The following is a 56,906-nucleotide window of genomic DNA, read 5'->3' as shown; positions in this document are numbered from 1 at the left end:
GACCATCGGCGAGGGCAGGTCGTCGGGGTCGATGCCGAGCTCCTCGCGGGCGTGGATCTCCAGCGCCTGCTCCGGGTCCTTCGACAACTGCATGGCGACCTCACGGGCGAGCGGCGGCTCGACGCCACGCGCCACGTACAGCGCGGCCAGCTCCTCCATCTCGTCCACCGGGTGCTTGCGCAGTTGGTGACGCTCCACGTCCAGTTCGGCCTGGACCAGCTCGCGCTGCGAGGCCACGGAGGTGTACTCGCCGGCGGCCATGGAGAACGCGCCGGCCGCCAGCCCGGCCAGGCCCGTGATGACGATGGTCTGCTGCGACACCGCGCCGCCCGCCACACCCGTCATCAGGGCGAGGTTGGACACGAGACCGTCCATCGCGCCGAAGACGGCGGGGCGGAGCCAGCCACCGTTCACATCGCGGTGCGTGTGGTTGTCGCGGTGCGCCTCGTGAAGCGTCGCCTCGGTCTCGATGATGGACACAGCTCTCCCCTTGATACGTGCGTACAGCAGCGGGCACGGGCGATCCCGCTCCCCCCAACACCCTCGAAACTACGCGCGATGTAAGGGGCGCGCCAGCAAGGCAGGCTTTACTAACCAGCGTTGACCGGCGGGTGAGGCACCTGGGTGAAGCTGCCGCCGGCCTGACGACCCGGCACCCCGGGCGTGGCACAGATCCAGGAATCGGACCGGTGCGCACGGAAGGGCCACGGCATGGACCCGATCGCCTGCGAGCCAGCCCCCGCCGACACCGCGGTGCTGCTCGACCGCGCGCGGGGCGCGCTGCTGGGACTGGCCGTCGGCGACGCGCTCGGGGCGCCCGCCGAGAACATGCGTCCCTCCGAGATCCGCCGCCGCTGGGGCCGTATCGAGGGGTTCGTCAGCGAGGACCCGGTGGGTACGGACGACACCGAGTACGCGATCTTCTCAGGTCTCCTGCTGGCCCGGCACGGCTCCGCCCTGACCGTCTCACATGTCGAGAAGGCGTGGCACCGGTGGATCGCCGACCTCGACGAAGGGCCGTTCCGGGGGGCGGGCTTCAGCGAGCGCGGCACCCTGGAGAACCTCCGGCGGGGCCTGGCCGCGCCCATCTCGGCCCAGCACCGGCACGCCTGGAGCGACGGGCTCGCCATGCGGGCGGCGCCCTTCGGCGTCTTCGCGGCGGGGCGCCCGGCGGAGGCGGCGCGGCTGGTCGCCATCGACGGCACGGTGAGCCACGAGGGCGAGGGCATCTACGGGGGCCAGGCGGTCGCGGCGGGCGTGGCGGCGGCGATGTCGGGCGCCGGTCCCGCATCGGTCATCGCGGCCGCCCTGTCGGTGGTGCCCATGGACTCCTGGACGGCCCGCTCGATGCGCCGCGCGGTCGTGGCGGCCCAGCGCGTCCAGCCGGACCCGCTCGTCCGCGAACGGACCGTCCGCTCGGCGGTGGTCATCGGCGGCTACCCCTGGACGGACCTGGCCCCGGAGGCGGTCGGGCTCGCCTTCGGCGCGTTCGCGGCGGCCCGGGGCGACTTCCGTACGTCGGTCCTCACCGCCGTCAACATGGGCCGCGACGCCGACACGACCGCGGCGGTGGCGGGCGCCCTGGCCGGCGCGATGTCCGGCGCCACGGCGATCCCCCCGGACTGGGCGGCCGCCATCGGCCCCGTACGCGGCAACTGCCTCCCCTCGATGCGCGGCTACCACGTCCTCGACATCGCGGAGCTGCTCACCCCGTACGACGACACGGAGGCCCCCTGATGCACCCCACGCACCCAGCAGCGCAGGCCGCGGCGTCCGGGGCGGCAGCGATGTCCGGAGCCCCGGCGGCCCCGGCGGCTTCGGTTGCCCCGGCAGCATGCGGAGCACCGGTGACCCGCGCGGCCCCGGCAGAACCGGGAGCCCCGGTGGCCCCTGTGGCCCCGGCAGGGCCCACAGCTTCAGCCGCCTCGGTATTGCCCGCAGCCCCAGCAGCGACCACACCCCCGGCGGCACCGACAGCCCCAGCAGCCCCCGAACCACCGGCGGTCCCGCCGGCCCCAGCAGAGCCCACAGCCCCGGCGGCGTCCATCGCGCCGACAGCATCAGCAGCACCGGCAGCCCCTGCACCCCCTGCACCCCCTGTAGCCCCCGTGGCCCCCGCAGTCCCACCAGCTACAGGGGGCGGCGCCGCCTGGGAGCCCGGGAGCCCGGCCGGGGAGGCGGGGCGCCGCCCGGGGGGCACCGGGCCGCAGCGCGCCCGACCGCGTGGCGCCGGTGGTGGGGCGCGGCGTATCGAGGGCCTGCTGCTCGGGCTGGCGGCCGGGGACGCGGCCGGGTGGCCCGCCGCGCGCCACCGCGCCTCGCGGATGCCCGAGTGGACGCGCCGCCTCACCCGGGAGCTGGACACGTTCGCCGAGCAGAACGCCACCACCACCCTCCCCGTGCCCATCGCCCTCAACCAGCCTCCCGAGCCGCTCCGGCTCGGTCCCTCCGACGACGCCGAGTGGGCGGTGTTCACCGCCGAGACCCTGCTCGCCGCCGCCGGCGGGCTCTTCCGCTCCCTGCCCGCCGCCCGCCGCCTGTGCGCCGCCGTCGACCTCGCCTGGAACTCCCTCGCCGCCGAGATCGCCGCGGCCGCCGACCGCGCCCCCGAGGTCGAGTCCGCCGTCCTCCCCCTCCGCGCCCGCATCTCGGTACGCGCCGGACTCGGCAATCTCGCCACCGGGCTGCGCCCGCCCGCCACCGGCCACGACAACCCGCACTACTTCGACGACGCCGCCTGCGTCCGCGCCGCCGTCCTCGCCGTCGCCCACCCCGGCGACCCCCGCTCCGCCGCCGAGCTCGCCGAGTTCGACGCCCGCTACACCCAGGACGGCGACGGGGTGCACGGCGCCCGCGCCATGGCCGCCGCCGTGGCCGCGGCGCTCGGCGGGGCAGGCGTCGACGACGCCGTGGACGCCGCGCTCGGCCAGCTCCCGCCCGCCACGGAGATCGGCCGCAACGCCCGGCACGCCACCCGGCTCGCCCGCGCCGCCGACAGCGCCTTCGAGCTCGTCCCGCTCCTGGAGCACCAGATCGTCGACCACGTCTACAGCTACGGCATCGCCGCCGCCGAGACCGTCCCGGTCGCCCTCGCGCTCGCCACCGCCGCCCGGGGCCGGGTCACCGAGGCGGTACCGTCCGCCGCCTGCCTGTCCCGGGTGGCCGACTCCGCGCCCGCCCTGGCCGGCGCGCTGACCGGCGCACTCAGCGGTGGCCCCGGCGTGCCGCCCACCTGGCGCGACGCCTGCCGCACCCTCGCGGGCTGCGCACTGCCCCGCCTCGCGGGCACCGATCTCGTGGAACTCGCCGAGCAGCTCGCACACACGGAACTCGCCACCCCGGGTGGACAATTCCGGCATGACGTCGAACCCCACACTCGAGGACCGGATCACCGGGAGCCTCGTCGGAGCAGCCGTCGGTGACGCGCTCGGCGGCGCGGTCGAGGGCTACGCCCCGGACCAGATCGCCGAACGCCACGGCGGCCGCGTCACCGGCATCGTCGGCCCCTGGAACGGCGACGACTGGCGCACCGCCCGCCCCATCGCCCCGTACCACAAGGGTGACGGGCACGTCACCGACGACACCCTGATGACCCACGCGCTGATCCGGGTGTACGACGCGGTCCGCGACCACCTCGACGCCTACGCCGTCGCGGACCATCTCGTACCCGACCTGATCTCCACCCCCCGCTGGATCCCCGAGTTCGAAGCCGAGGCGCTCCCCCTCCAACGGATCTTCCTGGCCGAGAAGTGGCTGGTGGCCCGCCTCCACTACGGCCACGTCGACCCGCGCGAGGCGGGCACCGGAAACATCGTCAACTGCGGCGCCGCGATGTACATGGCCCCGGTCGGGCTGGTCAACGCCGCGAACCCGCCCGCCGCGTACGCCGAGGCCCTCGACGTCGCCGGGGCCCACCAGTCCTCCTACGGGCGCGAGGCGGCGGGGGTGTTCGCGGCGGCGGTCGCGGCGGCCTGTCTGCCGGGCGCGACGCCCGGCTCCGTGGTGGACACGGCGCTCGACCTCGCCAAGGACGGCACCCGCTCGGCGATCGAGGCGGTGGCCGAAGTCGCCGCCCGGCACACCGACTTCGAGTCCGCCCTCCGGCCCCTCCGGGACGCTGTCGCCCCCTTCGACACGGTCGGCCCCGACTACCGCTCCCCCTCCCTCGGCGCGCGCCGCCCGTCCCGGGTGCACGCCATCGAGGAGCTCCCGATCGCGCTGGGCATGCTGCTGGTCGGCGAGGGCGACTACCGCCGTACGGTGCTGGGCTCCGTCAACTACGGCCGTGACTGCGACTCGATCGCCACCATGGCGGGCGCGATCGCGGGCGCGCTGCACGGGGCGGCGGCGGTCCCCGCCGACTGGGCGAAACGGGTCGCCGAGGCCAGCCGCCTGGACCTGCACGCCCCGGCGGCGGTCCTGGCCGAGGTCGCCCACGAGGTCTTCATGCTCGACACGGCCCGCCGCCGCGCCCACGAGCGGGCGTTCGTCGCCCTCTCCCCCGCCCTCGGGGTGCCCCGGTGAACGTGCGCCTCACCTGGGTCCAGCCCGAGGACCTCATCGGCCACGAACTGCGCCAGGCCGCGGAGGACGGCCGCGACGCCTCCGCCGTCGCCGCCCGCTGGCACGCCGCGGGCGGCACCCCCGCCCCCACGGCGGCCGGCGCCTCCCCGGTCCCCGTGCCCCCACACCTCCGCGCCCTCGCGGAACACCTCCTGGACGAACTCGCCTCCCTCCCCACCCCCCTCGCCGCCGCCGAGCCGACCCCCTTCCCCCACATCAGGCGCCTCTCCCCCCACTGGCCCACCACCGGGGCGGACGCCCCGCACGGATCACCCCCCGGGGGAGGCGCCACCCCGGGGGACTCGCCGGTCGCCGCACCGCACCGCCCGCCCGGCGCGGACCGCCGCCCACCCCCGGCATCGGCCCGGACTCCGAGCGCCCCCCTTCCCCCGGCCGCGGCCGCCCCGGCCCCCGCCGCAGCATCCGCGCCACCACCTGGCGCGGCCGGGCGACCGCCCGGTGGGGTGGCCGTCGCGCCCGGGCTGCACGCCCGCTTGCATGCCGCGTGGCTCGGGCGCGCCGCCGGGTGTCTGCTCGGCAAGCCCGTCGAGAAGCTGCCGCTCCCCGCCATCCGGGCGCTCGCCCGGGCGACCAGGAACTGGCCGCTCACCTCATGGTTCACCGCCAGGGGCGTGCCTCCGGAGCTCGCCGCCGCCCATCCCTGGAACCGGCGCTCGGCCGCCACGTCGCTGGCCGAGAACATCGACGGCATGCCCGAGGACGACGACCTCAACTACCCCCTTCTCAACCTGCTGCTCCTCCAGCGGTACGGCACCGGCTTCTCCACCGCCGACGTCGCCCGCCTGTGGCTGGACGAACTGCCCGCCGGCCGCACCTTCACCGCCGAACGCGTCGCCTACCGCAACCTCCTCTCCGGTCTCGAACCACCGCTCACCGCCACCCACCGAAACCCGTTCCGCGAGTGGATCGGCGCCCAGATCCGCGCGGACGTGCACGGCTGGACCCATCCCGGCGACCCGGCGGCCGCCGCCGAACAGGCCCACCGGGACGCCACGCTCACCCACACGGCGAACGGCGTGTACGGCGCGATGTTCACCGCGGCCGTCATCGCGACCGCCGCCTCCGGCACCGCCGACGTCCACCAGGCGCTCGCCGCCGGGCTGACCGTGATCCCACCCGGCTCACGCCTGGCCCGCGCGGTCCGGTTCGGCATCGCGACGGCCCACGCCCACACCGACTTCGACACCGTCGCCGACCGGCTCCACGCCGCTTACGGCTCCTACCACTGGGTGCACGTCGTCCCGAACACCGCCCTCCTCGCCGCCGCGCTCACCCATGCCGACGGCGACTTCACCCTCTCCATCTGCCGTGCCGTCTCCGGCGGCTGGGACACCGACTCCAACGGCGCCACCGCCGGCTCCGTCGCCGGACTCCTCGCCGGCCGCCCCGACCGGATCCCCGACCGCTGGACCACCCCTCTCAAGAACCGCCTCGCCAGCTCCGTCCACACCTTCGACGGCATCGGCTTCGACACGCTGGCCGACCTCACACACGCCCTCGCCCACCAGGAGGCACTCCGCCCATGACCCGCATCGTGGTGCTGGGCAGCACCAACATGGACCTCGTCGCCTATGTGAGCCGCGCCCCCAAGCTCGGCGAGACCGTCACGGGACGCGAGTTCCGTACGATCCCCGGCGGCAAGGGCGCCAACCAGGCCGTCGCCGCCGCCCGCGCCGGGGCCGAGGTGTCGATGATCGGCGCCGTCGGCTCCGACGAGTTCGGCACCCGGCTCCGGGCCGGTCTGGCCGCCGCCGGCGTCGACACCGATCTCCTCCGCACGGTCGACGGCCCCTCCGGCACGGCCCATATCGTCGTCGACGACGAGGGCGGCAACGCGATCGTCGTCATCCCCGGCGCCAACGGCACCGTCACCTCCCTCTCCCCCGGCGACGAGACGCTCATCGCCACCGCCCACTCGCTGCTGCTCCAGCTCGAACTCCCCCTCTCCGCCGTCACCGCCGGTGCGCAAGCCGCCCGCCGCCACGGCGTCCGCACGATCCTCACTCCCGCCCCGGCCCAGCCCCTCCCTCCCGAACTGCTGGCCGCCACCGACCTGTTGGTGCCCAACGAGCACGAGGCCGCGATCCTCACCGGCCTCGCCGACCCGCGCGCCGCCGCCCGGGAACTGCTCCGCCACGTGCCCGAGGTCGTCATCACTCTCGGCGCCTCCGGCAGCCTCCACGCCGCCCGCGGCACCGACCCCGTCACGGTCCCCGCACCCCGCGTCCGGGCCGTCGACACCACCGCGGCGGGCGACACCTTCGTCGGCGCGCTGGCGGTCGCGCTCGGCGAGGGCCGGCCCGTACCGGACGCCCTCACCTGGGCGTCGTCGGCCGCGGCGCTGTCCGTCCAGCGCCCCGGAGCCTCGTCCTCGATGCCGTACCGCACGGAGATCGACGCCGTATGACCACCACACCTCCCCTCCACGGACTACGCGTTCTTGACCTCGCGACCCTCTTCGCCGGCCCGCTCGCGGCGACCATGCTCGGTGACTTCGGCGCCGACGTCATCAAGGTGGAGCACCCCCGCAAGCCCGACCCGTCCCGGGGCCACGGCCCCGCCAAGAACGGCGTCGGCCTCTGGTGGAAGCTGCTCGGCCGCAACAAACGCGCCATCACCCTCGACCTGTCCACCCCCGGCGGCCGCGCCACCCTGCTCCGCCTCGCCGCCACCGCCGACGTGGTCGTCGAGAACTTCCGCCCCGGCACGCTGGAGAAGTGGGGCCTGGGCTGGCCCGAACTCTCCGCCGCCAACGACCGGTTGGTCCTGGCCCGGGTCACCGGCTTCGGACAGTACGGCCCGTACGCCCGGCGCCCCGGCTTCGGCACCCTCGCCGAGGCCATGAGCGGCTTCGCGGCGATCACCGGCGAACCCGATGGTCCGCCCACGCTCCCTCCCTTCGGTCTGGCCGACTCCATCGCGGCCCTCGCCACCGCCTACGCCGTGATGACCGCCCTCCACGCCCGCGCCGCCACCGGCCGCGGCCAGGTCGTCGACATGGCGATCATCGAACCGATCCTCACCGTCCTCGGCCCGCAACCGCTCTGGTACGACCAGCTCGGCTACGTCCAGCCCCGCACCGGCAACCGGTCCCGCAACAACGCCCCCCGCAACACCTACCGCACCGCCGACGGCACGTGGCTGGCCGTCTCCACCTCCGCCCAGTCCATCGCGGAACGCGTGATGCGCCTGGTCGGCCGCCCCGACCTGATCACCGAGCCCTGGTTCGCCGAGGGCACCACCCGCGCCCAGCACGCGGACGTCCTGGACGAAGCGGTGGGCTCCTGGATCGCCCGGCACACCCGCGAGGAGGCCATGGCTGCGTTCGAGAAGGCCGAGGCGGCGATCGCCCCGATCTACGACATCCGCGACGTCATGGCGGACCCCCAGTACCAGGCGCTGGACACGGTCACCGAGGTCCCCGACCCCGAACTCGGCCCCCTCCGTATGCAGAACGTCCTCTTCCGCCTCTCGGAGACCCCCGGCGCCATCCGCTGGGCGGGCCGCCCCCACGGCGCCGACACCGACGCCGTCCTCACCGAACTCGGCCTGACCCAGGACGAGATCGCCGCCCTGCGTTCCGAGGGCGCGCTATGACTTCCGCACCCACCACCCCGCTCACCTGGCTGTACGCCCCCGGCGACCGCCCCGACGTCGTCGCCAAGGCCCTCGCGTCCGGCGCCGACGTCGTGATCGTCGACCTGGAGGACGCGGTGCCCCAGGGCCGCAAGGCCTACGCCCTCGCCGCCACGACCGACCTGCTCTCCTCGCCCCACCCCGTACCGGTCCATGTCCGCCTCCCCAGCGCGCACGACACCACGGCCATCGCAGCCCTGGCCCCCCTGCCCGGCCTCGCTGCACTGCGTATCCCCAAGGTGACACACGGCACTGACATTCACCGGATCGCGGCCCTCGCCCCCGGCGTCCCGCTGTACGCGCTGCTGGAATCCGCCCTGGCCATCGAGCAGGCCCACAGCATCGCCACCGCCCACCCGGACGTCCGGGGCATCGCCATCGGCGAGGCGGACCTCCGCGCCGACCTGGGCGTACGCGACGACAGCGGCCTCGACTGGTCGCGCGGCCGGGTCGTGGTGGCCGCCCGCGCCGCGGGCCTCCCGCCACCCGCGCAGTCCGTCCACCCGGACACCCGCGACCTCGACGGCCTCGCCGCGTCGTGCGCCCACGGCCGGGCGCTGGGTTTCCTGGGCCGGGCGGCGATCCACCCCCGCCAGTTGCCGGTCATCGAGCAGGCCTACCTCCCGAGCCCGGAAGAGGTCGCCGCGGCGGAGGAGGTCGTCAAGGCGGCCACCGCCGACGCCGGGGCGCTGGCCCTGCCGGACGGCCGCTTCGTCGACGCGGCGGTCGTCGCGGCCGCCCGCCGCACGCTCTCCCTCTTCAGGGCACACCGCCCGTGACGCCGCGCGTACCCGCACACGAAAGCGAGGCGGCCGCCGGAACCTCCAGGTCCCGACGGCCGCCTCGCACCATGAACGAATCAGCTCTTCTCCGCCGACTCCGGTTTCGCACCGGCCCCGGGCTTGCCGCCGCCACCGGCGTCGCTCGGACCAGCGTCACTCGGACCGGCGTCACTCGGACCGGCCGGGTCACTCGCGTCCGTCTTGGCGAGCTTCGCCGCGTGCGCCTTCGCCTCGTCGGCGAGTGCCGCCGGTTCCACGACCTCCTCGCGCCCCGGACGCATCCGCGACGAGACGACGATGTACACCACGGCCAGCAGGAAGACCAGGATCGCGGTCCACACGTTCAGCCGGAGGCCCAGGACGTGGTGCGCCTCGTCGACGCGCATGTACTCGATCCAGCCGCGTCCCGCGCAGTACGCGGCGACGTAGAGCGCGAACGCCCGGCCGTGACCCAGCGTGAACCTGCGGTCCGCCCAGATCACCAGCAGGGCGACGCCGATGCACCAGAGCGACTCGTACAGGAAGGTCGGGTGGTAGAGCCCGGCCTCGCGGTTGGGGCCCTCGCTGATCTTCAGCGCCCACGGCAGGTCGGTGGGCCTGCCGTACAGCTCCTGGTTGAACCAGTTGCCCCAGCGGCCGATCGCCTGGGCGAACGCGATGCCGGGCGCGATGGCATCGGCGTACGCCGGGAGGGGGATGCCCCGCCGCCGGCAGCCGATCCAGGCGCCCACCGCGCCGAGCGCGATCGCGCCCCAGATGCCGAGGCCGCCCTCCCAGATCTTGAAGGCGTCGACCCAGTTCTCGCCCTCGCTGAAGTAGAGCTGGTAGTCGGTGATGACGTGGTACAGCCGGCCGCCGACGAGGCCGAAGGGCACCGCCCAGACGGCGATGTCGGCGACGGTACCGGCTTTGCCGCCCCGGGCGAGCCAGCGCTTGCTGCCGTACCAGACGGCGACGAAGACACCGATGATGATGCAGAAGGCGTAGCCGCGCAGCGGGACCGGTCCGAGGTAGAGGACGCCGGTCGACGGGCTGGGAATGTAGGCAAGGTCCATGGCAGGACCGACGCTACCCTGCCGGGCGGGAGACGGGGCAACCCGCCCGGCAAAGAGTGCATAACAGCGCGGGACAGCCGCGCCGGCTCAGCTCGTCGTGGGGCTCGCGGGGGCCGGTGACGCGGGAGGCGACACGGGCGGGGACGGGAACGCCGTGCCCGGCTTCTTGCCCTTGTTCGCCTCGGCGACCCACTTCTTCAGGTTCTCGATGGAGATCTGTTCCTTGCCCTTGGTCGGGAAGATCGATTCTCCGTTGAGCAGCACGGTCGGCGTGCCCCGGAAGTCACCGGCACGGAAGGCCTCGTTGGACTTGTTCACCCAACTGTCGTGCGTGCCCTCCGTGACGCAGGAGCGGAAGGCGGGGCTGTCCAGGCCGGGCACCTTGGCCGCCAGCTCGAACAGCTTGGCGTCCCTGGCGAAGGCGTCGTCCGGCTCCGGGGGCTGGTTCTGGTAGAGCACGTCGTGGTACGGCACGAACTTGCCGGCGTCCTGGGCGCACGCCGCGGCGTTCGCCGCGTTGAGCGAGCCGCTGCCGCCCATGTTGCCGTCGATGATCGTGGCGAGGTGGTACTCGACCTTGATCTGACCGGAGTCGGTGAGCTGGTGGATCGTGTCCCGGACGGCGTTCTCGAACTGGGCGCAGGCCGGGCAGCGGAAGTCCTCCCAGATCGTGAGCGTCGACGGGGCATCGGTGGCGCCGATCGGGATCGCGAGCCGGTCCTTGCCGGCGGCGCCCGTCGGGGCGGCGACGGGGCCGGAGCCGGAGCCGTCGCTCTCGTCGCCGGTGTTGGCGGCGATCAGCCCGACGACCGTGGCCAGGCCGAGCACGCCGACCACGGCGGCCGCGACGATCAGCGTGCGCCTGCGCTTCTCGCGGGCCTTCTGCCGCTCGCGTTCCACCTGGAGCCGTTCTCGCGCGCTCCGCTTCCCTGCACTGTTCTTGTCGCTCACGCCCACAGCAACGAACCGGGGAGGCGCCCGCGCGCCTCCCCGGTCCAGATCCACCCGTACGAGCTACGAAACCGTCGCGGAGCGCCGCACCCCTCGTGCCAGTTCGCCCGCCAGTTCCCGTACGGCGGCGACGCCGGCCGCGTGGTCGTCGGCGTCGAGCATCCGCTTGACGAAGGCCGAGCCGACGATGACGCCGTCGGCGAAGGAGGCGACCTCGGCGGCCTGGTCGGCGTTGGAGACGCCAAGGCCGACGCAGACCGGCAGCTCGGAGGTGGCGCGGGTGCGCCGCACCAGGTCGGCGGCCTGTTCGCCGACCGACTCACGGGTGCCGGTGACGCCCATCAGGGACGCGGCGTACACGAAGCCGCTCCCCGCGCGCGTGATGGTGGCCAGCCGCTCGTCCTTGCTGCTGGGCGCGACGACGAAGACGGTCGCCAGGCCGTGCTTCTCGGCGTGCTCGCGCCACACGGCCGACTCCTGCACCGGCAGGTCCGGCAGGATGCAGCCGGCGCCCCCGGCCTCCGCCAGCTCGGCGGTGAAGCGCTCGATGCCGTACCGGTCGATGGGGTTCCAGTACGTCATGACCAGGACCGGCTTGCCGGTGGCCTCGTGCGCCTCGCGGACGGTGCGCATCACGTCGGCGATCTTCACGCCGCCGCGCAGCGCGATGTCGTCGGCGGTCTGGATGACCGGGCCGTCCAGGACCGGGTCGCTGTGCGGCAGGCCGACCTCGACGACGTCGGCACCGCCGTCAAAGGCGGCCTTGATGGCCTCGATGCCGCCGTCGACGGTCGGGAATCCGGCCGGGAGGTACGCGATGAGCGCGGCCCGGTTCTCGGATGTGGCCCGCTCCAGGGTGTCGGTCAGGAGTTGGATGTTGCCGCTCACTTGGTTCCCCCCTGGATCGTGGTGTCCGTCTGGATCTCGGCCGCGCCGTCGTCGGCGGAGGCGTCGGCCTCGACCGGGGCGGCGTCGGTGTCGTACAGGCCGAAGTAGCGCGCGGCGGTGTCCATGTCCTTGTCGCCACGGCCGGACAGGTTCACCACGATGAGGCCGTCCTCGCCGAGTTCCCGGCCGAGCTCCAGGGCTCCGGCCAGCGCGTGGGCGGACTCGATGGCCGGGATGATGCCCTCGGTACGGGACAGCAGGCGCAGGGCCTGCATGGCGGCGTCGTCGGTGACCGCGCGGTACTCGCCGCGGCCGCTGTCCTTGAGGTACGAGTGCTCCGGGCCGATGCCCGGGTAGTCGAGGCCTGCGGAGATGGAGTACGGCTCGGTGATCTGGCCCTCGTCGTCCTGGAGGACGTACGAGCGGGAGCCGTGCAGGATGCCGGGCTCGCCGGCGGTGAGGGTGGCCGCGTGCTCGCCCGTCTCGACGCCGTGTCCGGCGGGCTCACAGCCGACCAGACGTACGGCGGCGTCCGGGATGAACGCGTGGAAGAGGCCGATGGCGTTGGAACCGCCGCCGACACAGGCGACGACCGCGTCGGGGAGCCGGCCGGCCCGCTCCAGGATCTGGCGGCGGGCCTCGACGCCGATGACGCGGTGGAAGTCGCGGACCATGGCGGGGAACGGGTGCGGTCCGGCGACCGTGCCGAAGAGGTAGTGCGTGTGGTCGACGTTGGCGACCCAGTCGCGGAACGCCTCGTTGATGGCGTCCTTGAGGGTGCGGCTGCCGGACTTGACCGGGATGACCTCGGCGCCGAGCATCCGCATTCGGGCGACGTTCAGCGCCTGGCGCTGGGTGTCGATCTCGCCCATGTAGATGGTGCATTCGAGGCCGAACAGGGCGCAGGCGGTGGCGGTGGCCACGCCGTGCTGTCCGGCGCCGGTCTCGGCGATGACCCGGGTCTTGCCCATGCGCTTGGTGAGCAGGGCCTGGCCGAGCACGTTGTTGATCTTGTGCGAGCCGGTGTGGTTCAGGTCCTCGCGCTTGAGGAAGACCCGGGCACCGCCCGCGTGCTCGGCGAACCGGGGCACCTCGGTGAGGGCACTCGGACGGCCGGTGTAGTGGACCAGCAGGTCGTCGAGCTCGGCCGCGAACGCGGGGTCGTTCTTGGCCTTGTCGTACTCGACGGCCACCTCGTCGACCGCGGCGACAAGGGCCTCGGGGATGAACTTGCCGCCGTAGGCACCGAAGTAGCCCTCGGCGCTCGGGACCTGGCCCTCGGGATCGGGAATGAAGAACTCGCTGGGCATGCGACATGCTCCTCTACGGGGGCGGTGTTCGCCCCCGGAAGTCTCGGCTTGACGGTGGTCACGGTGTGCGCCGACGCCACCGAGCGACCGCTGCCCGCCCGTCGTCCGTCGTCACGTCCGTGTCGTACGGGACGGAGGGCTGTGGGTCAGCGGTGGCGGAGGCGCGCGGTGCGCGCGCGCCATCGCATGCCGTTGACCTGGCCGGGCTCGTCGCCGATGACGTAGCGGACGCGGCGCCCGTGCACGCGCCGGGCCGGGGCCCGGCAGCCACGCGGGCGGCAGCCCCGGGCCAGCCGGGCGTACGCGTCGGGGACGGCGTGCACGCCGGTGAGGAGGTCCGCCGCGTGGGGGCGGCAGACGCGCCCCGCCGTCGCGGAGGCCACGCACGCACGCGTGGCCGGGCTCGCGGCCGCCACACCGGTGGCGGCGGTGCCGGTCACCGCGGTGGCCGCCGTAGCCGAAGCCGTGGAACGGCTCGCCCGCGGGCGCGCCGCGGCACCCGGCGGCACGGCACGCGGCGGCGTGCGGTGCGGTGCCGGGGCGGCGCAGACGCGAGGGCGGGCGGCGGTCATGGGAGAGGCTCAGCCCCGTCCGTGCCGGAGGGCCGGGTGGGCGCCCGCGGCGACCAGGTCGGCCACCGCGGACTTGGGGTCGCGCCCGGTGACCAGGGACTCGCCGACGAGCACCGCGTCGGCGCCCGCGTTGGCGTACGCGATCAGGTCGTGCGGGCCGCGGATGCCGGACTCGGCGACCTTCACGATCCCGGCGGGGATCTCGGGGCCGACCCGCTCGAAGGTGGAGCGGTCGACCTTGAGGGTCTTCAGGTTGCGGGCGTTGACGCCGATGACGCGGGCTCCCGCGTCGACGGCCCGCTCGACCTCTTCCTCGTCGTGCACCTCGACCAGCGGGGTGAGGCCGATGGACTCGGCCCGCTCGATCAGCGACTCGAGGGCCGGCTGCTCCAGCGCGGCGACGATCAGCAGGGCGAGGTCGGCGCCGTACGCCCTGGCCTCCCAGAGCTGGTACGCGGTGACGATGAAGTCCTTGCGCAGGACCGGGATGTCGACCTTGGCGCGCACCGCTTCGAGGTCGGCGAGGGAGCCGCCGAAGCGCCGCTGCTCGGTCAGTACGGAGATGACGGCGGCGCCGCCCGCTTCGTAGTCCGCGGCGAGCCCTGCGGGGTCCGCGATCGCGGCGAGCGCGCCCTTGGAGGGGCTGGAGCGCTTCACCTCGCAGATGACCTTGACGCCGTCGCCGCGCAGCGCGGCGGCGCCGTCCTTGGCCTGGGGGGCCTTGGCCGCCCGCTCCTTGAGCTCGTCGAGGGACACCCGCGCCTGTCGCTCTGCGAGGTCGGCGCGAACGCCTTCGATGATCTCGTCGAGCACACTCACGCGAGAGGCCCCCTTCCACGACGGTGATGTTGGATCAGGATCAGTCACCTTGATGGTATCCGTACCGGGGCCGAGAGTCCTCATCCGGCCGACCGCACCGCTGTGACCTGGGGTTTCACGGAGCGAGGGCGGAGCCGAAGGGAAGGTTCCGGACGACGGAGAAAACCGCCAGCAGGGCGCCGGCGGACCACCACCACACGGGCCCGAGGGTGATCCGTACGGGCAGTCCCCGGACGGCGCGCGCCAGCCAGTACACGATCCACACCGCGAAGACCAGGTATCCGGCGACGGCGAAGGCGTTCGCGCCGAGGGCGGTGGTCAGGTCGCCGTGGATGAAGGCGTGGGCGCTGCGCAGGCCGCCGCAGCCGGGGCAGAGGATGCCGGTGAAGCGGAGCAGGGGGCAGACGGGGTAGTGCCCGGGCTCGTTGGGGTCGACCGCGCCGACGTACGCGAACGCCCCGGCGACCCCGGCGAGGATGCCCAGGGGCGCGGTGAGCCGCCGCGCGAGCGAGGGCGGGGCCGCCGCCACGGTCTGGCCGGGCCACACGGCCGCCGCCCCGTCCGGTGCGGGCCACGCGGATGCCGGTGCGGGGCCATGCCCCCCGGGCGCCGCCCCGTCCCGACCGGGGCGCACGAGCGCCGGTGCGGGGCCGGACGGCCCGGGGCCGGGGGTCCGGGCGGGGACGGGGTGCTCGGCGGGCGACGCGGGGGTCGGGTTGGGGTCCACCGGGTGATTGTCGCCGGTCATACGGAAAGGCGCAGCCCGGCTGGTGCCGGACCGCGCCTCGTGTCGTGATGCGCCCGGACGGGTCAGGCGTGGACGTCCGCGCGGGCCGTCTCCGGGGTGTGGTCCTTGCGGGCGGCCTCTTCACGCGCCCGGACGAGCTCGGGCGCCTCCTTCTGACCGAGACCGGCGAGCTTCATCGCGTATCCGACGACACCGCCGAGCAGGATGACGGCCATGCCGGCCCAGAAGCCGAGCGGGTTGGCCGCCACCATGAAGACACCGGCGACGCAGAAGCCGATGAAGGAGATGGTGACTCCGGTCCAGGCGGCCGGGGTGTGTCCGTGGTCGCTGCCCGCCATGAATTGCTCCTCGTTGCTGTTGCTCTGTGTACGGCCCCGCCGGGTGCGGACGCTCAGCGTCATTGTCCCGCACGCACGCGTGCGGGGTGATCCGGGGGGTACCCCCGGATCGGCTCCTCGGCCGCCGCGCGTCACGCGTCGCGGGTGGGGTCCTCGCCCCGGTCCAGGGCCTTCCAGAGGTCCTCGGGCCGGTCTGGGCCGGTGGGCCCGGCCGCGCGGGTGCTCTTGCCGGTGCGGGGGCCGCCGTCGCGTTCGTACCGCCCGGACATGGCGGGCCAGGTCCGGCCGTGGCGGAGGGCGAGGAGCCCGGCGACGAGGATCAGCACGCCCCCGGCGGCCGTGATGTAGGGCCAGGCGCCGTGCGTGAGGGTGCCGATGCGGGCCGCGGCGTCGCCGGTGGTCGCGGCGGCCTTCGCGTTGAGCGCCGCGCTGTCGGTGGCGCCCAGGTAGGCGGCGACGGCCGCGCCCGCGCCGCTCAGGGTGAGCAGCAGCGACACCAGGAACCGGCCGGCGCGGCGTACCGCGAAGACGGCGACGAGGGCCGCGAGGCCCACGATGGCGAGGGCGGTCGGCACGCCGGTGACGTCGCCGCCCGACGCTTCGAGCGGCACGGTGCCGCCGCCGACCGCGACCGTGCCCTCGGCCCAGGTCTGACCCGAGGCGAGCAGCACGACGGCCGCGCCGACGGCGCCGAGGAGGAGGGCGGCGGCGAGGCTGCGGCGGCCGCCCGAAGCGGCCGCCGTCTCGTCCGCGCGGGTGGCACGGGGCTGGGGTACGGATGCGGCACTCACGTCACCACTATCCCTTATGCCGTCATGCGCCATTCATCCGGTTGGCGGTATGCACGGCGCGGAGGACCGCGGCCGCCTTGTTGCGGCACTCGGTGTCCTCGGCGACCGGGTCGGAGTCGGCGACGACACCCGCGCCGGCCTGGACGTACGCCGTGCCGTCGCGCAGCAGGGCGGTGCGGATGGCGATGGCGGTGTCGGAGTCGCCGGCGAAGTCCAGGTAGCCGACGCAGCCGCCGTACAGGCCGCGCCGGGTGGGTTCGAGCTCCTCGATGATCTGCATGGCGCGCGGCTTGGGCGCGCCGGAGAGCGTTCCGGCAGGGAAGCAGGCGGTGAGCACGTCGAAGGCGGTGCGGCCCTCGGCGACCCGGCCGGTGACGGTCGAGACGATGTGCATGACGTGCGAGTACCGCTCGATCGACATGAAGTCGACGACCTCGACGGAGCCGGGTTCGCAGACGCGGCCGAGGTCGTTGCGGCCGAGGTCGACGAGCATCAGGTGCTCGGCGCGCTCCTTGGGGTCGGCGATGAGCTCGTCGGCGAGGGCTTGGTCCTCCTGGGGCGTGGCCCCGCGCGGGCGGGTGCCGGCGATCGGGTGGACCATGGCGTGCCCGTCCTCGACCTTGACCAGCGCTTCGGGGCTGGACCCGACGACGTCGAAGCCGTCGAAGCGGAAGAGGTACATGTACGGGGACGGGTTGGTGGCCCGGAGCACCCGGTAGACGTCCAGGGCGCTCGCCGTGCAGGGGGTCTCGAAGCGCTGGGAGGGCACCACCTGGAAGGCCTCGCCGGCCCGGATGCGCTCCTTGATGTCCTCGACGGCGTCCTGGTAGGCCTGGCCGCCCCATAGGGCGGTGTACGGCGGGAGCTCGGAGGGCGGCAGGGCGGTGGGCTCCGTCGCCAGCGGCTTCGCGAGGTCGGCGGCCATGGCGTCGAGGCGGGCGACGGCGTCCGCGTACGCCTCGTCGATGCCCGTGTCGAGGTCGTTGTGGTTGATGGCGTTGGCGATGAGCATCACCGTGCCGTCCCAGTGGTCGAGCACGGCGAGGTCCGAGGTGAGCAGCATGGTCAGCTCGGGCAGGTGGAGGTCGTCCGTGCCGTGGTCGCCGATGCGTTCCAGGCGGCGCACGATGTCGTACCCCAGGTAGCCGACCATGCCGCCGGTGAAGGGGGGCATCCCGGAGGCCAGGTCCCTCGGGGTGTGGAGTGCCTCCACGGTGGCGCGCAGCGCCTTGAGGGGGTCGCCGTCCACGGGCACGCCGACGGGCGGGGTGCCGAGCCAGTGGGCCTGGCCGTCACGGGCGGTGAGGGTGGCGGAGCTGCGTACGCCGATGAAGGAGTACCGCGACCAGGAGCGGCCGTTCTCGGCGGACTCCAGGAGGAAGGTGCCGGGGCGTTCGGCGGCGAGCTTGCGGTAGAGGCCGACCGGGGTGTCACCGTCCGCGAGGAGGCGGCGGCTGACGGGGATGACGCGGCGGTCGGCCGCCAGCTTGCGGAAGGTCTCGAGATCCATGGCGCTACTTTCCCAGCGGGAGGACGTCGGCGTCGAAGCAGGTCCGGGCGCCGGTGTGGCAGGCGGCACCCACCTGGTCGACCTTGACCAGGACGGTGTCGGCGTCGCAGTCGAGGGCGACGGACTTGACGTGCTGGACGTGACCGGAGGTGTCGCCCTTGACCCAGTACTCCTGGCGGCTGCGGGACCAGTAGGTGCAGCGGCCGGTGGTGAGGGTGCGGTGCAGGGCCTCGTCGTCCATCCAGCCCAGCATGAGCACCTCGCCGGTGTCGTACTGCTGGGCGATGGCCGGGACCAGCCCGTCGGGGCTGCGCTTGAGACGGGCGGCGATGGCCGGGTCAAGGTTGCTGGTCATGTCGCCATTGTGCCGTGACGGCGGGGTGTTTCCGGTGGTGCGTCCACTGGGCGGACCGGACCGTGCGGCCGTACGCTGGCCTCCATGTCGACCCATGCCAAGCGTGAACGGCTCCTGCTCGCCGACCTTTTGGAGGCGGCGGGCCCCGATGCCCTGACCCTGTGCGAGGGGTGGAAGACCCGCGATCTGGCGGCCCACGTGGTGGTGCGGGAGCGCCGCCCGGACGCGGCGGCGGGGATCTTGCTGGCCCCGCTGCGCGGGCGCCTGGAGCAGGTGCAGGCGGAGTTCGCCTCGAAGCCGTACGAGGAGCTGATCCAGCTCATCCGGACGGGCCCGCCGAGGATGTCCCCGTACGCGATCAAGCAGGTCGACGAGGGCGCCAACACGGTCGAGTTCTATGTGCACGCCGAGGACGTGCGGCGCGCGCAGCGGGGCTGGACGGCCCGCGAGCTGGACCCGGTCTTCACGGAGGCCCTGTGGGTGCGCCTGGAGAAGTCGGCCCGCATGCTGTGCCGCAAGGTCCCGGTGGGCCTGGTCCTGCGCCGCCCCAACGGCCAGACGGTCGTGGCGCACCGGGGTGCGCCGGTGGTGACGGTGACGGGTGAGCCGGGCGAGCTGACGATGTTCGCGTTCGGCCGCCAGGACGCGGCGAACGTCGAGGTGGAGGGCGACAAGGAGGCCGTGGAGCGGCTGCACGGGGCGAAGCAGCTCGGGATCTAGCCCGCCGCCCGCAGGGGCCTCGGGGAGCCGTTGTCAGTGGGGGCGGGCATCATCGGACGTACGCGGCTCACCCCGGAGGCGGACCATGATCAAGATCGCGATGACGAGCGTGTACGTCGACGACGAGGACAAGGCCCACGCCTTCTACACGGACGTGCTCGGCTTCGAGACCCGCACGAACCTCGACCTGGGCGAGGCGCGCTTCATCACGGTGGCCGCCCCCGGGCAGGACGTGGAGCTGCTGCTGGAGCCCGGCGACAGCCCCGTGGCGGAGCAGTACCGCCAGGGGCTGCGCGAGGCGGGGCTGCCCTGCATCGTCCTCGGGGTGGACGACCTGGCGAGCGAGTACGGGCGGCTGAGCGGGCTGGGTGTGCGGTTCACCCAGCCGCCCACGGAACAGGGCCCGCTGGTGACGGCCGTGCTGGACGACACCGTCGGCAACCTCATACAGCTCGCCCAGCCGCTCGCCTGACCGCCGGACGGGCCCGCCCGGCGCGAAGGGCCTGCCCGGCGCGAAGGGCCTGCCCGGCGCGAAGGGCGTCAGCGGACCGGGTGGCCCGCCTCCCGCAAGGTGGCCTTCACCTCGGAGATCCGCAGGTCGCCGAAGTGGAACACGGACGCCGCCAGCACCGCGTCCGCGCCCGCGTCGATCGCCGGGGGGAAGTGCGCGAGCCCGCCCGCGCCACCCGAGGCGATCACCGGCACGGTGACGTGCTTGCGCACGGCCGCGATCATCTCCGTGTCGTAGCCGTCCTTGGTGCCGTCCGCGTCCATCGAGTTGAGCAGGATCTCGCCCGCGCCCAGCTCGGCGGCCCGGTGGGCCCACTCGACGGCGTCGATACCGGTGCCCCGGCGGCCGCCGTGCGTGGTCACCTCGAAGCCCGAGGGCGTGCCCGAGTCGGTACGGCGGGCGTCCACCGACAGGACCAGCACCTGGCGGCCGAAGCGCTCGGCGATCTCCTGGATCAGCTCCGGGCGGGCGATGGCCGCCGTGTTGACGCCGACCTTGTCCGCGCCGGCGCGCAGCAGTCGGTCGACGTCCTCGGCGCTGCGCACGCCGCCACCGACGGTCAGCGGGATGAAGACCTGCTCGGCGGTGCGGCGCACCACGTCGTAGGTGGTCTCCCGGTTGCCGGACGACGCGGTGATGTCGAGGAAGGTCAGCTCGTCGGCGCCCTCGGCGTCGTACAGCTTGGCCATCTCGACGGGGTCACCCGCGTCGCGCAGGTTCTGGAAGTTGACGCCCTTGACGACCCGGCCGTTGTCCACGTCCAGGCAGGGGATCACTCGGACCGCGAGGGTCATGACGAGGCACCTCCTCGCTCTGCTGCCCGGTACGCCTCGACTTCGACCTCGACGACCAGCCGTGGGTCGACGAAGCCCTCGACGATGATCATCGATGAGGCGGGGCGGACGGCGTCGAACAGCTCCTTGTGGGCGCGGCCGACCTCCTCCACGTCCCGGGCGTGGGTGATGTACATGCGCGTACGGACGACGTCCGCCGCGCCGAGGCCGAGCTGCTCCAGCGCGCCCAGGGCGACGTTGAAGGAGTTGACCGCCTGTTCGTAGGGGCCGCCCTCGGCGATCACGCCGTCCACGACGGAGGTGCAGCCGGAGACCAGGACCAGGCCGTTGGGCAGCTCGACGGCCCGGGAGTAGCCGAACTGCTCCTCCCAGGGCGCGCCGGTGACGACCTTGCGTACGGTCTGTGTCATTCGGCCACCACCGCGAGCGCTTCCTCCAGGGTGAACGCCTTCGCGTACAGCGCCTTGCCGACGATCGCGCCCTCGACGCCGAGCGGAACGAGGCCCGACAGGGCCCGCAGGTCGTCGAGCGACGAGACGCCGCCGGAGGCGACGACCGGCTTGTCGGTGGCCGCGCAGACGTTGCGCAGCAGCTCCAGGTTGGGGCCCTGGAGCGTGCCGTCCTTGGCGATGTCGGTGACCACGTAGCGGGCGCAGCCCTCGGAGTCGAGGCGGGCCAGCGTCTCGTAGAGGTCGCCGCCGTCGCGGGTCCAGCCGCGGCCGCGCAGCGTCGTGCCGCGTACGTCCAGGCCGACCGCGATCTTGTCGCCGTGCTCGGCGATGACCTTGGCGACCCACTCGGGGGTCTCCAGCGCGGCGGTGCCCAGGTTGACGCGGGTGCAGCCGGTGGCGAGCGCGGCGGCCAGCGACGCGTCGTCCCGGATGCCGCCGGACAGCTCCACCTTGATGTCCATGGCCTTCGCGACCTCGGCGATCAGCTCCCGGTTGTCACCGGTGCCGAACGCGGCGTCGAGGTCCACGAGATGCAGCCACTCTGCGCCCGCGCGCTGCCAGGCGAGGGCGGCCTCCAGCGGGGAGCCGTAGGACGTCTCCGTACCGGACTCGCCATGGACGAGCCGTACGGCCTGGCCGTCCCGGACGTCGACGGCGGGGAGGAGTTCGAGCTTGCTCATCTCAGCGGGTCCCAGATTCTCAAGAAGGAGGGTCAGAAGGTGTTGAGCCAGTTGGTCAGGAGCTGCGCGCCGGTGTCGCCGGACTTCTCGGGGTGGAACTGGGTCGCCCACAGCGCCCCGTTCTCGACGGCCGCCACGAACCGCTCGCCGTGCGTGGACCAGGTGACCTTGGGCGCGCGCATCGCGGGGTTGGTGATCTCCAGGCTCCAGTCGTGCACGGCGTAGGAGTGCACGAAGTAGAACCGGGCGTCGGCGTCGAGGCCGGCGAACAGCTCGCTGTCCTCCGGCGCGTCCACGGTGTTCCAGCCCATGTGGGGGACGACGGGGGCCTTCAGCGGCCCGACCGTGCCGGGCCACTCGTCCAGGCCCTCGGTCTCCACGCCGTGCTCGATGCCGCGCTCGAAGAGGATCTGCATGCCGACGCAGATGCCCATGACGGGGCGGCCGCCGGAGAGCCGGCGCTCCACGATCCAGTGCCCGCGGGCCTCCTTGAGCCCGGCCATGCAGGCGGAGAAGGCGCCGACGCCGGGGACGAGGAGCCCGTCGGCGTTCATGGCCTTGTCGTAGTCGCGAGTGATCTCGACGTCGGCGCCGACGTGGGCGAGGGCCCGCTCGGCGGAGCGGACGTTGCCGAATCCGTAGTCGAAGACCACGACCTTCTTCGCAGTGCTCATTCCGCTCACTCCCAGATCCCCTGGATGCGCAGGACGCCCGCGAGCAGGCACATCGCCGAGGCGACGGCCAGCAGGACGATGACGCCCCTGGGCATCTTCTGCTTGCTGAAGGAGTACACGCCGCCCGCCAGGAACAGTCCCACGACGATGAGAAGCGTGGACAGCGGGCTCACAGCGCGCCCTTCGTGGAGGGCAGGATGCCGGCCGCGCGCGGGTCGCGCTCCGAGGCGTAGCGCAAGGCGCGGGCGAGCGCCTTGAACTGGCACTCCACGATGTGGTGGGCGTTGCGCCCGTACGGGACGTGGACGTGCAGCGCGATCTGGGCCTGGGCGACGAACGACTCCAGGATGTGCCGGGTCATCGTCGTGTCGTAGGAGCCGATCATCGGCGCCATGTTCTCCGGCTCGGTGTGCACCAGGTAGGGGCGGCCGGAGAGGTCGACGGTGACCTGGGCGAGGGACTCGTCCAAGGGCACGGTGCAGTTGCCGAACCGGTAGATGCCCACCTTGTCGCCGAGGGCCTGCTTGAAGGCGGCGCCGAGCGCGAGGGCGGTGTCCTCGATGGTGTGGTGCGAGTCGATGTGCAGGTCGCCGTCGGTCTTGACGGTGAGGTCGAACAGACCGTGGCGGCCGAGCTGGTCGAGCATGTGGTCGTAGAAGCCGACGCCGGTCGACACGTCGACCTTACCGGTGCCGTCGAGGTCTATCTCGACGACGACGGACGTCTCCTTGGTGGTGCGCTCGACCCGTCCTACGCGGCTCATGAGCTCTGCTCCTTCTTCAGTGCGCGAACCGCATCCAGGAACGCGTCGTTCTCTTCGGGTGTGCCGGCGGTGACCCGCAGCCAGCCCGGTACGCCGTTGTCCCGGACCAGGACACCCCGGTCGAGGATCCGCTGCCACACGGCGTGGGCGCCGCCCTCGCCGGTGAAGCGTCCGAACTGGACGAAGTTGGCGTCGGACTCGGTCACCTCGTAGCCGATGGCCCGCAGCTCGGCGACCAGCCGGTCCCGCTCCGCCTTGAGCTGCTCGACGTACCCCAGCAGCGTATCGGTGTGCTCCAGGGCCGCGAGCGCGGTGGCCTGGGTGACGGCCGAGAGGTGGTACGGCAGGCGTACGAGCTGGACGGCGTCGACCACGGCCGGGTGGGCCGCGAGGTAGCCCAGGCGCAGTCCGGCGGCGCCGAACGCCTTGGACATGGTCCGGGAGACCACCAGGTGGGGGCGGCCCTCGATGAGGGACAGCAGGGAGGGGCGGTGGCTGAACTCCACGTACGCCTCGTCGACGATCACCAGCGACGGCTTGGACGCCTGCGCCGCCTCGTACAGCGCCAGCACGGTCTCCGCGTCGACGGCGGTGCCCGTGGGGTTGTTGGGCGAGGTGATGAAGACGACGTCGGGGCGGTGCGCGGCGATGGCGGCCGTGGCGTCGGCCACGTCGATGGTGAAGTCGTCCCGGCGCGGGCCGGAGATCCAGCCCGTCCCGGTGCCGCGCGAGATCAGGCCGTGCATCGAGTACGAGGGCTCGAAGCCCATCGCGATGCGGCCCGGTCCCGCGAAGGTCTGCAGGAGCTGCTGGATGACCTCGTTGGAGCCGTTGGCGGCCCAGACGTTGGCGAGGCCGACCTCGTGGCCGGTGGTGCGGGTCAGGTAGGCGGCCAGTTCCGTGCGGAGCTCGACGGCGTCGCGGTCGGGGTAGCGGTTGAGCGTACGGGCCGCCTCCCGGACGCGCTCGGCGATCCGCTCGACGAGCGGCTCGGGCAGCGGGTACGGGTTCTCGTTGGTGTTGAGGCGTACGGGCACGTCGAGCTGGGGCGCGCCGTAGGGGGACTTGCCGCGCAGCTCGTCGCGGATGGGCAGGTCGTCGATGCCGATCGTCACTGCTGGGGCACCTTCCATCCGAACCTCGCCTTGATCGCCGCGCCGTGGGCCGGCAGGTCCTCCGCCTCCGCGAGGGTCACCACGTGGTGGGCCACCTCGGCGAGCGCGTCGCGCGTGTAGTCCACGATGTGGATGCCGCGCAGGAAGGACTGCACGGACAGGCCCGAGGAGTGGCAGGCGCAGCCGCCGGTGGGCAGGACGTGGTTGGAGCCCGCGCAGTAGTCACCGAGCGAGACCGGTGCCCAGGGGCCGACGAAGACGGCGCCCGCGTTGCGCACGCGCTGCGCCACGGCGGCGGCGTCGGCGGTCTGGATCTCCAGGTGCTCGGCGCCGTACGCGTCGACCACGCGCAGACCCTCCTCCAGGCCGTCGACCAGCACGATCGCGGACTGCTTGCCGCGCAGGGCGGGCACGATCCGGTCCTCGACGTGCTTGGTGGCGGCGACCTGCGGCTCCAGCTCCTTCTCGACGGCCTCGGCGAGGTCGACGGAGTCGGTGACCAGGACGGCGGCGGCGAGCGGGTCGTGCTCGGCCTGGCTGATCAGGTCGGCGGCGATGTGGACGGGGTCGGCGGTGTCGTCGGCGAGGACCGCGATCTCGGTCGGGCCGGCCTCGGTGTCGATGCCGATCCGGCCGGTGAAGTACCGCTTGGCGGCGGCGACCCAGATGTTTCCGGGACCGGTGACCATGTTGGCGGGGGCGCAGGACTCGGTGCCGTACGCGAACATGGCGACGGCCTGGGCGCCGCCGGCCGCGTACACCTCGTCGACGCCCAGCAGCGCGCAGGCGGCGAGGATCGTCGGGTGCGGCAGGCCGCCGTGCTCCTTCTGCGGCGGGGACGCGAGGGCGATCGACTCGACGCCCGCCTCCTGCGCCGGTACGGCGTTCATGATCACGGACGAGGGGTAGACCGAGCGGCCGCCCGGCGCGTACAGCCCGACGCGCTCGACCGGAACCCACTTCTCGGTCACCGTGCCGCCGGGCACCACCTGGGTGGTGTGCTGGGTGCGGCGCTGCTCGCGGTGGACGATGCGGGCGCGGCGGATCGACTCCTCCAGTCCGGCGCGGACGGCCGGGTCGAGCTCCTCCAGCGCGCGCGTGAGCGCGGCGGCCGGAACCCGTACCTGGTCCAGGACCACGCCGTCGAACTTCTCCGCGTAGTCGATCAGCGCCGCGTCTCCCCGATGATGCACGGCCTCGCAGATCGGCCGCACCTTCTCCAGGGCGGCTTCCACGTCGAACTCGGCACGGGGCAGCAGGTCGCGCAGAGCGCCACCCTTCGGGAGGGCGTCGCCGCGCAGATCGATTCGTGAGATCACAGGTCAATTCTCGCAGACGGCTTCCCGGGGCCGGACGTCCGTATCACTGGCTGATACACGCCACGACAGGCCTGGACTGTCACACCTGACCGTTAGCGTTCAGTCCGTCACACAGCGGGAAGAACAGCCGTACGAAACAGGGGAAGCGGAGGGGGCGGCAGTGACCGAGCCGCACGACGACGACGTACCGGACGACCTCACCCCGTCCGAGGTGGGCATGTGGCAGGCGTTCCGGATCGGTGCCACGTACGACCTGAGCGCGGGCAACGCGATGCTGGACGATCCGTTCTCGCCGCGCGTCTGGCCGCCCGAGCGGAGCGTGCGGGCGGAGAAGGTGGCCCTGCTGCTGCTCGACGGGCCGCCCGCGCTGGCCGGGCGCGTCTCGGCGCTGAAGCTGCGCGGGGTGCACATCACCGGGACGCTGGACCTGGCGGGCGGCACGGTGGGGCCGTACGTGGAGCTGTACGGCTGCCGGTTCGAGAACGAGGTGGTGCTGCCGGAGTCGCGGTTCACCACGCTGCGCATGGTCAAGTGCGCGATACCCCGGCTGGAGGCGGCGCGGCTGCACACGGAGGGCGACCTGCACCTGCCGCGCTGCCGGGTGGAGCACGGGATGCGGCTCACCGACGCCCAGATCGGCACGGACCTGCTGATCAGCCAGATCCATGTGGGTCCGGACCGGCGCGGGCGGGCGATCGTCGCGGACGGGATGTCGGTGGCGCAGGACCTGACGGCGGAGCTGATCGAGACGCATGGCGAGTTCTCGCTGCGCGGGGCGAAGATCGGCGTCTCGCTGAGCCTGCGCGGCAGCAAGTTGCGGGGCGCGGAGGGCCGCCGGGCGCTGAACGCGCCGCAGCTCACCGTGGAGCGGACGCTGTACATGACGTACGCCTGGGTCAGCGACCGCACGGGGAACGCGGCCGGCACGACGCCGCCCGGCGGGCTGGCGAACTTCAACACGCCGATGCGCGGCACGCGCGTGCAGCCCTTCGAGTGCCGGGGCGGGGTACGGCTGGACGACGGCCGGTTCGGGGACGCGGTGGACTTCCACCACGCCCGGTTCCTGCTGTCGTCGGAGCGGCGGGAGGAGCTGTCGCTGCGCCGGATCGTCACCCCGGAGCTGCGTTTCAACGGGGAGCGCCCGGAGGAGGGGCGGGTGGTGCTGAACGGCGCGAAGGTCGTGACGCTGATCGACCTGTCGACGAGCTGGCCGGGACCCGGCGGGCTGGCGATGGGCGGTTTCGTGTACGAGAACCTCGTGCCGTACGGGCACTTCCCGCTCGCCCGCCGCCTGGAGTGGGTCGCGGCGGCGACCCCGGAGTTCGCCCCGGAGCCGTACGAGCGGCTGGCGACCGTGCTGCGCAACAGCGGGGAGGACGCGGACGCGCGCGAGGTGCTGCTGGCCAAGCAGCGCCGGCGGCGCGAGACGCTCCCGCTGGCGGCGAAGATGTGGGGGTACTTACAGGACTGGACGGTGGCCTACGGCTACCGGCCGGGCCGGGCGGCGCTGTGGATGGCGGTGCTGTGGGCGGCGGGGACGCTCGCCTTCTCGCGGTCCGGTCCGCCGCCGATCAAGCCGGGTGAGCACCCGGACTGGAACGCGGCCCTGTACGCGCTGGATCTGCTGCTGCCGGTGATCAATCTCGGCCAGGACGGGTACTGGCGGGTGAGCGGCATATGGCAGTGGGCGTCGACCGTGCTGATCCTGCTGGGCTGGATTCTCGCCACTACCGTCGCGGCCGGTGCCTCCCGTCTCCTGAGGCGCAGTTGACACACCCGTACACCGCTTTCTTTACGCTCTCTTGGCATTCGTCCGTGCAACCATTCCGCCGCCACCAAAGCTTCACAGCAGGCCTCTGGCGCGGCTCCCACCTGCGGTTTTCAATGGTCCGCACCATGTCATTGCTCCGTGCCCTGCTCAGCACCGCGCGCTCGGTCCGGCACGCCCCGCAGCTCTCCGACGGGCTGCCGCCGGACCACGCGGTGCTGCTCGACGCGCCGGACGAGCGGCTGGCCCCGGCGCTGGTCTCCGCCGCCCTCGGGGACCACGAGCCGGCCGCGAAACTGCTGGCCGCCACGCGCGGGGCCGCCGAGTGGGAGAGCCGTGACCGGTACGTCAAGCGGCTGGCCGCCTTCGCGCACAGCCGCGACGAGTGGCTGACCGGCTGGCTGGCGGCCACGCCCCACGACCCGGACGCCCTGCTGGTCAAGGCGGAGGTCGCGGTCCGCCGGGCGTGGCAGTCCCCGGCGCGGGCCGAGCGGCTGCGCGAGCTCGGGCCGCTGGTCGACGCGGCGGCCGAGGCCACGCCCGGCGATCCGGTGCCCTGGCGCCTGGCGCTGGACCACGCGCGCGGTACGCACGCCACGCACGCCGCGTTCGAGACGCTGTGGGAACAGGCCCTGCGCCGCGCCGCCCACCACTACGGCTGCCACGTGGCCGCGCTGAAGTACCTGGCCACCCAGCGGCGCGGTACGCACCGCGAGTCGTCCGGCTTCGCCTTCTGCTTCGACTTCGCCGAGCAGGCCGCCGCCGACGCGCTGCCCGGCTCGCTGATAAGGGCGCTGCCGGTGCGGGCCGCGTTCGCGCAGCTGCTGGCCGGTGGCGCCAAGCCCGTACGGGAGGAGCGGATCGACGCGGCGGCGGACCTGGCGGTCGAGCTGTCCGGGCGGTACGCGGTGGCCGACCCGTGGCCGGCCGAGGTGCGCAACGTGCTGGCGTACGTGCTGGTGGGGCGGGAGCGGTGGACGGCGGCGCTGGACCAGTTCCGGCTGATCGGCCCGTACGCGACGTCGTTTCCGTGGTCGTCGGTGAGCGACGACCCGCTGGGCCGGTTCCTCGACGCGCGCCACGGCGTACGGCTGGAGGTGGCCTCGGCCGTCCCGTTGCGCGGACGGGCCGGACGCGGCCGCTTCGGCGGCCATTACGCTTAACCGCTGTGACCACCGCTCGCCTGCCACTCTTCCCGCTGAACGCGGTGCTGTTCCCGGGCCTCGTGCTGCCCCTGAACGTCTTCGAGGAGCGCTATCGCGCCATGATGCGCGAGCTGTTGAAGACCGACGAGTCGGAGCCGCGCCGCTTCGCCGTCGTGGCGATCCGCGACGGGCGTGAGGTCGCGCCCACCGCGCCCGGGATGCCCGACCAGACGGCGCTGCCGGAGAAGGGGCCCGCCGCGGGCTTCGGCCCCGACCCGATCCAGGCCTTCCACCGGGTCGGGTGCGTCGCCGACGCGGCGACGATCCGGGAACGGGAGGACGGCAGCTTCGAGGTACTGGCGACCGGGACGAAACGGGTCAAGCTGCTCTCGGTCGACGCGAGCGGCCCGTTCCTCACGGCGGAGCTGGAGGAGCTGGAGGAGGAACAGGGCGAAGGGGCCGGGGCGCTCGCGGAGGGCGTCCTGCGGGCCTTCCGCGCCTACCAGAAGCGGCTGGCGGGAGCCCGGGAACGGTCCATGACGGCGGGTCAGGAACTGCCCGACGAGCCGTCGGTGGTCTCGTACCTGGTGGCCGCGGCGGCCGTGCTCGACACCCCGGCCAAGCAGCGGCTCCTCCAGGCACCGGACACGGCGACGCGGCTGCGGGAGGAACTGCACCTGCTGCGCGCGGAGACGGCGGTGCTGCGCCACCTGCCGTCGTTGCCGGCGGTGGAACTGACCCGGGCGCCGACGAGCCCCAACTGACGCGAGCCCCAACCGACCCGAGGACACGACAGGTGGCGAAGAAGCCCAAGAAGCAGGCCAATGGCACGCCCGCGACGGTGGCGCTGACAGCGGCCGGCACCCCCTTCACGGTGCACGCCTACGACCACGACCCCGCCTCCCCCTCGTACGGCGAGGAGGCCGCCGAGGCCCTCGGGGTCTCCCCCGACCGCGTCTTCAAGACCCTGGTCGCCGACGTGGACGGCACCCTGACGGTCGCGGTCGTCCCGGTCGCCGGCCAGCTCGACCTGAAGGCCCTCGCGGCTGCGGTGGGCGGCAAGCGCGCGACGATGGCCGACCCGGCCGCGGCGGAACGCACGACGGGGTACGTCCGGGGCGGCATCTCCCCGCTGGGCCAGCGCAAGCGGCTGCCCACGGTGCTGGACGCCTCGGCCTCCGAGCACGACACGATCTGCGTCTCGGCGGGGCGCCGGGGCCTGGAGGTCGAACTGGCCCCGTCGGACCTGGCTTCCCTGACGGACGCGGTGCTGGCGCCGATCGGTCGCGCGTAACCCCTCGACGGCGGTCCCGTCCTCGGCTACGACCGTAGGAACGGAACGTGTCTCGGAAGGGGCCGCCCATGTCGAAGAGGACCCGTAAACGGAAGTGGCGCATCCGCAAACACCGCGCCAACCACGGCCGCCGCCCGTCCTGACGCCGCCGTCCTGCCGGGCCCGTCCTTCCGGGCCCGTCCTGACGCCGCCCGTCCGGCCGGGCTCAGGCAGGGGCGTCCCAGTCCGGTTCCGGATCGCGGGGGCCGAAGAGGGCCGTGAGGGCCAGGTGCACCAGCATCGACGCCACCGGCCACGCCAGCACCGCCCCGTGCGCCTGGAGCTTCAGGGGCGCGTCGAACGTGACGCCCGCGCCCACCGCGCGGGCGTGCTCGGCCACGTCGTGCGCCGGGCCGAGCAGGGTGCCGACGCCCCACCCGAGGAGCGAGGCCAGCAGGCCGCCCAGGGCCAGGCCCACCACGATCGCGATGCCGCCGTGCCGGTGGAACCAGAAGACGACGGCCGCGCTGAGCGCCCCCAGGCCGAGCGCCAGCAGGGCGAACGTACCGTCGGCGCCGACCGCGCCCTCGCCCTCCGTGTCCTTGAGGAACACCGCCCTGCCGTCCGAGACCAGCGGAATCCGGGGGGCCAGCCACAGCCACAGCAGCCCCAGCGCGATACCCGCGAGGGTCACCCCGAGCAGCACCACGGCGCCCTGGCGTACCTCCGTGGCCACGTCCGGCGCGTCGCCCGCGTCCTTCGCGGCGGCGGGATACGGCGGCGGCCACCCGGCCTCGGTCTCGCGCGAGCCGTGCGAGTCCTGCGAGCCATGCGAACCGTGCGGGTCGTGCGGGGAGGGCCGATGCGGCGGAGTCAGCGGTGCGGTCACCCTGCCATCGTGCCAGGCGTCCCGGCCCGGTGCCTCACCGGACCGCCGCCCGCCGGTACGCCCATGTCGCGGCGGCCAGCGAGACGACGCCGACCACCGCGCACACCCCGAGATCCAGCCCGACGGCCGCCCAGTCGGGCCGCGCGTCGAACGTCCGGGCGAGCGCCTCCACCCCGTACGTCGACGGCAGCAGGTCGCGTGCCCACCCGATGGGCTGCGGCAGCCGGTCGGCCGGCAGCACGCCCAGTAGCAGGGCCGCGGACATGCCGAGCTGGCCGAGCAGGGTGGCGAGCTCCTGGCGCGGCGCGAGCAGCCCGAGCGCCGCGCCGAGCCCGGCGAGGGCGGCCCCGGCGAGCGGCACGACCGCGGCCAGGATCCACAGGTGGGTGAGCGGCAACTGGAAGAGGACCGAGCCGGTCACCGCCGTCACCACCGTCCCGGGCACCGTGAAGGAGGCGTACGCGCCCGCCGCGCCCAGCACCACCGCGGCGGGGGGCACCGGGAGCGTGGCGTAGTGGTCGAGCCCGCCGCTCGCCCGCAGTTGCCCGAAGTACTGAGCGAGCAGGTTCAGCGCGACGAACGCCACCACGAGCACCGAGGAGCCGGCCACGACCGCCCGCGCCTCCGCCCCGCCGTCCACGACCCCGCGCATCAGGACCATGATCCCGACGGACTGGAAGGTCGCCACGAACAGCAGCGGGATACGGGCCACCCGGGCCCGCGACAGTTGGGCCCGGTACACGGCGGCGAGCGCCGGCAGCAGCCGCGCCCGGGGCGCGAGCGGCGCGGCGTCACGTGTGGCGGCGTCGGCGGCCGGCGCGGAGACGACCGCGCCGGACGACAGAGCGGCCTGTGCGGGCACGATGCTCAACGGATGCTCCTGTTCATGCCTTGACCAGGCCCTTCGTCTCGCCGCCCAGCGCCAGGTACACGTCCTCCAGGCTCGGCGTGGCGAGCGTGAAGTCATCGAGCGCCGCGAACGCCGCGCCGCCCGTCACCGCCGCGACCGCCGCCCGCGCCTCGTCCGGCGCGAGCCGCAGCACCCAGGTGCGCCCCGACTCCTGCGCGGATTCCCGCAGCGCCGCCACCTCGGGCACGTCCAGCGGGGCCCGCTCGCGCCACACCAGCTCCACCCGTACCTCGCCGGCCACTCGTTCCTTGAGCCCGGCGGGGGTGTCGCAGGCGATGACCCGGCCGCGCTCCAGGACGGCGACCCGGTCCAGTACCGTCTCGGCCTCGATGACGTTGTGGGTGACCAGCAGCACCGTCGTGCCGTGCTGGGCGCGCCGCCGGTCGACCGCCGCCCATACGGCGCGCCGGGCGACGGGGTCCATGCCGGTGGTCGGCTCGTCGAGGATCAGCACGGGCCGCTCCCCCACCAGCGTGGCCGCGAAACAGGCGAGCCGCCGCTGCCCGCCGGACAGTCGCTTCAGGGGCCGCCCGGCGAGCCCGGACAGCCCGAGTTCGTCCAGTACGGCGTCCCGCTCGGCCCGCGCGTCCCGGGCCGTGAGGCCGCGCAGCCGCCCGGTGGTCTCGGCGGCCAGCGCGACGGTCAGCTCGTCCAGCGCGGTGGACTCCTGCCCGAGGTAGCCGATGAGGCGCGCGGCGCGCTCGGGGTGGCGTACGAGATCGTGTCCGAGCATCTCCACGGTGCCGGAGTCGGGCCGCATCAGGCCGGTGAGCTGGCGCACGAGGGTGGACTTGCCGGCCCCGTTGGGGCCGAGCAGGCCGAAGATCTCGCCGCCGCGCACGTCCAGGGACACCCCGTCGGTGGCGCGCACCTCGGGTGTCGCGGGCCTCCCGCGCCTGCCGCGCGTGGCGGGGTACGTCTTGACCAGCTCCCGCACCACGCACACCGTACTCACGAGGGATGAGCCTAAAGGGTCGCCCTGCCCTATTCGCCCACGGGGGCGTGCTCGGCCGCCGTGCGGACGTCGATCTCGCGCCAGAACCCCGCCCTGATCGCGTACCGGTCGTGCTCGTCGATCTGGTCGTCCTTGTGGGCGAGGAGCCCGAAGCGGGCGGCGTAGCGGAGCAGTTCGCCGTCGATGCGGTGCGGGATGCGCGGGTACAGGGTGGACAGCTTCTGTACGTGAGCGGGGTCGGGGAGCCGTTCCATCCAGCGCCGTGCGAAGACCTGGCCGACCTCGAAGGGGTCGCCGCCGACCGTGGTGATGTCCTCCTCGCGGTCGGCCCAGCGCTGCTCGGCGCTGGTGAGCTGGGCGAGGGTGGGCAGCGAGGCGGTCTCGGGCGGTTCGCCCACGGTGCCGCCGGGGCGGTCGACCCAGCCCCGGTCGGAGGACCAGCGGAGGGTGGCGTTCGTGGGCTGGGCGGGTCCCGGGCCGGCGTTCTGGTGGCCGGGGGCGTGCAGGGCCGCCAGGTCCTTGGGGGTGGGGACGCCGCCCTTGCCGCCGCCGGCCGGGGTGGGCGCGCCGGATTCGTCGGCCCCGGCCCCGCCCTCGCGGGGGGCGCCGTGGACGGGGCTGCCGTTGACGGACGTCCCGTGGCCGGGCGATGTGCCGTTCACGGCCGTGGAGCCGTTGACGGACGACGAACCGTTGACGGCGGCGGCAGCGGGGGTGCCTCCCGCGCCGAAGGCCGCGGTGGAGGCTTCGGCGGCGCGCTCGGCGGAGGCGGCGAGCGCCGACTCGGGCAGCGGGGCGGAGAGGATCGCGGCGATCTCGGGGCGCGGGGCGGGGGGCGGCGAGCAGGGGCCGGTGAGCTCCTTGGCGCGTACGGCCCGGGTGATCCACTCGCGGTCGAGCACCCGGCGTTCGTCGGCCTCGGCGACCAGGTCCTCGGACTGGTTGTAGTCTCCGTCGGCGGCCTGGACGGCCCACAGGTGGACGGCGACGCCGTGTTCCTTGGCGGACATCAGGCCGGGCAGCAGGTCGCCGTCGCCGGTGACCAGCACGATGTCGGAGCAGGCGCGGTTGCGGGCCAGTTCGGTGAGTTCGGCGTGCATGGCCGCGTCGACGCCCTTCTGGGCCCAGCGGCCGTCGCTGCGGGTCAGGGCGCCCAGCCGGACGGTGACGCGCGGCATGACGCGCAGCCGGCGGTGTTCGGGCTGGGGTACGCGGTCGGGGGCGCCGTCGAACCAGTAGATCCGGAGCAGGGGCTGCTGAGTGTCGGCCTCGGCGCGTTCGCGGAGGCCCTGGATGAGGGCGGTGTGGTCGACGGTGATCCGGGAGCGGGCCGGTTCCCCGGCGAGAAGGCTGGCGGCGGCTCCCAGCAGGTAGCCGGCGTCCACCAGAACGACGCAGCGGTCCACGTGTTCCACCCTCTTTCGGGAACCTCGGGATCGGGAGTTGCTTCGGGTTTCCTTCGAGTCTGCCCGACTGCCGAGGGGTTAACGGCCGGAACTGGATCATCGGCGTGGCGGATCGCCGCAAGCCCCCATGAGGGCCGCCGACTACCGTCCGCAATGATCCAAAATGCGCGCATTATGTACGTATGTGAGTCTGGCAGCGGCCCTGGCCCCTACACCCCCACAGGAGGCATCACCATGGCCAAGGACAAGAAGCAGAACCGCAGTCAGCAGAAGGCGTCGGCTGCGGAGCGCGGCGCGCAGCAGGCCCAGCAGACCTCGCTGGAGGCCCAGTCCGAGCACCGCATGGCGGCCTCTCCGGCGGACGTCGCGCGCAAGGGGCGGCAGAAGAGGTTCGGCCACAACTAGGCACGCCTGAACGCGCGGCGTACCCCGCGTACGCCGGAAGGGGCGCACCCGTGACGACGGGCGCGCCCCTTCCGCGCGGGAAGCCGGGGCCGGGCCGCGGCCGCACCGAGCCGAGCCGGGGCACGGGCCGCGCCCGCGACCGGGGCGGGGACCCAGGGGCGAGCCCGAGCCGGGCCCCAGGGACGAGCCCGAGCCGGGCCCAGCCGGAGCCGGCCCGCGTCGAGCCGGGCCCAGCCGGGGCAGGCCCCAGCCGGAGCCGGGCCCCAGTCGGTCAGCCCGTCAGCCCGTCAGCCGGCCAGGCAGGAGGGGCCGAGCAGCACCTTGAGGTCGCCGAAGAGTGCCGGGTCGGGCTGGACGCGGTGCCGGTCGAGCCGGAGCACGGTGGTCGACCGCGGGCCCTGGAGCTTGATCCGCACCTCGGTGTTGCCCTTGTGGTGGGTGAGGATCTCGCCGAGGCGGCTGACCATCGGCGGGGTGACCTTGACGGTCGGGATGGTGAGCACCACGGGCGCGTTGGTGCCGGCCGACGACAGGTCGGGGACCATCAGCTCCATGGCGACCAGCCGCGGCACGTCCTCGCGCTTGTCGAGGCGGCCCTTGACGAAGACCACGGTGTCCTCGACGAGCTGGGTGGACACGAGCTGGTACGTCGCCGGGAAGAACATGCACTCGATGGAGCCGGCGAGGTCCTCGACGGTGGCGATGGCCCAGGCGTTGCCCTGCTTGGTCATCTTCCGCTGGAGGCCGGAGATGATGCCGCCGATGGTGACGACCGCGCCGTCCGCGTGCTCCCCGCCCGTGAGCTGGGAGATCGCCGCGTCGGTCTTGTCGGACAGGACGTGCTCGATGCCGAAGAGCGGGTGGTCGGAGACGTACAGGCCGAGCATCTCGCGCTCTTGGGCGAGGAGGTAGGACTTGTCCCACTCGACGTCGGAGAACTCGACGTCGAGCCCGAAGCCCGGCTCGTCGCTGGTCTCGTCCCCCATGCCGCCGAAGAGGTCGAACTGCCCCTCGGCCTCCTTGCGCTTGACCGCGACCACGTTGTCGATCATCGGCTCGTGGTGGGCGACCAGGCCCTTGCGGGTGTGGCCCATCTCGTCGAAGGCACCGGCCTTGATGAGCGACTCGATGGTGCGCTTGTTGCAGACGACCGCCTCGACCTTGTCGAGGAAGTCGGGGAAGGAGGTGTACTTCCCCTTCGCCTTGCGGCACCGGATGATCGACTCGACGACGTTGGTGCCGACGTTCCGCACGGCGGACAGGCCGAAGAGGATGACGTCGTCACCCTGGGCGGCGAAGTTCGACTCGGACTCGTTGACGTTGGGCGGGAGCACCTTGATGCCCATGCGGCGGCACTCGTTCAGGTAGACGGCCGACTTGTCCTTGTCGTCCTTGACCGAGGTGAGCAGCGCCGCCATGTACTCGGCGGGGTGGTTGGCCTTGAGGTAGGCCGTCCAGTACGAGACCAGTCCGTACGCGGCGGAGTGGGCCTTGTTGAAGGCGTATCCGGCGAAGGGGACCAGCACGTCCCACAGGGCCTGGATGGCCTCGTCGCTGTAGCCGTTCTTCTTGGCGCCGGCCTGGAAGATGGTGAAGTTCTTCGCCAGCTCCTCGGGCTTCTTCTTGCCCATGACGCGGCGGAGGATGTCGGCCTCGCCGAGCGAGTACCCGGCGATGATCTGGGCGGCCTTCTGCACCTGCTCCTGGTAGACGATCAGGCCGTAGGTGACGCCGAGGACCTCCTTGAGCGGCTCCTCCAGCTCGGGGTGGATCGGGGTGATCTCCTGCTGGCCGTTCTTGCGCAGCGCGTAGTTGGTGTGCGAGTTCATGCCCATCGGGCCCGGCCGGTAGAGGGCCGAGACGGCGGAGATGTCCTCGAAGTTGTCGGGCTTCATCAGCCGCAGCAGGGACCGCATGGGGCCGCCGTCGAACTGGAAGACTCCGAGGGTGTCGCCGCGCTGGAGCAGCTCGAAGGTGGTCGGGTCGTCGAGCGGGAGGCCGAGGAGATCGATGTCGATCCCCTTGTTGGCCTTCACCATCTTGACGGCGTCGTCCATGATCGTGAGGTTGCGCAGGCCCAGGAAGTCCATCTTCAGCAGGCCGAGCGACTCACAGCTCGGGTAGTCCCACTGGGTGATGGTCACGCCGTCGGTGTGCCTCACCCAGACGGGGACGTGGTCGACGATGGGCTCGCTGGACATGATCACGCCGGCGGCGTGCACGCCCATCTGCCGGACCAGGCCCTCCACGCCGCGCGCGGTGTCGATGACCTTCTTCACGTCCGGCTCGTTCTCGTACATCGAGCGGACCTCGCCGGCCTCCGAGTACCGGGGGTGGGAGGGGTCGGTGATGCCGGAGAGCGGGATGCCCTTGCCGAGGACGTCGGCGGGCATGGCCTTGGTGATGCGGTCGCCCATCGCGTACGGGTAGCCCAGCACGCGCGCGGAGTCCTTGATCGCGTTCTTGGCCTTGATGGTGCCGTACGTGCCGATCATGGCGACCTTGTCCTCGCCGTACTTCTCGGTCACGTACCTGATCACCTCGACGCGCCGACGCTCGTCGAAGTCGATGTCGACATCGGGCATGGAGACGCGCTCGGGGTTGAGGAACCGCTCGAAGATCAGGCCGTGCGGGATCGGGTCGAGGTCGGTGATGCCCAGGGCGTACGCCACGATCGAACCGGCGGCGGAGCCTCGGCCGGGGCCCACGGCGATGCCCTGGTTCTTGGCCCACATGATGAAGTCGGCGACGACGAGGAAGTACCCCGGGAACCCCATCTGGATGATGACGTCCATCTCGTACTCGACCTGCTGCTGGCGGTCCTCCGGGATGCCGCCGGGGAAGCGGCGGTGCATGCCGCGCTGGACTTCCTCCTTGAACCAGCTCACCTCGGTGTGGCCCTCGGGGATGTCGAACTTCGGCATGAGGTCGCGCTTCTCGAACATGCCGGTGGTGTCGATCTGCTCGGCCACCAGGAGGGTGTTGCGGCAGCCCTCCTGCCAGGCGTCCGAGGAGTCGATGGCGTACATCTCGTCGGTGGACTTGAGGTAGTAGCCGGTGCCGTCGAACTTGAAGCGGTCCGGGTCGGAGAGGTTCTTGCCGGTCTGGATGCACAGCAGCGCGTCGTGGGCGGAGGCCTCGTGCGCGTACGTGTAGTGCGAGTCGTTGGTGACCAGGGGCGGGATGCCGAGCTTCTTGCCGATCTCCAGCAGGCCGTCGCGGACCCGGCGCTCGATCTCGATGCCGTGGTCCATCAGCTCCAGGAAGTACCGGTCCTTGCCGAAGATGTCCTGGTACTCGGAGGCCGACTTCAGCGCCTCGTCGAACTGGCCGAGGCGCAGCCGGGTCTGGAGCTCGCCGGAGGGGCAGCCGGTGGAGGCGATCAGCCCCTCGGACCACTGGGCGATGGTCTCCTTGTCCATACGCGGCCACTTCTGGAGCCAGCCCTCCTTGTACGCGTCGGAGGAGAGCCGGAACAGATTGTGCAAGCCGGTCGCGTTCGCCGCCCAGATCGTCTTGTGGGTGTAACCACCCGAACCGGAGACGTCGTCCCGCTTCTGGTGCGGCTGGCCCCACTGGATCTTGCGCTTGTTGCGCCGGGACTCGGGCGCGACGTACGCCTCGATGCCGATGATCGGCGTGACCCCCGCCTTCTGCGCCGAGTGGAAGAAGTCGTACGCCCCGTGCAGGTTGCCGTGGTCCGACATCGCGATGTGCGTCATGCCCATCTCGTTGCAGGCGTTGAACATGTCCTTGAGCCGCGCGGCACCGTCCAGCAGCGAGTACTGGGTGTGCACGTGAAGGTGCGTGAACGGCGGCTTCGACACGGCTGCTGCCTCCGGGGGTCGGGGATGGGGGACAGCTCGGAAGTCTACGTCGCCCCACTGACAACGGATGTGCCCGATGAGGAGTGGCGGGCGGGCACTCGGGAGTACGGTCGCGCGTTGGAGGGGGACGGAACACCTGTCCCTTTTGTCATGCGCGCGGTCATGCGCGCGCCCGTGTACGTACGCACCAGGAGGCACCCCGCGATGTCGGTCCCGCAGCCCACCGCCGAGGAACGCGGTGAGCAGATCCTCTCCGTCTTCGGTACCGCGTTCGGCGAGCTCCTGGCCGCCGACCCGGCCGCCTTCCGGGTCAAGTTCCGGAAGATGGCCGGCTCGGCCTTCGCCTTCTACCGGGGCACGGCCTGCCTGTTCTACGCCGATCTCGACCGGGAACGGCACGGCGGCCCGTACCTGGACGAGCGGACCGGCCGGGTGTGGATCCACGGCGACCTGCACGCCGAGAACTTCGGCACGTACATGGACGCCAACGGCCGGCTGATCTTCAACGTCAACGACTTCGACGAGGCGTACGTCGGGCCGTTCACCTGGGACCTGAAGCGGCTGTCGGCGTCCCTGGCGCTGATCGGCTACACCAAGGCGCTCAGCGACGAGCAGATCACCGAGCTGGTACGGATCTACGCCGCCGCCTACCGGGAGCGGATCCACGCCCTGGCGACGGGCGCCAAGAACGAGGAGGTCCCGCCCTTCACCCTGGACACGGCCGAGGGCCCGCTGCTGGACGCGCTGCGTGACGCCCGGTCGCTGACCCGGTTCGGGCTGCTGGAGTCGATGACCGAGATCCGGGACTTCGAGCGCCGGTTCTCGGCCGGCGGCGGGGCGATCGAGCTGGACGCGGCGACCCGCTACAAGGTGCTGGCCGCGTTCGACGGGTACCTGGAGACGCTGCCCGAGTCGAGCCTGGCCCGGCCGGACTCGTACCGCGTGAAGGACGTGGTGGGGCGGCGCGGCATCGGCATAGGGTCGGCCGGCCTGCCCTCGTACAACATCCTCCTCGAAGGCAACAGCGACGCCCTCGAGAACGACGTCGTGATCTACATGAAGCAGGCGCAGACCCCGGCGGTCTCCCGCCATGTGACGGACCCGGCGGTGCGCGGCTACTTCCAGCACGAGGGGCACCGCACGGTCATCTCGCAGCGGGCGCTCCAGGCGCACGCCGACCCGTGGCTGGGCTGGACGGAGCTGGACGGCGCCGGGCAGTTGGTGGCGGAGGTCTCGCCGTACGCCGTGGACCTGGACTGGTCGGACATCGACGACCCGGAGGAGATCGCGGCGACAGTCGCCGACCTGGGCCGGGCGACGGCCACCATGCACGCGGCGGCGGACGACGAGAGCGGGCACTCCCTGGTGCCGTTCTCCACGGAGCGGGCCATCGACGCGGCGATCGCGGCGGACGAGGAGGGCTTCGGCGAGCTGCTGGTGGACTTCGCGCACGGCTACGGCGCCCGGGCCCGGGCGGACCACCAGATCTTCGTGGACCTCTTCCGCAACGGCCGCATCCCCGGCCTCTGACCCGCTCCTGGCGGGCCCTGGTAGGCCGGATCCTTTAGGGACCGCTTACAGCAAGGCGTGGCACACTCTCGGGCGATGGACGACATTTCCGGGACCCGGCTCAGGTGGCTGCGGGCGGCGTTCTTCACGGCACTGGTCGTGACGCTGTCCGTGGCCTCCCATGTGCTGCTCTCGGGGGCGCCGCTACCGCTGGCGACCGTCGCCGCCGTCGCGGCCGGTGTCTTCGGCGTGGCGTACGCGCTGGCGGGCGCCGAGCGCGGGTACTGGCGCATCGCGGGGCTCCTCGTCCCGCTGGAGCTGGCCGCCGACACGGTGTTCACCACCGGCCAGCACGTCTGTTACGGCCCGGCCGGCGGCCCCGTGGCGGGGTCCCTGCGGGCGGTGGGCGTCGACGTGCTGTGCGGCGGCGACGTGGGCGCCCCGCTGCCCGGTGTCGTCGCCCCCGAGGGCGGTGCCGCCGCCCTGCTCCGCTCCGCCGACCCGGCGCTGCCGTGGCTGTTGCTGGCCGCGCACGTCACGGTGGGACTGGTGGCCTCGGCGTGGCTGCGGCGGGGCGAGAGCGCGCTGGCCGGCCTGGTGCGGGCGGTGGCCGCCTTCGCCTTCCGGCCCCTGCTGATCGCGGTCGCCGTCGTGGCCGCGCCCGGCCTGACCGCGCGGCGGGGCGGCCCGCTCGCGAGCCGGCCGCGCCCGTCCCGTACCCGCCTTCTCGTGCACTCCGTGGGGCGGCGTGGACCGCCGTGCCGGGCGGCTCTCGCCGCCTGAGCGCAGCAGTCCCTTTTCACACCGGAGCGAACCGGCTTGCTTCGTTCGCGCCATTCGCGCTGTTCGCACCGGTTCAGCACGGATTCCACGGAGAACACCACCATGAGTGCACGCAACAGCCAGGCCAACAAGGCGGCCGCCCGCGAGCGGCTGCGCCAGGAGCGGGAGCGCCAGGCCAAGAAGGACAAGCTCCGCCGGCAGATCACCGTCGCCGTCTCGGCCGTCGCCGTCCTGGCGGTGGCCGGTGGTGTCGGCTACGCCGTGATGCAGGCGAACAAGCCCTCCCACTGGGAGGCGGCGAAGGACCAGAAGAGCGTCACCGCGCCGAAGAACACCTCGGGCGAGAACGGCACCACCCTCGTCATCGGCAAGCCGGCCGCGAAGAAGACGCTGGAGCTGTACGAGGACTCCCGCTGCCCGATCTGCGCGACGTTCGAGCAGGGCGTGGGCGAGACGATCGAGAAGGACGTCGCGGCCGGCAAGTACAAGCTCAAGTACATCGGCGCCACCTTCATCGACAACAGCGACCAGGGTGAGGGCTCCAAGAACGCGCTCTCCGCGCTGGGTGCCGCCCTCGACGTCAGCCCGGAGGCGTTCCTGGACTACAAGGCGGCCCTCTACTCGGCCAAGTTCCACCCCGAGGAGAGCCAGGACAAGTTCGCCAAGGACTCCTACCTCCTGGAGATCGCCGAGACCGTCCCGGCGCTCAAGAGCAACGCCGCGTTCAAGAAGAACGTCGAGGAGGGCACCTTCGACGCCTGGGCGCTCAAGATGTCCGAGGCCTTCGGCAAGAGCGGGGTGAAGGGCACGCCCACGGTGAAGATGGACGGCAAGCCGGTGACGGACGCGCGGGGCAACGCCCCCATGACGGCTGCCGACTTCACCGCCGCGATCGACGAGGCGCTCAAGAAGTAGCCGCTCCGGAAGGAAACCGCTCCAGAAGGGCGACCGCGCCTGAAGCCGCCGCTCAGGCACGGGGCGGGTACGCCTGGGGAGCAAGGCGCGGCTTTCGGCCAACGGGCGGGCGAACTCAGGGTAGTTCGTCCGCCCAAGTGCTCTACCGATCAGTAATCTGATCGGCCGTGACCAGTCGTTCTCTTTCCACACCCAGCCGCCGCACGGTCGTCAAGGCCGCTGCCGCCACCGCTGTCGCCGCGCCCGTCCTGGCCGCCGCCCCGCCCGCCGCGGCGGAGGTCCGGGCCCCGGCCTTCCTCCACGGGGTCGCCTCCGGCGATCCGCTGCCCGACGGCGTCCTGCTCTGGACGCGCGTGACCCCCTCCCCCGACGCCCTCCCCGGTTCCGGCAAGGGCCCGGACACCGAGGTGAGATGGGAGGTCGCCGAGGACAGAGCCTTCACCCGGACCGTGTCCAGGGGCACGGCCACGGCGACGGCCGCGTCCGACCACACCGTCAAGGTGGATGTAAGGGGCCTTCGCCAGGAGACCGCCTATTACTTCCGCTTCACGGCCGGTACGGATGCCGCGACGTCCGTCTCCCCCGTCGGCCGGACCCGCACGACCCCGGCCGCCGACGCCACGACGGACGGTGTCCGCTTCGGCGTCGTCTCCTGCGCCAACTGGGAGGCCGGCCACTTCTCCGCCTACCGCCACCTCGCCGCCCGCACCGACCTGGACGCGATCCTCCACGTCGGCGACTACATCTACGAGTACGCGACCGGCGCCTACCCCAAGCCCAAGTACGTCGTACGGCAGCACGAGCCGAAGCACGAGATCGTCACCCTCGCCGACTACCGCCTGCGGCACGGCACCTACAAGACGGACGGCGACCTCCAGGCGCTGCACGCCGCGCACCCGGTGATCGCCATCTGGGACGACCACGAGTTCGCCGACGACACCTGGTCGGGCGGCGCGGACAACCACACACCGGGCACCGAGGGCGACTGGGCGGCGCGGGCGGCGGCCGCGAAGCAGGCGTACTTCGAGTGGATGCCGGTGCGCACCTCCACCGAGGGCACGGTCTACCGCCGGCTGCGCTTCGGCCGACTGGCCGACCTGCACCTGCTGGACCTCCGCTCGTTCCGCTCGCAGCAGGCGTCCACGGGCAGCGGCCGGGTCGACGACCCGGACCGCACGATCACGGGCCGGGCCCAACTGGACTGGCTGAAGGCGGGGCTGGCGTCCTCCGACGCGGCCTGGAAACTGGTCGGCACCTCGGTAATGATCTCGCCGGTCGCCTTCGGCTCCCTGCCCGCCCACCTGATGGGCCCCGTGGCGGAGCTGCTGGGGCTGCCCAAGGGCGGCCTGGCGATCAACGTGGACCAGTGGGACGGCTACACGGACGACCGCAAGGAGCTGCTCGCCCACCTGACGGACCGTTCCATCACCAACACCGTGTTCCTGACCGGCGACATCCACATGGCGTGGGCCAACGACGTACCGGTGACGGCGGCCACCTACCCGGCGTCGCGGTCGGCGGCGACCGAGTTCGTGGTGACGTCGGTGACCTCCGACAACCTGGACGACATCCTGCACGTGGCGCCGGGCACGGTCTCGCTGGCCGCCGCGGCGGCGATCAGGGGCGCCAACCGCCATGTGAAGTGGGTGGACATGGACAACCACGGGTACGGCGTCCTCGACGTGACCGCGGAGCGCTCGCAGATGGACTACTACACCGTCTCCGACAAGACGAAGCCGGACGCGTCCTCGGCCTGGATACGGTCCTACCGGACGCTCAGCGGAACGCAGAAGGTCGAGCGGGTGAACGAACCGGTTCGATGACGGTCCTTCAGCGATGATTTTCAGCCAATCCTCTGGTTGTTAACAGGAGATCACAGCACCATGGCGGGCGGTGTGTTCCGTAGATCGAATGCGGACACACCGCCCGCACTGGGTGCCAGTTCTGTTACGCGGACGTCTCGGAGTCTGGAACGGACCGAAGGATTTCTCCCTGATGTCTTCAATTACTCAACGATTGATTGGGCTTGTTCAATGCTCATCAAGATCTGACATGGCCACGTAATCTCCCCGCGGTGGCGAGGAAGGCCCTCTCCACACCCCCACGCGAGGAGTCACCATGCGTGCTCTTGCCCGAATATCTCCGCGTATGCACCGCCGTGTTCTGGGCACGGCGGTCATGGCCGGATCCCTGGCCCTCTTCCCGCTCTCCGCCCCGACGGGTGTCGCCGCCGCCACGTCGCCGGCCGCCACCACGGTCACCGAGGAGTGCGCCGAGGGTTCGGGCGCCGCCAACGCGCGCGAGATCCACCCCGAGGGCGCGGGTCACGCGCACGAGCCCAACGAGGTCACCGACGCCAAGGCCAAGGCCATGGACGCGGACCTGAAGAAGAGACTGGAGGCGGCCCGCGCGAACGGGGGCCGCATGAACGTCGCCGCCGCCACCACGATCCCGGTCTACTTCCACGTCATCCACGACGGCGAGACGGGCAAGCTCAGCGCGACCGACATCAACGCGCAGATGGCCGTCCTCAACTCCGCCTTCGGCGGCCAGGGCACCGGCAACACCGACTCCGGCTTCACCTTCACACTGGCCGGCACGGACTACACGAACAACGCCGCCTGGTACAACCTGAGTTCCGGCTCCGCCGAGGAGAAGGCCATGAAGTCCGCCCTCCGCCAGGGCGGCGCCGGTGCGCTCAACTTCTACACGGCCAACCTCAGCGGTGGCCTCCTCGGCTGGGCGACCTTCCCGTCCTCGTACAAGTCCAACCCGACCATGGACGGTGTCGTCGTGCTCGACGCCTCCCTGCCGGGCGGCTCGGCCACCAACTACGCCGAGGGCGACACCGGCACGCACGAGGTCGGCCACTGGATGGGGCTCTACCACACCTTCCAGGGCGGCTGTAACGGCAACGGCGACTACGTGACCGACACGCCCGCCGAGAAGAGCCCGGCCTACGAGTGCCCGACCGGGCGCGACACCTGCGTCAACAAGACGGGTGCCGACCCGATCCACAACTTCATGGACTACACGTACGACGCGTGCATGTACCAGTTCACGGCGGGCCAGGTGCAGCGGATGAAGGACCACTGGACGGCGTACCGGGCAGGCTGACTTCCCTCTAACCTGGCGCCATGAGTGCGCCGGGGGACGTGATCGACGGTCGGTTCGAGCTGCTGCAACGGCTCGGCAGCGGGGGCATGGGCACGGTGTGGCGGGCACGCGACACCGTGCTCCACCGCGAGGTGGCCCTCAAGGAGGTGCGGTACGACGCCGGGCCAGCCGACGCCATGCGCGAGCGGGTCCTGCGCGAGGCGCGGGCGCTGGCCCGGCTGAGCCACCCGCACGTGGTGACCGTCCATCACATCGTGGACGTGCGGCCCCATCCGTGGATCGTGATGGAGCTGCTGCCCGGCACCTCCCTCCAGGACCGGCTCGCCCGGGAGGGCCCGCTGCCCCCGGTGGAGGCGGCGCGCATCGGCCGGCAGGTGCTGGCCGCCCTGCGCGCCGCCCACGCGGCCGGCATCCGGCACCGGGACGTCAAGCCCGCGAACGTCCTGCTGCGGGCGGACGGGAGCGCGGTCCTCACCGACTTCGGCATCGCCGCGCTCCAGGGCTCCACGTCGCTGACGGTGACCGGCGAGCTGGTCGGCTCGCCCGAGTACATCGCACCCGAGCGCATCCGGGGCGTGGACGACGACCCGTCCTCCGACCTGTGGTCGCTGGGCCTCGTGCTGTACGTGTGCGTGGAGGGCGTCAGCCCGCTGCGCCGCGCCACGACGCTGGCCACCCTGGCGGCCGTCCTCGACGACCCGGTCCCCCCGCCCGTACGGTCCGGGCCCCTCGCGCCCGTCCTCGCCGCCCTGCTCGTCCGCGACCCGGTGGCCCGCCCCGACGCGGCCCGGCTGGACGCGATGCTCGCGCTGGCCGAGAGCGACACGACACCCCCGCCGCACTGGTCGGCGCAGCCGACGGTGACCGCGCCGCCGCGTCCCACGCCACCAGCGCCGCTCCCGGATGCCGTCACACGGGCCGACCACCCGGCCCGGAGCCGTACCCCGGTCGTGGTCGCGGCCGTCTCGGTGGCCGTGGCGCTGGCCGCCGCGACCGCCCTGGTACTGGTACTGCGCGACGGGCCGGCCACGCGCGCCGACGGTGTGAACGGCTCGACGCCCTCCCCGACCGCCACGGCACACCCGACGACCGCCGGGCCGACCACCGCCACGCCCACGACCGCCACGCCCACGACCGCCCGGCCGACGACGCACAGCCCCACCCAGGCGCCACCGCCGCCGTCCACGCCCTCCGACCCGCTGGCCGAGAGCTGGATCGCCCAGCTCGCCTCCGTGTCCAAGTCCTCGGGCACCGGCGCACGCGCGCGCATGGCCGCGTCCCTGCGCGACAAGGGCCTGGAGGAGGCCGACTACCTGGACAGCGACGCGTACGCCTCCCTGCGCCCCGGCTACTGGGTGTTCTACGTGCCGGGCTTCAACAGCGGCACGGAAGCCGCGCAATGGTGCCGGTCCGCGGGGCTCACCTCCAAGAACGACTGCCTCGGCCGCTATCTGAGCCACCGCTCCTCGGACTTCGGCTACCAGTGCGTCCCCGGCCCCGGCGCCATCAGCGGCCGCTGCACGCGCGCGTGAAGCGCCACGGGCCCTCCTGCAGGCACCACAGGCGCTCCAGGCCCTACAGGCCGTCCAGGAACGACAGGGCGATCGCCCAGGTCCGCTCGGCGGCCTCCTCGTCGTAGTCGGGCAGGTCCGGGTCGGTGTACAGGTGCCCGGCGCCCGGGTAGCGGTACACCTCGGCGTCCGCGCCCGCCCGCCGCATCCCCAGGTACCAGGCGTTCAGCCAGTCCTGCGGCTCGAACGGGTCCGGGTCGGCGACATGGAGCTGTACGGGAAGCTCGTCCACCGAGGCGTTCGGCGCGATGTCCGACGTCCCGTGCAACAGCAGCAGCCCGCGCGCCTTCTCGTCGCCGAGCGCCAGGGTCTGCGCGATGGACGCGCCCAGGGAGAACCCCGCGTACACGAGCCCTTGCTCGGAGTACGGGGCGGCCGCCATGACGGCCCGCTTGAGCAGCTCCTCCTTGCCGATGCCGTCCTTGATGGCCATGCCCTCTTCCACGGTGCCGGCCGTTTGACCGTCGTACAGGTCGGGCACGTGCACGTGGTGCCCGGCGGCGCGCAGCCGGTCGGCTGCCGCGTGCACGGCCGGGCGCGGACCGTAGGCCGAGTGGAAGAGCATGATGTCCATCCGGCCATCCTGCCATTTGGAATGCGGAGCCATGGAGAACGTACTGCGCCCGTTGACCGTCGTCGGCGGCTCGGTCGTGCTCACGCTGGTGGTCGGCTACCTCGCCGATGTCACGCTGCGCCGAGCCGACGCCCGGCACCACGAGACCCCGCTGTGGGGGCTGCTGCGCCGCTGCAGGCTGCCCCTTCAGGTGGTTCTGCTCACCGCGCTGCTCCGCGGCTCGTACCGGCAGACGAAGTGGGCGGTGATCGAGGACCATGAGGCCGGGATCGGCCAGGCCCTGACACTGGTACTGATCGGGGCGAGCGCGTGGCTCGTGGTGCGGATCGCGGCGGCCATAGTCGAGTCCAGTTACGCCCGTTACGCCTCATCCACCCGTGACGCCGCGCGCGTGCGCCGGGTCCGGACCCAGGTCACGCTGATCATGCGGATCGTCACGGCGGTGGTCGGCGTGGTCGCGGTCGCCGCGATGCTGCTGACGTTCCCGGACTTCCGGACGATCGGTACGTCCATGCTCGCCTCGGCGGGCATCATCGGCATCGTCGCCGGTGTCGCGGCGCAGTCCACGCTCGGGAACCTCTTCGCCGGCTTCCAGATCGCCTTCGGCGACATGGTGCGGATCGGCGACACGGTGGTCGTGGACGGCGAGTGGGGCGTGGTGGAGGAGGTCACGCTGACGTTCCTGGCCGTACGGACGTGGGACGAGCGGCGGATCACGATGCCGGTGTCGTACTTCACCAGCAAGCCGTTCGAGAACTGGTCACGCGGCGGCGCCCAGATGACCGGCACGGTCTTCTTCCACCTGGACCACTCGGCTCCGGTGGGCCTGATGCGCGAGAAGCTCAAGGCCGTCCTGGCGGACTGCCCGGCCTGGGACGGCCGCGACTGGTCCCTTGCCGTCACGGACACCACCCCCAGCACGATCCAGGTGCGGGCGGTCGTCACGGCGAAGGACGCGGACGACATCTGGACGGTGCGGTGCGTCGTACGCGAGCAGATGATCGCCTGGCTGTACGAGAAGCACCGCTACGCGCTCCCCCGCATCGCCACGTCCCCGGCGTCGCTGCCCCCGGACGGCCAGTGGCCCGAACGCGGCGTGTCCGCCCGGCAGCCCCGCCCGGCCGAGGTCCACACCAACAACGCGGACGCCTACGCCCTGGACGGCGAGGCCCCCGCCAAGGACGCGCCCCGCACGGGCCGCGGCTGACCCCGCCGGCCCGCCCTCACCGCAGGCTGCGGACGTCCAGGTGGCGCAGGACGCGGTCGACGACCTCCGGGTCGGCACCGGGCTCGCTGCGGGCGGAGAGCACCTCGTGGCGGGCCGCCGACATCAGTTCCCGCTGGATGCGCTGCATCGCCTGGAACCGCTCCGCCCGCCGGGCGGAGGCCGACCGCCGCTCCTCGTCGACCAGGTCGGGGCTGATCCGCGCCCCCACGTCGAACGCGACGCGCTGGAGCCGCTCCTGGAGGTCCTCCGGGAGCGGCTCCACCTCCTGGATCTCCTTGAGGCGCCGTTTCGCGGCCTTCGCGGCCCGGATGGCGAGCTTCCGCTCCAGCTCCCGCTCCGCGTCCGTGTCGGCGCGCACGCCGAGCCTCTTCACGAGCCACGGCAGGGTGAGGCCCTGGAGGACGAGCGTCGCCATGATGACGCAGAAGGCGATGAAGACGATCTCGTCCCGCCCCGGGAACGGCGCCCCGTCCTCCGTGCGCAACGGGATCGCGAGCGCCAGCGCGACCGACGCCACGCCCCGCATGCCGGACCACCACATGACGACGGTCTCCCGCCAGCTCATGGGGATCTCCTCGTCGTAGTCCCGGCGCGTGTGGAGCCGTTTGGCGAGCCAGGTGGCCGGCAGCAGCCACAGCAGCCGCACGCCCACGACGCAGCCGGCGATGGCCGCGCCCCAGCCCAGCATCCGCAGCTCGCGCCCGTCGGCCGTGCCGAAGACGTTGTGCAGCTCCAGGCCGATCAGCCCGAAGGCGATGCCCGTGACGAGGGTGTCGACGATCTCCCAGAACGTCCGCCCGGCGATCCGGCCCATCACGTCGTCCGCGTCCGTGGCGTGCTCGGCGAGGAACAGGGCGGTGACCAGGACCGCGAGGACGCCGGAACCGTGCAGTTCTTCGGCGAGCACGTAACTGACGAAGGGCACCAGCAGCGTGAGCCCGGTCTGGAGGGTCGCGTCGCCCAGCAGCCCCATCAGCTTGTTGGAGAGCCAGCCCAGCGCGAACCCGACCACGATGGCGACGACGGCGGACAGCACCAGCTCCCCGGCCGCGCCCGCCCAGGAGAACGTTCCGCCGACGGCCGCGCCGATCGCCACGTGGTAGAGCACGATCGCCGTGACGTCGTTGAACAGCCCCTCGCCCTCCAGGATCGACACGAGCCGGCGCGGCAGCCCCAGGGAGCCGGCGACGGCGGTCGCGGCGACCGGGTCCGGGGGCGCGACCAGCGCGCCGAGCGCCACGGCGGCGGCGATCGGCAGACCGGGCACGACCGCGCTCGCCACCGCGGCGACGGCGGCCGTGGTGACGAAGACCAGCGCCACCGCCAGCAGGAAGATGGGGCGCTTGTTGGCGGCGAACTGGCGCCACGACGTGCGCTGCACCGTCGCGTACAGCAGCGGCGGCAGGACCAGCGGAAGGATGAACTCCGGCGGGATCTCCACGTTCGGCACGAAGGGCAGCAGCGCCAGCACCACGCCCGCGAGCGTCATCAGCACCGGGGCGGGCAGCCCCAGCCGCTCCCCCAGGGGCACGGTCACCACCGCCCCGAGCAACAGCACGAGAAGCAGAGCCAGTTGGTCCATGGTGCGCCCTCCGGCCGTTCACCCCACGATGGTCGTTACAGCACGCGCCGCATCGCCTGGTGGGGTATGCCGGCGTCCTGGAACTCGTCGCCGTACGCCTCGTAACCGAGCCGCTCGTAGAACCCGAGCGCCTGCGTCTGGGCGTGCAGGTCCACCGCGGTCAGCCCACGCGCGCGTGCCGCCTCCTCGATGGCCTGTACCAGGGCCACGCCGACGCCGAGGCCCCGCGCGGCCCTGGCCACCGCGAGCCGGCCCAGCGAGCCCACGCCCTCGGCGCCACCGGTCTTGCCGGCCGCGTCGGCCCCGTACAGCAGCCTGCCGGTTCCGAGGGCGACCCCGTCGGCACGGCGGACGGCCAGCACGTGGACGGCGGTGGCGTCGTAGGAGTCGTACTCGATCTCCTCCGGTACCCCCTGTTCCGCGACGAAGACCTCACGGCGGACGGCGAAGCCCGCCTGACGGTCGGCATCGGTCACGGCCTCCCGTACGGCGAACTCGCTCACGCGCTCTCCGCGGCGATCCTGTCCAGGGCGGCCTGGAGGTCGTCCGGGTAGGTGCTCTCGAACTCGACCCACCGGCCGTCCGCCGGGTGCTCGAACCCGAGGCGGACCGCGTGCAGCCACTGCCGGGTCAGGCGGAGCCGCTTCGCCATCGTGGGATCGGCGCCATAGGTCAGGTCGCCGACGCACGGGTGGCGGTGGGCCGACATGTGGACGCGAATCTGGTGGGTGCGGCCCGTCTCCAGCTTGATGTCCAGCAGGGAGGCCGCGCGGTACGCCTCGATCAGGTCGTAGTGGGTCACCGACGGCTTGCCCTCGGCGGTCACGGCCCACTTGTAGTCGTGGTTCGGGTGGCGTCCGATCGGCGCGTCGATCGTCCCGCTCAGCGGGTCGGGGTGCCCCTGCACGAGCGCGTGGTAGCGCTTGTCGACCGTACGGTCCCGGAACTGCGCCTTGAGCAGCGTGTACGCCCGCTCCGACTTGGCCACCACCATGAGCCCGGACGTGCCGACGTCGAGGCGGTGGACGATGCCCTGCCGCTCGGCGGCACCGGACGTCGAGATCCGGTACCCGGCCGCCGCGAGGCCGCCGATCACGGTCGTCCCCGTCCAGCCGGGGCTCGGGTGGGCGGCCACGCCGACCGGCTTCACGATCACGACGATGTCGTCGTCGTCGTGCACGATCTCCATGCCCTCGACGGGTTCGGCGACGACCTGCACGGGAACGGGCGCCCCGGGCATCTCGACCTCGAGCCACGCGCCACCGCTGACCCGCTCGGACTTGCCGACGGCGGCGCCGTCGACGAGCACCTTCCCGGCGGCGGCCAGCTCGGCCGCCTTGGTGCGGGAAAACCCGAACATACGGGCGATGGCGGCGTCGACTCGCTCGCCTTCGAGGCCATCGGGAACGGGCAGCGTACGGATCTCGGGAATCGTGCTCACCCGTCGAGTATGCCTTGTCAGTCCTTGTGAACGGTCCCGTCCGGGTCCAGCCCCTTGAACGACAGGATCACAATGAGGAACCCGCCACACACGATCGCCGAGTCCGCCAGGTTGAACACGGCGAAGTGCGCGGGCGCGATGAAGTCCACGACCGCGCCCTCGAAGACGCCGGGCGAGCGGAAGATCCGGTCGGTGAGGTTGCCGAGCGCACCACCGAGGAGCAGGCCCAGGGCGATCGCCCAGGGCAGGCTGTAGAGCTTGCGCGCCAGCCGGATGATCACCACGATCACCACCGCCGCGATGAGCGTGAAGATCACGGTGAACGCCTCGCCGATCCCGAACGCCGCGCCCGGGTTGCGCACCGCCACGAACCTCAGCAGGTCACCGACGACCTGGATCGGCTCGTGGTGCTCCAGCTTGGCCACCACGAGCATCTTGCTGCCGAGATCCAGCAGATAGGCCACCAGGGCCACGACGAGCAGCGCGACGATGCGGCGCTTGCCCTTGGGCTGCTCGGCGGGGGCCGCAGCCTCGCCGTCCACGTCCGGCGTACCGATGATGCGCTCCGCCTCTGCCACGTGAGTCCCTCAACCTAGGTGCCTACTAGGCACGAGGGTACGGCACACACGTACGGGTTCAGCCCCGCCGTTCCTGCTTCTGCTTGTCCTCCACGCACAGGGTGGCCCGCGGGAACGCCTGCATGCGCGCCTTGCCGATGGGCTTCCCGCACACCTCGCACAGGCCGTACGTGCCCGCGTCGAGCCGCTGGAGCGCGTGCTGGGTCTGCTCCAGGGTGGCGCGGGCGTTGGCGGCCAGCGCCATCTCGTGCTCGCGGGTGATGTTCTTGGTCCCGGTGTCGGCCTCGTCGTGCCCGGCGCCGTCCCCGGAGTCCCGCATCAGCCCGGACAGGGCCACCTCGGAGGCGGTGATCTCCGCCTGGAGGCGGGCCACCTCGCCCTCCAGCTCGGCCCGCGCCTCCGCGACCTCCTCCGAGCTCCAGGGCTCCTCCCCGGGCCGTACGGCGAGCTCCTCCGGTGCCGTCTCGGCGACACCCCGGGCAGGGGGTACGGCCGAGGCGGCCGGCGCCGTGGTCACGTCCGCGGTCTTCTTCGCTGCCACTGTCCTGGCTCCTGTCTGTTCCGCGGCCTCGGCCGCCCCCTCGGCCGCGACTGCGGCCTGTTCCGCGGCCTTCCCGGCCACGTGCTTCCTTCCCACCCCTCGCCCGGCCCCGCCCCCGGCGACCGCCTTCTCGGCGGGTGCCTTCTCGGGCGCCGCTTTCTTGGCGGGCGCCTTCTTGGCCGCCGTCTTCTTGGCGGGCGCCTTCTTGGCCGGCGCCTTCTTGGCGGGCGCCTTTGTGGCCGCCGTCTTCCTGGCCGTCGCCTTCTTGGCCGTCGCCTCGCCGGGCACCTCCTCGGCTGCTTCCGCTCCCTTCTTGCCCACGCCCTTGCCGACCGCCTCCTCGTCGGCCTTCTTGGCCGTCGCCTTCTTCCGGGCCGCCGTCTTCTTCGCGGGCGGCGCTTCCTCCGCCTTCCCGCCGGGGCCGCCACCCTCCTTGGACGCGGCCTTCCGAGCCGTGGCCTTCTTCGCGGACGCCCTCTTGGCGGACGCCGCCTGCCCGCCGCCTTCCTGTGCGGCCGTTTCCCGATCGCTCGCCGACGCCTTCCTGGACGCCGCGCGGGCGGCGGGCTCCTTGGCAGCGGGGCCCGCGCGCTCAGAGGCGGTGCGCCCCGCGGCCTCCGCCGCTTCCGCCGTCTCGGCGCGCTTCGCGGACCGGTCCGCCTTCTTCGCGGCGGTGGTGTCGCCCCTCACCGCCCCCGCCCCGGCCACGGTCTTCTTCGTGACCGTCTTCCGGGCGCGGGCCGGCGCCGCCGGGCGCGTCGCCGCCGCAGACGACGCCGTGCTCTTCTTCCCCGTCGTGTCCTTGGCCGCCGCGCCCGTGGCGGTGGATCTCGCGGACGCCGTCTTCTTCGCGGCGGTCTTCTTCGCCACCATCTCGCGGCCCCTTCACATATTGTGATCTTGCTCGCGAATCGTGCTGGGACGATAAATCGACTCAAGCCCCGCGGCAACGGGGCACGCCGCCGGTCCGGACGCCCCATGCCCGCGGCAAGGACAGCCTGCATCCGTTGTGCCCAGCTCCCCGCCCGGTAATCCGCCCCCCACGCCCGTCCGGAGCCCGCCGGACCCCGTATGGCCATTCGGGTCACTTCCGCGCCCACCGCCCGCGCCCCGGAAAACCGGTCGGCCGCTGTCCGTCCGGGCCCTTACACTGGGCGCAGCGAAAGGCTTGGATGGGGACGAGTAGCGTCGTACGCAGCCATGAGCGACCCGGGGACGGTGAGAGCCCGGGGGCGAGCCCGATGTGAAGCATCACCCCGGAGCCGCCGGAAGAACGCCCGCGGGAGACCGCGCGGTCAGTAGAACCGGCATCGCGACCCCAATGAGGGGGCTCAGGACCGCCCACGAGGCCGGTCCGGGGCCAAGGAGGGTGGTACCGCGGGAGCCGCGCAGCGCTGGCGCTCTCGTCCCTCCGACGGAACGAGTCACAGTCCGCCGGAGGATTCGATGTCGCAGTACCGCCAGGTACCCGCCCAGGTCGACCTGCCCGCGCTCGAGCACGCCGTGCTCGATTTCTGGCGCGAGGCCAAGGTTTTCCAGAAGTCCCTTGAGCAGTCCGAGGGCCGCCCGGAGTGGGTCTTCTACGAGGGCCCGCCCACCGCCAACGGCATGCCCGGCGCGCACCACATCGAGGCCCGCGTCTTCAAGGACGTCTTCCCCCGCTTCCGCACCATGCGCGGCTACCACGTCGCCCGCAAGGCCGGCTGGGACTGCCACGGCCTGCCGGTCGAGCTCGCCGTCGAGAAGGAGCTCGGCTTCTCCGGCAAGAAGGACATCGAGGCGTACGGCATCGCCGAGTTCAACGCCAAGTGCCGCGAGTCGGTGACCCGCCACACCGACGCGTTCGCCGAGCTGACGACCCGGATGGGCTACTGGGTCGACCTGGACGACGCGTACCGCACCATGGACCCGGAGTACGTCCAGTCGGTCTGGTGGTCCTTGAAGGAGATCTTCAACAAGGGCCTGCTGGTCCAGGACCACCGCGTCGCCCCCTGGTGCCCCCGCTGCGGCACCGGCCTGTCCGACCACGAGCTGGCCCAGGGCTACGAGACGGTCGTCGACCCCTCCGTCTTCGTCCGCTTCCCGCTGACCTCCGGCCCCCTCGCGGGCGAGGCCGCCCTCCTCGTCTGGACGACGACCCCCTGGACCCTGGTGTCCAACACGGCGGTCGCCGCCCACCCCGAGGTCACCTACGTCGTCGCGACCGACGGCGCCGAAAAGCTGGTCGTGGCCGAGCCGCTCCTCGCCAAGGCCCTCGGCGAGGGCTGGGAGGCCACCGGCCAGACCTTCACCGGTGCCGAGATGGAGCGCTGGACCTACGAGCGCCCCTTCGCCCTCGTCGAGTTCCCCGCCCCGGCGCACTTCGTCGTCAACGCCGACTACGTCACGACCGAGGACGGTACGGGTCTGGTGCACCAGGCACCCGCCTTCGGTGAGGACGACCTCAAGGTCTGCCGCGCGTACGGCCTGCCCGTCGTGAACCCGGTCCGCCCCGACGGCACCTTCGAGGAGGACCTCGACCTCGTCGGCGGCCAGTTCTTCAAGAAGGCCGACGAGGCCCTCACGGCCGACCTCCAGGCCCGTGGGCGGCTCTTCAAGCACATCGCGTACGAGCACAGCTACCCGCACTGCTGGCGCTGCCACACGGCGCTGCTGTACTACGCGCAGCCGTCCTGGTACATCCGTACGACCGCCGTCAAGGACCGGCTCCTGGAGGAGAACGAGAACACCAACTGGTTCCCGGACTCCGTCAAGCATGGCCGCTTCGGCGACTGGCTGAACAACAACATCGACTGGGCGCTCTCCCGCAACCGCTACTGGGGCACCCCGCTGCCCATCTGGCGCTGCGAGGAGAACCACCTCACCTGCGTCGGTTCGCTCGCCGAGCTGTCCGAGCTGACGGGCACCGATCAGTCGTCCCTGGACCCGCACCGCCCGTACATCGACGACGTCACCTTCCCCTGCCCCACCTGTCAGGAGACGGCGACCCGCGTCCCCGAGGTGATCGACGCCTGGTACGACTCGGGCTCGATGCCGTTCGCGCAGTGGGGCTACCCCTACCGCAACAAGGAGATCTTCGAAAAGCGCTACCCGGCGCAGTTCATCTCCGAGGCCATCGACCAGACGCGCGGCTGGTTCTACACGCTGATGGCGGTCGGCACGCTCGTCTTCGACAAGTCGTCGTACGAGAACGTCGTCTGCCTGGGCCACATCCTCGCCGAGGACGGCCGGAAGATGTCCAAGCACCTGGGCAACATCCTCCAGCCGATCCCGCTCATGGACCAGCACGGCGCGGACGCGGTGCGCTGGTTCATGGCGGCCGGCGGCTCGCCCTGGGCCGCGCGGCGCGTCGGCCACGGCACCATCCAGGAGGTCGTCCGCAAGACGCTCCTCACGTACTGGAACACGGTCGCCTTCCAGGCGCTGTACGCCCGTACGTCGGGCTGGGCGCCCTCGGCCGCCGACCCGGCGCCCGCCGACCGCCCGGTGCTGGACCGCTGGCTGCTCTCCGAGCTCCACGCGCTGACCGACCAGGTCACGCAGGCCCTGGAGGCGTACGACACCCAGCGCGCCGGCAAGCTGCTCTCCGCGTTCGTCGACGACCTCTCCAACTGGTACGTACGCCGTTCCCGCCGCCGCTTCTGGCAGGGCGACAAGGCGGCGCTGCGTACGCTCCACGAGGTCGTCGAGACGGTCACGCGCCTGATGGCCCCCCTCACCCCGTTCATCACCGAGCGCGTGTGGCAGGACCTGGTCGTCCCGGTGACCCCGAACGCGCCCGAGTCCGTCCACCTCTCGACCTGGCCGGAGGCCGACCTCTCCGCGATCGACCCCGCCCTCTCCACCCAGATGGCCCTCGTACGCCGGCTGGTCGAGCTGGGCCGCGCCACGCGCGCGGAGTCGGGCGTCAAGACCCGTCAGCCGCTCTCCCGCGCCCTGGTCGCCGCCACGGGCTTCGAGGCCCTGTCGCCCGAGCTGCACGCCCAGATCACGGAGGAGCTGAACGTCAGCTCCCTGGCCTCCCTCTCGGAGGTGGGCGGGTCGCTCGTCGACACGACCGCCAAGGCGAACTTCCGGGCCCTGGGCAAGCGCTTCGGCAAGGGCGTCCAGGACGTGGCCAAGGCGGTCGCCGCCGCCGACGCGGCCGCGCTGTCCCTCGCCCTCCGCAACGGCGAGGCGACCCTGGAGGTCAACGGCGAGACGATCACCCTGGCCCCCGACGAGGTGATCATCACCGAGACCCCGCGTGAGGGCTGGTCGGTCGCCTCGGACGCGGGCGCGACGGTCGCCCTGGACCTGGAGATCACCCCGGAGCTGCGCCGGGCGGGCCTGGCCCGTGACGCGATCCGCCTGATCCAGGAGGCCCGCAAGAACAGCGGCCTGGACGTCGCCGACCGGATCGCCCTGCGCTGGGAGTCCACCGACCCCGAGGTCGCCGCGGCCCTCGCGGACCACGCCGAGCTGATCGCCGACGAGGTCCTGGCCACCGACTTCGCCTCCGGGGAGGCGGACGCCACGTACGGCGAGCCGTTCACCGACGAGGGCCTGTCCCTCACGTTCCGCCTCCGCAAGGCGTAACCGGACGAATTGGGGCCCGGCCACCTCGGTGGCCGGGCCCTTCGGCATCCCGTCCCGCACCCGGCATACCACCCGGGCGGGGCCGTGCAGGGTCGCCCCCGCAGAGGTTGGCGGCAAAGGCCGGGCTCCCTTGGATGGCACCCAAGGCCGCCGGCCTCGAGGAGGTGAGCCCGGAGGGGCCCCGCCCCCACCCACCCGGGGTGACCGCCCAGCCCATCGGGCCGCACCCGGACAAGCCACCGCCCCAGGGCGAACCGAGCAAGGGCACCGCCCCGGTCCCGTTGTGCCCACCCTCCCCCTGGCTCTCGGCTTCGCTCGAGCAGGGGGGACCCCCATCGCCGTGCAACACGACCGCCCACAACGGGAACAGGGACTCCCAAGACACCGGGGCACCGCCCACCGCCCACCGCAAAGGGCCGGGGGGAGGGGGGGGGAGGGGGGGGGGGGGGGGAGCCCCCCCCCCCCCCCCCCCCACCCCCAAGACCCCACCAACAACAACCCGCCGCCGCCCTTTCCCCCGAACACAACAAAAACAGACAAAACC

Annotated in this window: 54 protein-coding genes (1 of these 54 running past the window's edge); 23 read left to right on the top strand and 31 right to left on the bottom strand. The window is 72.6% G+C overall.

Going from position 1 to position 56,906, the window contains the following annotated elements:
- Positions 1–480: the 5' portion of a VIT1/CCC1 transporter family protein gene (locus ACZ46W_RS13860; protein WP_468336226.1), read on the bottom strand. Its footprint begins 249 nt before the window's first position; 480 of the gene's 729 nt are visible here — the first part of the coding sequence; the start codon lies at positions 478–480; the stop codon falls past the left edge of the window.
- A 231-nt stretch (positions 481–711) separates the two neighbouring features.
- Here ACZ46W_RS13860 and ACZ46W_RS13855 point away from each other — a divergent pair, with 231 nt between their 5' ends.
- From ACZ46W_RS13855 to ACZ46W_RS13825, 7 genes are all read left to right on the top strand, one after another.
- Positions 712–1,737, top strand: coding sequence for an ADP-ribosylglycohydrolase family protein (locus tag ACZ46W_RS13855; protein WP_468336223.1), 1,026 nt, complete (start codon positions 712–714; stop codon positions 1,735–1,737).
- Positions 1,738–2,108: 371 nt separating this feature from the next.
- Positions 2,109–3,422, top strand: a complete 1,314-nt coding sequence (locus ACZ46W_RS13850; protein WP_468336220.1) for an ADP-ribosylglycohydrolase family protein — start codon at positions 2,109–2,111, stop codon at positions 3,420–3,422.
- Positions 3,358–4,524, top strand: coding sequence for an ADP-ribosylglycohydrolase family protein (locus ACZ46W_RS13845; RefSeq protein WP_468336217.1), 1,167 nt, complete (start codon positions 3,358–3,360; stop codon positions 4,522–4,524). The genes ACZ46W_RS13850 and ACZ46W_RS13845 overlap by 65 nt, the downstream gene beginning before the upstream one ends.
- A complete protein-coding gene (locus ACZ46W_RS13840; protein WP_468336214.1) occupies positions 4,521–6,110 on the top strand; it encodes an ADP-ribosylglycohydrolase family protein in 1,590 nt (529 codons plus the stop codon). Before ACZ46W_RS13845 ends, ACZ46W_RS13840 begins: the two co-directional genes overlap by 4 nt.
- Positions 6,107–6,991, top strand: a complete 885-nt coding sequence (rbsK, locus tag ACZ46W_RS13835) for a ribokinase (protein ID WP_468336211.1) — start codon at positions 6,107–6,109, stop codon at positions 6,989–6,991. The genes ACZ46W_RS13840 and rbsK overlap by 4 nt, the downstream gene beginning before the upstream one ends.
- The gene (locus tag ACZ46W_RS13830; protein ID WP_468336208.1) at positions 6,988–8,181 is read left to right on the top strand and encodes a CaiB/BaiF CoA transferase family protein; all 1,194 of its coding nucleotides are present in this window, start codon (positions 6,988–6,990) and stop codon (positions 8,179–8,181) included. Before rbsK ends, ACZ46W_RS13830 begins: the two co-directional genes overlap by 4 nt.
- Positions 8,178–8,999, top strand: a complete 822-nt coding sequence (locus tag ACZ46W_RS13825; protein ID WP_468336205.1) for an HpcH/HpaI aldolase/citrate lyase family protein — start codon at positions 8,178–8,180, stop codon at positions 8,997–8,999. Before ACZ46W_RS13830 ends, ACZ46W_RS13825 begins: the two co-directional genes overlap by 4 nt.
- 80 nt (positions 9,000–9,079) lie before the next feature.
- Here ACZ46W_RS13825 and lgt read toward each other — a convergent pair whose 3' ends face one another.
- From lgt to hisI, 11 genes are all read right to left on the bottom strand, one after another.
- On the bottom strand, positions 9,080–10,057 hold the full coding sequence (gene lgt, locus ACZ46W_RS13820) for a prolipoprotein diacylglyceryl transferase (protein ID WP_468336202.1): 978 nt from the start codon (positions 10,055–10,057) through the stop codon (positions 9,080–9,082).
- An 87-nt stretch (positions 10,058–10,144) separates the two neighbouring features.
- Positions 10,145–11,008, bottom strand: coding sequence for a DsbA family protein (locus tag ACZ46W_RS13815; RefSeq protein WP_468336199.1), 864 nt, complete (start codon positions 11,006–11,008; stop codon positions 10,145–10,147).
- A gap of 63 nt (positions 11,009–11,071) precedes the next feature.
- Positions 11,072–11,896 (bottom strand): tryptophan synthase subunit alpha, encoded by an 825-nt coding sequence (gene trpA / locus ACZ46W_RS13810; protein ID WP_468336196.1) that lies wholly within the window; start codon positions 11,894–11,896, stop codon positions 11,072–11,074.
- The gene (gene trpB, locus ACZ46W_RS13805; RefSeq protein ID WP_468336193.1) at positions 11,893–13,206 is read right to left on the bottom strand and encodes a tryptophan synthase subunit beta; all 1,314 of its coding nucleotides are present in this window, start codon (positions 13,204–13,206) and stop codon (positions 11,893–11,895) included. Before trpB ends, trpA begins: the two co-directional genes overlap by 4 nt.
- Before the next feature lie 146 nt (positions 13,207–13,352).
- Complete coding sequence (trpM, locus tag ACZ46W_RS13800; RefSeq protein WP_468337008.1) at positions 13,353–13,529, bottom strand: tryptophan biosynthesis modulator TrpM; 177 nt, start codon at positions 13,527–13,529, stop codon at positions 13,353–13,355.
- A 258-nt stretch (positions 13,530–13,787) separates the two neighbouring features.
- Positions 13,788–14,597 carry an indole-3-glycerol phosphate synthase TrpC gene (gene trpC / locus ACZ46W_RS13795; protein WP_468336190.1) on the bottom strand — a complete coding sequence of 270 codons (810 nt, stop codon included), beginning with the start codon at positions 14,595–14,597 and terminating at the stop codon, positions 13,788–13,790.
- 115 nt (positions 14,598–14,712) lie between these two features.
- Entirely contained in the window at positions 14,713–15,324 is a 612-nt protein-coding gene (locus ACZ46W_RS13790; protein WP_468336187.1) for a DUF2752 domain-containing protein, read from the bottom strand.
- A gap of 83 nt (positions 15,325–15,407) precedes the next feature.
- Positions 15,408–15,683 (bottom strand): HGxxPAAW family protein, encoded by a 276-nt coding sequence (locus ACZ46W_RS13785; protein WP_366130197.1) that lies wholly within the window; start codon positions 15,681–15,683, stop codon positions 15,408–15,410.
- Positions 15,684–15,814: 131 nt separating this feature from the next.
- Positions 15,815–16,507, bottom strand: coding sequence for a TIGR02234 family membrane protein (locus tag ACZ46W_RS13780; protein WP_468336182.1), 693 nt, complete (start codon positions 16,505–16,507; stop codon positions 15,815–15,817).
- Complete coding sequence (locus tag ACZ46W_RS13775; protein ID WP_468336179.1) at positions 16,497–17,984, bottom strand: anthranilate synthase component I; 1,488 nt, start codon at positions 17,982–17,984, stop codon at positions 16,497–16,499. Before ACZ46W_RS13775 ends, ACZ46W_RS13780 begins: the two co-directional genes overlap by 11 nt.
- Before the next feature lie 4 nt (positions 17,985–17,988).
- Positions 17,989–18,339 (bottom strand): phosphoribosyl-AMP cyclohydrolase, encoded by a 351-nt coding sequence (gene hisI, locus ACZ46W_RS13770; RefSeq protein ID WP_073752349.1) that lies wholly within the window; start codon positions 18,337–18,339, stop codon positions 17,989–17,991.
- 84 nt (positions 18,340–18,423) lie between these two features.
- Between hisI and ACZ46W_RS13765 the strand changes: the two genes are divergently transcribed.
- Together ACZ46W_RS13765 and ACZ46W_RS13760 are read left to right on the top strand one after the other, a co-directional pair.
- The gene (locus ACZ46W_RS13765; protein WP_468336175.1) at positions 18,424–19,059 is read left to right on the top strand and encodes a TIGR03085 family metal-binding protein; all 636 of its coding nucleotides are present in this window, start codon (positions 18,424–18,426) and stop codon (positions 19,057–19,059) included.
- 85 nt (positions 19,060–19,144) lie between these two features.
- Positions 19,145–19,531: a VOC family protein gene (locus ACZ46W_RS13760; protein ID WP_468336172.1), complete on the top strand. Its 387-nt coding sequence runs from the start codon at positions 19,145–19,147 to the stop codon at positions 19,529–19,531.
- 68 nt (positions 19,532–19,599) lie between these two features.
- Here the strand turns inward: ACZ46W_RS13760 and hisF are convergent, their stop codons facing one another.
- Genes hisF through hisD form a run of 8 tightly spaced genes read right to left on the bottom strand, consistent with a single transcriptional unit; the run spans position 19,600 to position 25,367 of the window.
- On the bottom strand, positions 19,600–20,364 hold the full coding sequence (gene hisF, locus ACZ46W_RS13755) for an imidazole glycerol phosphate synthase subunit HisF (RefSeq protein ID WP_468336169.1): 765 nt from the start codon (positions 20,362–20,364) through the stop codon (positions 19,600–19,602).
- On the bottom strand, positions 20,361–20,774 hold the full coding sequence (locus tag ACZ46W_RS13750) for a RidA family protein (RefSeq protein WP_366130203.1): 414 nt from the start codon (positions 20,772–20,774) through the stop codon (positions 20,361–20,363). Before ACZ46W_RS13750 ends, hisF begins: the two co-directional genes overlap by 4 nt.
- On the bottom strand, positions 20,771–21,496 hold the full coding sequence (gene priA / locus ACZ46W_RS13745; protein ID WP_468336165.1) for a bifunctional 1-(5-phosphoribosyl)-5-((5-phosphoribosylamino)methylideneamino)imidazole-4-carboxamide isomerase/phosphoribosylanthranilate isomerase PriA: 726 nt from the start codon (positions 21,494–21,496) through the stop codon (positions 20,771–20,773). Before priA ends, ACZ46W_RS13750 begins: the two co-directional genes overlap by 4 nt.
- Positions 21,497–21,528: 32 nt before the next feature.
- Entirely contained in the window at positions 21,529–22,170 is a 642-nt protein-coding gene (gene hisH, locus ACZ46W_RS13740; RefSeq protein ID WP_468336161.1) for an imidazole glycerol phosphate synthase subunit HisH, read from the bottom strand.
- A gap of 5 nt (positions 22,171–22,175) precedes the next feature.
- Entirely contained in the window at positions 22,176–22,343 is a 168-nt protein-coding gene (locus tag ACZ46W_RS13735) for a hypothetical protein (RefSeq protein ID WP_468336158.1), read from the bottom strand.
- On the bottom strand, positions 22,340–22,933 hold the full coding sequence (hisB, locus tag ACZ46W_RS13730) for an imidazoleglycerol-phosphate dehydratase HisB (RefSeq protein ID WP_030492957.1): 594 nt from the start codon (positions 22,931–22,933) through the stop codon (positions 22,340–22,342). Before hisB ends, ACZ46W_RS13735 begins: the two co-directional genes overlap by 4 nt.
- Complete coding sequence (locus ACZ46W_RS13725) at positions 22,930–24,066, bottom strand: histidinol-phosphate transaminase (protein WP_468336156.1); 1,137 nt, start codon at positions 24,064–24,066, stop codon at positions 22,930–22,932. The genes hisB and ACZ46W_RS13725 overlap by 4 nt, the downstream gene beginning before the upstream one ends.
- Entirely contained in the window at positions 24,045–25,367 is a 1,323-nt protein-coding gene (gene hisD, locus ACZ46W_RS13720; RefSeq protein ID WP_468336153.1) for a histidinol dehydrogenase, read from the bottom strand. The genes ACZ46W_RS13725 and hisD overlap by 22 nt, the downstream gene beginning before the upstream one ends.
- 160 nt (positions 25,368–25,527) lie before the next feature.
- On the opposite strand from hisD, the gene ACZ46W_RS13715 reads away from it, so the two are divergent.
- The 5 genes from ACZ46W_RS13715 (at position 25,528) to ACZ46W_RS13695 (ending at position 29,717) form a co-directional block, all read left to right on the top strand.
- Entirely contained in the window at positions 25,528–27,138 is a 1,611-nt protein-coding gene (locus ACZ46W_RS13715) for an oxidoreductase (protein WP_468336150.1), read from the top strand.
- Between the two features lie 113 nt (positions 27,139–27,251).
- The gene (locus ACZ46W_RS13710; protein ID WP_468336147.1) at positions 27,252–28,298 is read left to right on the top strand and encodes a hypothetical protein; all 1,047 of its coding nucleotides are present in this window, start codon (positions 27,252–27,254) and stop codon (positions 28,296–28,298) included.
- A gap of 5 nt (positions 28,299–28,303) precedes the next feature.
- Positions 28,304–29,044, top strand: a complete 741-nt coding sequence (locus tag ACZ46W_RS13705; RefSeq protein ID WP_468336144.1) for an LON peptidase substrate-binding domain-containing protein — start codon at positions 28,304–28,306, stop codon at positions 29,042–29,044.
- 32 nt (positions 29,045–29,076) lie between these two features.
- A complete protein-coding gene (gene ybaK / locus ACZ46W_RS13700; protein WP_468336141.1) occupies positions 29,077–29,574 on the top strand; it encodes a Cys-tRNA(Pro) deacylase in 498 nt (165 codons plus the stop codon).
- A gap of 68 nt (positions 29,575–29,642) precedes the next feature.
- A complete protein-coding gene (locus tag ACZ46W_RS13695) occupies positions 29,643–29,717 on the top strand; it encodes a hypothetical protein (RefSeq protein WP_468337005.1) in 75 nt (24 codons plus the stop codon).
- Between the two features lie 62 nt (positions 29,718–29,779).
- On the opposite strand, the gene ACZ46W_RS13690 is transcribed toward ACZ46W_RS13695, so the two are convergent.
- Genes ACZ46W_RS13690 through ACZ46W_RS13675 form a run of 4 tightly spaced genes read right to left on the bottom strand, consistent with a single transcriptional unit; the run spans position 29,780 to position 33,722 of the window.
- On the bottom strand, positions 29,780–30,442 hold the full coding sequence (locus ACZ46W_RS13690; RefSeq protein ID WP_468336138.1) for a DUF2567 domain-containing protein: 663 nt from the start codon (positions 30,440–30,442) through the stop codon (positions 29,780–29,782).
- 34 nt (positions 30,443–30,476) lie between these two features.
- Positions 30,477–31,313, bottom strand: coding sequence for an ABC transporter permease (locus ACZ46W_RS13685; protein ID WP_468336135.1), 837 nt, complete (start codon positions 31,311–31,313; stop codon positions 30,477–30,479).
- Between the two features lie 13 nt (positions 31,314–31,326).
- A complete protein-coding gene (locus tag ACZ46W_RS13680; RefSeq protein ID WP_468337002.1) occupies positions 31,327–32,298 on the bottom strand; it encodes an ABC transporter ATP-binding protein in 972 nt (323 codons plus the stop codon).
- A gap of 38 nt (positions 32,299–32,336) precedes the next feature.
- Entirely contained in the window at positions 32,337–33,722 is a 1,386-nt protein-coding gene (locus ACZ46W_RS13675) for an NYN domain-containing protein (protein WP_468336132.1), read from the bottom strand.
- 225 nt (positions 33,723–33,947) lie between these two features.
- Between ACZ46W_RS13675 and ACZ46W_RS13670 the strand changes: the two genes are divergently transcribed.
- Entirely contained in the window at positions 33,948–34,118 is a 171-nt protein-coding gene (locus ACZ46W_RS13670) for a hypothetical protein (RefSeq protein WP_468336129.1), read from the top strand.
- A 287-nt stretch (positions 34,119–34,405) separates the two neighbouring features.
- Here the strand turns inward: ACZ46W_RS13670 and dnaE are convergent, their stop codons facing one another.
- Positions 34,406–37,945 carry a DNA polymerase III subunit alpha gene (dnaE, locus tag ACZ46W_RS13665; RefSeq protein WP_468336126.1) on the bottom strand — a complete coding sequence of 1,180 codons (3,540 nt, stop codon included), beginning with the start codon at positions 37,943–37,945 and terminating at the stop codon, positions 34,406–34,408.
- 204 nt (positions 37,946–38,149) lie between these two features.
- Between dnaE and ACZ46W_RS13660 the strand changes: the two genes are divergently transcribed.
- From ACZ46W_RS13660 to ACZ46W_RS13635, 6 genes are all read left to right on the top strand, one after another.
- On the top strand, positions 38,150–39,475 hold the full coding sequence (locus ACZ46W_RS13660) for a DUF2252 domain-containing protein (protein WP_468336999.1): 1,326 nt from the start codon (positions 38,150–38,152) through the stop codon (positions 39,473–39,475).
- 75 nt (positions 39,476–39,550) lie between these two features.
- Entirely contained in the window at positions 39,551–40,237 is a 687-nt protein-coding gene (locus ACZ46W_RS13655; protein WP_468336123.1) for a hypothetical protein, read from the top strand.
- Positions 40,238–40,339: 102 nt separating this feature from the next.
- Positions 40,340–41,152: a DsbA family protein gene (locus tag ACZ46W_RS13650; RefSeq protein WP_468336120.1), complete on the top strand. Its 813-nt coding sequence runs from the start codon at positions 40,340–40,342 to the stop codon at positions 41,150–41,152.
- 167 nt (positions 41,153–41,319) lie between these two features.
- Positions 41,320–42,975 (top strand): alkaline phosphatase D family protein, encoded by a 1,656-nt coding sequence (locus ACZ46W_RS13645; protein ID WP_468336117.1) that lies wholly within the window; start codon positions 41,320–41,322, stop codon positions 42,973–42,975.
- Between the two features lie 325 nt (positions 42,976–43,300).
- Complete coding sequence (locus ACZ46W_RS13640; RefSeq protein WP_468336114.1) at positions 43,301–44,269, top strand: zinc metalloprotease; 969 nt, start codon at positions 43,301–43,303, stop codon at positions 44,267–44,269.
- A 20-nt stretch (positions 44,270–44,289) separates the two neighbouring features.
- Entirely contained in the window at positions 44,290–45,801 is a 1,512-nt protein-coding gene (locus ACZ46W_RS13635) for a serine/threonine-protein kinase (RefSeq protein WP_468336111.1), read from the top strand.
- Positions 45,802–45,844: 43 nt separating this feature from the next.
- Here the strand turns inward: ACZ46W_RS13635 and ACZ46W_RS13630 are convergent, their stop codons facing one another.
- Positions 45,845–46,414: a dienelactone hydrolase family protein gene (locus ACZ46W_RS13630; RefSeq protein WP_468336108.1), complete on the bottom strand. Its 570-nt coding sequence runs from the start codon at positions 46,412–46,414 to the stop codon at positions 45,845–45,847.
- A 31-nt stretch (positions 46,415–46,445) separates the two neighbouring features.
- Here ACZ46W_RS13630 and ACZ46W_RS13625 point away from each other — a divergent pair, with 31 nt between their 5' ends.
- Complete coding sequence (locus ACZ46W_RS13625) at positions 46,446–47,621, top strand: mechanosensitive ion channel family protein (protein WP_468336105.1); 1,176 nt, start codon at positions 46,446–46,448, stop codon at positions 47,619–47,621.
- Between the two features lie 16 nt (positions 47,622–47,637).
- On the opposite strand, the gene ACZ46W_RS13620 is transcribed toward ACZ46W_RS13625, so the two are convergent.
- From ACZ46W_RS13620 to ACZ46W_RS13600, 5 genes are read right to left on the bottom strand one after another with little or no spacing between them, the layout of a single operon-like run.
- Positions 47,638–49,224 (bottom strand): Na+/H+ antiporter, encoded by a 1,587-nt coding sequence (locus ACZ46W_RS13620; protein WP_468336102.1) that lies wholly within the window; start codon positions 49,222–49,224, stop codon positions 47,638–47,640.
- A gap of 35 nt (positions 49,225–49,259) precedes the next feature.
- Positions 49,260–49,727 carry a GNAT family N-acetyltransferase gene (locus tag ACZ46W_RS13615; RefSeq protein ID WP_468336099.1) on the bottom strand — a complete coding sequence of 156 codons (468 nt, stop codon included), beginning with the start codon at positions 49,725–49,727 and terminating at the stop codon, positions 49,260–49,262.
- On the bottom strand, positions 49,724–50,665 hold the full coding sequence (locus tag ACZ46W_RS13610) for an RluA family pseudouridine synthase (RefSeq protein ID WP_468336096.1): 942 nt from the start codon (positions 50,663–50,665) through the stop codon (positions 49,724–49,726). The genes ACZ46W_RS13615 and ACZ46W_RS13610 overlap by 4 nt, the downstream gene beginning before the upstream one ends.
- Positions 50,666–50,682: 17 nt before the next feature.
- On the bottom strand, positions 50,683–51,243 hold the full coding sequence (gene lspA / locus ACZ46W_RS13605; RefSeq protein WP_468336093.1) for a signal peptidase II: 561 nt from the start codon (positions 51,241–51,243) through the stop codon (positions 50,683–50,685).
- A 58-nt stretch (positions 51,244–51,301) separates the two neighbouring features.
- Complete coding sequence (locus ACZ46W_RS13600) at positions 51,302–52,657, bottom strand: TraR/DksA family transcriptional regulator (RefSeq protein WP_468336090.1); 1,356 nt, start codon at positions 52,655–52,657, stop codon at positions 51,302–51,304.
- A 573-nt stretch (positions 52,658–53,230) separates the two neighbouring features.
- Between ACZ46W_RS13600 and ileS the strand changes: the two genes are divergently transcribed.
- A complete protein-coding gene (gene ileS / locus ACZ46W_RS13595) occupies positions 53,231–56,362 on the top strand; it encodes an isoleucine--tRNA ligase (RefSeq protein ID WP_468336087.1) in 3,132 nt (1,043 codons plus the stop codon).
- Positions 56,363–56,906 lie beyond the last annotated feature (544 nt).

The organism is Streptomyces sp. NPDC031064, assembly GCF_055570965.1.
The sequence above is the reverse complement of the archived record's forward strand: the minus strand, read 5'-3'. Positions and strand labels throughout refer to the sequence as shown.

Bases quoted from the DNA above. Each gene is read 5' to 3' on its own strand.
- ACZ46W_RS13785 (WP_366130197.1), bottom strand. From the start codon at position 15,683: ATGGCGGGCAGCGACCACGGACACACCCCGGCCGCCTGGACCGGAGTC.
- ACZ46W_RS13620 (WP_468336102.1), bottom strand. From the start codon at position 49,224: ATGGACCAACTGGCTCTGCTTCTCGTGCTGTTGCTCGGGGCGGTGGTG.
- priA (WP_468336165.1), bottom strand. From the start codon at position 21,496: ATGAGCAAGCTCGAACTCCTCCCCGCCGTCGACGTCCGGGACGGCCAG.
- ACZ46W_RS13625 (WP_468336105.1), top strand. From the start codon at position 46,446: ATGGAGAACGTACTGCGCCCGTTGACCGTCGTCGGCGGCTCGGTCGTG.
- ACZ46W_RS13765 (WP_468336175.1), top strand. From the start codon at position 18,424: ATGTCGACCCATGCCAAGCGTGAACGGCTCCTGCTCGCCGACCTTTTG.
- ACZ46W_RS13660 (WP_468336999.1), top strand. From the start codon at position 38,150: ATGTCGGTCCCGCAGCCCACCGCCGAGGAACGCGGTGAGCAGATCCTC.
- rbsK (WP_468336211.1), top strand. From the start codon at position 6,107: ATGACCCGCATCGTGGTGCTGGGCAGCACCAACATGGACCTCGTCGCC.
- hisH (WP_468336161.1), bottom strand. From the start codon at position 22,170: ATGAGCACTGCGAAGAAGGTCGTGGTCTTCGACTACGGATTCGGCAAC.
- ACZ46W_RS13630 (WP_468336108.1), bottom strand. From the start codon at position 46,414: ATGGACATCATGCTCTTCCACTCGGCCTACGGTCCGCGCCCGGCCGTG.
- ACZ46W_RS13640 (WP_468336114.1), top strand. From the start codon at position 43,301: ATGCACCGCCGTGTTCTGGGCACGGCGGTCATGGCCGGATCCCTGGCC.
- ACZ46W_RS13750 (WP_366130203.1), bottom strand. From the start codon at position 20,774: ATGACACAGACCGTACGCAAGGTCGTCACCGGCGCGCCCTGGGAGGAG.
- ACZ46W_RS13760 (WP_468336172.1), top strand. From the start codon at position 19,145: ATGATCAAGATCGCGATGACGAGCGTGTACGTCGACGACGAGGACAAG.
- ACZ46W_RS13855 (WP_468336223.1), top strand. From the start codon at position 712: ATGGACCCGATCGCCTGCGAGCCAGCCCCCGCCGACACCGCGGTGCTG.
- ACZ46W_RS13780 (WP_468336182.1), bottom strand. From the start codon at position 16,507: ATGGCGCATGACGGCATAAGGGATAGTGGTGACGTGAGTGCCGCATCC.
- trpB (WP_468336193.1), bottom strand. From the start codon at position 13,206: ATGCCCAGCGAGTTCTTCATTCCCGATCCCGAGGGCCAGGTCCCGAGC.
- ACZ46W_RS13670 (WP_468336129.1), top strand. From the start codon at position 33,948: ATGGCCAAGGACAAGAAGCAGAACCGCAGTCAGCAGAAGGCGTCGGCT.
- ACZ46W_RS13825 (WP_468336205.1), top strand. From the start codon at position 8,178: ATGACTTCCGCACCCACCACCCCGCTCACCTGGCTGTACGCCCCCGGC.
- ACZ46W_RS13845 (WP_468336217.1), top strand. From the start codon at position 3,358: ATGACGTCGAACCCCACACTCGAGGACCGGATCACCGGGAGCCTCGTC.
- lgt (WP_468336202.1), bottom strand. From the start codon at position 10,057: ATGGACCTTGCCTACATTCCCAGCCCGTCGACCGGCGTCCTCTACCTC.
- ACZ46W_RS13725 (WP_468336156.1), bottom strand. From the start codon at position 24,066: ATGGAAGGTGCCCCAGCAGTGACGATCGGCATCGACGACCTGCCCATC.
- ACZ46W_RS13635 (WP_468336111.1), top strand. From the start codon at position 44,290: ATGAGTGCGCCGGGGGACGTGATCGACGGTCGGTTCGAGCTGCTGCAA.
- ACZ46W_RS13655 (WP_468336123.1), top strand. From the start codon at position 39,551: ATGGACGACATTTCCGGGACCCGGCTCAGGTGGCTGCGGGCGGCGTTC.
- ACZ46W_RS13830 (WP_468336208.1), top strand. From the start codon at position 6,988: ATGACCACCACACCTCCCCTCCACGGACTACGCGTTCTTGACCTCGCG.
- hisB (WP_030492957.1), bottom strand. From the start codon at position 22,933: ATGAGCCGCGTAGGACGGGTCGAGCGCACCACCAAGGAGACGTCCGTC.
- ACZ46W_RS13650 (WP_468336120.1), top strand. From the start codon at position 40,340: ATGAGTGCACGCAACAGCCAGGCCAACAAGGCGGCCGCCCGCGAGCGG.
- ileS (WP_468336087.1), top strand. From the start codon at position 53,231: ATGTCGCAGTACCGCCAGGTACCCGCCCAGGTCGACCTGCCCGCGCTC.
- hisI (WP_073752349.1), bottom strand. From the start codon at position 18,339: ATGACCAGCAACCTTGACCCGGCCATCGCCGCCCGTCTCAAGCGCAGC.
- hisF (WP_468336169.1), bottom strand. From the start codon at position 20,364: ATGACCCTCGCGGTCCGAGTGATCCCCTGCCTGGACGTGGACAACGGC.
- ACZ46W_RS13600 (WP_468336090.1), bottom strand. From the start codon at position 52,657: ATGGTGGCGAAGAAGACCGCCGCGAAGAAGACGGCGTCCGCGAGATCC.
- ACZ46W_RS13775 (WP_468336179.1), bottom strand. From the start codon at position 17,984: ATGGATCTCGAGACCTTCCGCAAGCTGGCGGCCGACCGCCGCGTCATC.
- ACZ46W_RS13710 (WP_468336147.1), top strand. From the start codon at position 27,252: ATGGTCCGCACCATGTCATTGCTCCGTGCCCTGCTCAGCACCGCGCGC.